This is a genomic window from Brevibacterium ammoniilyticum, from assembly GCF_038429965.1.
Classification (GTDB): Bacteria; Actinomycetota; Actinomycetes; order Actinomycetales; family Brevibacteriaceae; genus Brevibacterium; species Brevibacterium ammoniilyticum.
The window spans coordinates 1-57671 of record NZ_BAABNP010000013.1; the positions used below are offsets into that span (position 1 = coordinate 1).

The 57671-nt window shown below is 67.8% G+C and carries 51 protein-coding genes, 1 tRNA gene and 1 pseudogene (1 of these 53 running past the window's edge); 35 read left to right on the top strand and 18 right to left on the bottom strand.

Translation table 11 applies throughout. The features are described from left to right. A partial coding sequence (locus tag AAHA49_RS14190) for a hypothetical protein (RefSeq protein WP_342038745.1) occupies positions 1-354 on the top strand: 354 nt, incomplete at its 5' end. A 145-nt stretch (positions 355-499) separates the two neighbouring features. Here AAHA49_RS14190 and AAHA49_RS14195 read toward each other — a convergent pair. Further along, positions 500-575, bottom strand: a tRNA-Lys gene (locus AAHA49_RS14195). Between the two features lie 214 nt (positions 576-789). Beyond that, positions 790-1728, bottom strand: a complete 939-nt coding sequence (locus tag AAHA49_RS14200) for a hypothetical protein (protein WP_342038746.1) — start codon at positions 1726-1728, stop codon at positions 790-792. Positions 1729-2035: 307 nt separating this feature from the next. Here AAHA49_RS14200 and AAHA49_RS14205 point away from each other — a divergent pair, with 307 nt between their 5' ends. From AAHA49_RS14205 to AAHA49_RS14250, 10 genes are all read left to right on the top strand, one after another. After that, positions 2036-3088: a DctP family TRAP transporter solute-binding subunit gene (locus AAHA49_RS14205; protein ID WP_009380400.1), complete on the top strand. Its 1053-nt coding sequence runs from the start codon at positions 2036-2038 to the stop codon at positions 3086-3088. Next, complete coding sequence (locus tag AAHA49_RS14210) at positions 3085-3717, top strand: TRAP transporter small permease (protein WP_009380401.1); 633 nt, start codon at positions 3085-3087, stop codon at positions 3715-3717. The genes AAHA49_RS14205 and AAHA49_RS14210 overlap by 4 nt, the downstream gene beginning before the upstream one ends. 1 nt (position 3718) lies before the next feature. Continuing rightward, positions 3719-5002 (top strand): TRAP transporter large permease, encoded by a 1284-nt coding sequence (locus AAHA49_RS14215; protein WP_342038747.1) that lies wholly within the window; start codon positions 3719-3721, stop codon positions 5000-5002. A gap of 85 nt (positions 5003-5087) precedes the next feature. Beyond that, positions 5088-6452, top strand: a complete 1365-nt coding sequence (locus tag AAHA49_RS14220) for an enolase C-terminal domain-like protein (protein WP_131247924.1) — start codon at positions 5088-5090, stop codon at positions 6450-6452. Next, complete coding sequence (locus tag AAHA49_RS14225) at positions 6449-7609, top strand: fumarylacetoacetate hydrolase family protein (RefSeq protein WP_009380407.1); 1161 nt, start codon at positions 6449-6451, stop codon at positions 7607-7609. Before AAHA49_RS14220 ends, AAHA49_RS14225 begins: the two co-directional genes overlap by 4 nt. A gap of 13 nt (positions 7610-7622) precedes the next feature. Then, entirely contained in the window at positions 7623-8762 is a 1140-nt protein-coding gene (locus tag AAHA49_RS14230; protein WP_009380410.1) for a GntR family transcriptional regulator, read from the top strand. Next, the gene (locus AAHA49_RS14235) at positions 8759-9784 is read left to right on the top strand and encodes an Ldh family oxidoreductase (protein ID WP_009380412.1); all 1026 of its coding nucleotides are present in this window, start codon (positions 8759-8761) and stop codon (positions 9782-9784) included. Before AAHA49_RS14230 ends, AAHA49_RS14235 begins: the two co-directional genes overlap by 4 nt. A 101-nt stretch (positions 9785-9885) precedes the next feature. Continuing rightward, positions 9886-10473, top strand: a complete 588-nt coding sequence (locus tag AAHA49_RS14240; RefSeq protein WP_040342348.1) for a hypothetical protein — start codon at positions 9886-9888, stop codon at positions 10471-10473. Positions 10474-10903: 430 nt separating this feature from the next. Beyond that, entirely contained in the window at positions 10904-11524 is a 621-nt protein-coding gene (locus AAHA49_RS14245; protein ID WP_009380415.1) for a DUF47 family protein, read from the top strand. 3 nt (positions 11525-11527) lie between these two features. After that, positions 11528-12541 carry an inorganic phosphate transporter gene (locus AAHA49_RS14250; protein ID WP_009380418.1) on the top strand — a complete coding sequence of 338 codons (1014 nt, stop codon included), beginning with the start codon at positions 11528-11530 and terminating at the stop codon, positions 12539-12541. Positions 12542-12785: 244 nt separating this feature from the next. On the opposite strand, the gene AAHA49_RS14255 is transcribed toward AAHA49_RS14250, so the two are convergent. The 12 genes from AAHA49_RS14255 to AAHA49_RS14315 form a co-directional block, all read right to left on the bottom strand. Beyond that, on the bottom strand, positions 12786-13244 hold the full coding sequence (locus AAHA49_RS14255; RefSeq protein ID WP_342038748.1) for a DUF4383 domain-containing protein: 459 nt from the start codon (positions 13242-13244) through the stop codon (positions 12786-12788). A 386-nt stretch (positions 13245-13630) separates the two neighbouring features. Continuing rightward, positions 13631-14410 carry a phosphate ABC transporter ATP-binding protein PstB gene (gene pstB / locus AAHA49_RS14260; RefSeq protein ID WP_009380421.1) on the bottom strand — a complete coding sequence of 260 codons (780 nt, stop codon included), beginning with the start codon at positions 14408-14410 and terminating at the stop codon, positions 13631-13633. Between the two features lie 81 nt (positions 14411-14491). Continuing rightward, positions 14492-15631 carry a phosphate ABC transporter permease PstA gene (gene pstA, locus AAHA49_RS14265; RefSeq protein WP_040342349.1) on the bottom strand — a complete coding sequence of 380 codons (1140 nt, stop codon included), beginning with the start codon at positions 15629-15631 and terminating at the stop codon, positions 14492-14494. 2 nt (positions 15632-15633) lie between these two features. Further along, a complete protein-coding gene (pstC, locus tag AAHA49_RS14270; protein WP_051995621.1) occupies positions 15634-16542 on the bottom strand; it encodes a phosphate ABC transporter permease subunit PstC in 909 nt (302 codons plus the stop codon). Between the two features lie 209 nt (positions 16543-16751). Further along, entirely contained in the window at positions 16752-17852 is a 1101-nt protein-coding gene (pstS, locus tag AAHA49_RS14275) for a phosphate ABC transporter substrate-binding protein PstS (RefSeq protein WP_040342373.1), read from the bottom strand. 527 nt (positions 17853-18379) lie between these two features. Beyond that, positions 18380-18601 (bottom strand): hypothetical protein, encoded by a 222-nt coding sequence (locus AAHA49_RS14280; RefSeq protein ID WP_025403776.1) that lies wholly within the window; start codon positions 18599-18601, stop codon positions 18380-18382. Then, positions 18598-18906, bottom strand: coding sequence for an ArsR/SmtB family transcription factor (locus AAHA49_RS14285; protein WP_025403777.1), 309 nt, complete (start codon positions 18904-18906; stop codon positions 18598-18600). Before AAHA49_RS14285 ends, AAHA49_RS14280 begins: the two co-directional genes overlap by 4 nt. 346 nt (positions 18907-19252) lie before the next feature. Continuing rightward, positions 19253-20140, bottom strand: a complete 888-nt coding sequence (locus tag AAHA49_RS14295; protein ID WP_342038749.1) for an IS5 family transposase — start codon at positions 20138-20140, stop codon at positions 19253-19255. Between the two features lie 46 nt (positions 20141-20186). After that, positions 20187-21161, bottom strand: coding sequence for an NUDIX hydrolase (locus tag AAHA49_RS14300; RefSeq protein WP_342038750.1), 975 nt, complete (start codon positions 21159-21161; stop codon positions 20187-20189). Beyond that, complete coding sequence (locus tag AAHA49_RS14305) at positions 21158-23302, bottom strand: RNA degradosome polyphosphate kinase (RefSeq protein ID WP_342038751.1); 2145 nt, start codon at positions 23300-23302, stop codon at positions 21158-21160. Before AAHA49_RS14305 ends, AAHA49_RS14300 begins: the two co-directional genes overlap by 4 nt. Before the next feature lie 3 nt (positions 23303-23305). Continuing rightward, positions 23306-24292, bottom strand: coding sequence for a mycothiol synthase (mshD, locus tag AAHA49_RS14310; protein WP_342038752.1), 987 nt, complete (start codon positions 24290-24292; stop codon positions 23306-23308). Continuing rightward, a complete protein-coding gene (locus AAHA49_RS14315) occupies positions 24289-25182 on the bottom strand; it encodes a winged helix-turn-helix domain-containing protein (protein WP_342038753.1) in 894 nt (297 codons plus the stop codon). The genes mshD and AAHA49_RS14315 overlap by 4 nt, the downstream gene beginning before the upstream one ends. A gap of 123 nt (positions 25183-25305) precedes the next feature. Between AAHA49_RS14315 and AAHA49_RS14320 the strand changes: the two genes are divergently transcribed. The 4 genes from AAHA49_RS14320 to gabT all read left to right on the top strand — a co-directional run bounded on the left by AAHA49_RS14320 (position 25306) and on the right by gabT (position 29871). Continuing rightward, complete coding sequence (locus AAHA49_RS14320; protein WP_100227527.1) at positions 25306-26109, top strand: ammonia permease; 804 nt, start codon at positions 25306-25308, stop codon at positions 26107-26109. A gap of 333 nt (positions 26110-26442) precedes the next feature. Continuing rightward, on the top strand, positions 26443-27042 hold the full coding sequence (locus AAHA49_RS14325; protein ID WP_009380443.1) for a nitrobindin family protein: 600 nt from the start codon (positions 26443-26445) through the stop codon (positions 27040-27042). A 1-nt stretch (position 27043) separates the two neighbouring features. Further along, positions 27044-28276, top strand: coding sequence for a CAF17-like 4Fe-4S cluster assembly/insertion protein YgfZ (gene ygfZ, locus AAHA49_RS14330; RefSeq protein ID WP_342038754.1), 1233 nt, complete (start codon positions 27044-27046; stop codon positions 28274-28276). A gap of 230 nt (positions 28277-28506) precedes the next feature. After that, a complete protein-coding gene (gene gabT, locus AAHA49_RS14335; RefSeq protein WP_342038755.1) occupies positions 28507-29871 on the top strand; it encodes a 4-aminobutyrate--2-oxoglutarate transaminase in 1365 nt (454 codons plus the stop codon). 120 nt (positions 29872-29991) lie between these two features. Here the strand turns inward: gabT and AAHA49_RS14340 are convergent, their stop codons facing one another. After that, on the bottom strand, positions 29992-30246 hold the full coding sequence (locus tag AAHA49_RS14340) for a hypothetical protein (RefSeq protein WP_342038756.1): 255 nt from the start codon (positions 30244-30246) through the stop codon (positions 29992-29994). Positions 30247-30516: 270 nt separating this feature from the next. Between AAHA49_RS14340 and AAHA49_RS14345 the strand changes: the two genes are divergently transcribed. From AAHA49_RS14345 to AAHA49_RS14425, 17 genes and pseudogenes are all read left to right on the top strand, one after another. Further along, positions 30517-31950, top strand: a complete 1434-nt coding sequence (locus tag AAHA49_RS14345; RefSeq protein WP_342038757.1) for a sensor histidine kinase — start codon at positions 30517-30519, stop codon at positions 31948-31950. Next, on the top strand, positions 31947-32621 hold the full coding sequence (locus AAHA49_RS14350; RefSeq protein ID WP_342038758.1) for a response regulator: 675 nt from the start codon (positions 31947-31949) through the stop codon (positions 32619-32621). Before AAHA49_RS14345 ends, AAHA49_RS14350 begins: the two co-directional genes overlap by 4 nt. A gap of 196 nt (positions 32622-32817) precedes the next feature. Then, a complete protein-coding gene (locus AAHA49_RS14355; RefSeq protein WP_342038759.1) occupies positions 32818-33162 on the top strand; it encodes a hypothetical protein in 345 nt (114 codons plus the stop codon). An 8-nt stretch (positions 33163-33170) separates the two neighbouring features. Beyond that, on the top strand, positions 33171-34808 hold the full coding sequence (locus tag AAHA49_RS14360; RefSeq protein WP_342038760.1) for a PucR family transcriptional regulator: 1638 nt from the start codon (positions 33171-33173) through the stop codon (positions 34806-34808). Continuing rightward, positions 34805-35188: a hypothetical protein gene (locus AAHA49_RS14365; protein WP_342038761.1), complete on the top strand. Its 384-nt coding sequence runs from the start codon at positions 34805-34807 to the stop codon at positions 35186-35188. The genes AAHA49_RS14360 and AAHA49_RS14365 overlap by 4 nt, the downstream gene beginning before the upstream one ends. Positions 35189-35293: 105 nt before the next feature. After that, entirely contained in the window at positions 35294-36904 is a 1611-nt protein-coding gene (locus tag AAHA49_RS14370) for a type III PLP-dependent enzyme domain-containing protein (protein ID WP_342038762.1), read from the top strand. A 61-nt stretch (positions 36905-36965) separates the two neighbouring features. Then, complete coding sequence (locus tag AAHA49_RS14375) at positions 36966-38807, top strand: ABC transporter substrate-binding protein (RefSeq protein ID WP_342038763.1); 1842 nt, start codon at positions 36966-36968, stop codon at positions 38805-38807. A 184-nt stretch (positions 38808-38991) separates the two neighbouring features. Next, positions 38992-40134 (top strand): ABC transporter permease, encoded by a 1143-nt coding sequence (locus AAHA49_RS14380; protein WP_259801487.1) that lies wholly within the window; start codon positions 38992-38994, stop codon positions 40132-40134. Beyond that, positions 40134-41096: an ABC transporter permease gene (locus AAHA49_RS14385; protein ID WP_342038764.1), complete on the top strand. Its 963-nt coding sequence runs from the start codon at positions 40134-40136 to the stop codon at positions 41094-41096. Before AAHA49_RS14380 ends, AAHA49_RS14385 begins: the two co-directional genes overlap by 1 nt. After that, positions 41093-42856: an ATP-binding cassette domain-containing protein gene (locus tag AAHA49_RS14390; RefSeq protein WP_342038765.1), complete on the top strand. Its 1764-nt coding sequence runs from the start codon at positions 41093-41095 to the stop codon at positions 42854-42856. Before AAHA49_RS14385 ends, AAHA49_RS14390 begins: the two co-directional genes overlap by 4 nt. Further along, entirely contained in the window at positions 42853-43923 is a 1071-nt protein-coding gene (locus tag AAHA49_RS14395) for a S66 peptidase family protein (RefSeq protein WP_342038766.1), read from the top strand. The genes AAHA49_RS14390 and AAHA49_RS14395 overlap by 4 nt, the downstream gene beginning before the upstream one ends. Before the next feature lie 19 nt (positions 43924-43942). After that, positions 43943-44899, top strand: a complete 957-nt coding sequence (locus AAHA49_RS14400) for a serine hydrolase (RefSeq protein ID WP_342038767.1) — start codon at positions 43943-43945, stop codon at positions 44897-44899. A gap of 181 nt (positions 44900-45080) precedes the next feature. After that, a complete protein-coding gene (locus AAHA49_RS14405) occupies positions 45081-46232 on the top strand; it encodes a DUF819 family protein (protein ID WP_342038768.1) in 1152 nt (383 codons plus the stop codon). An 84-nt stretch (positions 46233-46316) separates the two neighbouring features. Then, complete coding sequence (locus tag AAHA49_RS14410) at positions 46317-47384, top strand: dipeptidase (protein WP_342038769.1); 1068 nt, start codon at positions 46317-46319, stop codon at positions 47382-47384. Beyond that, positions 47381-48103, top strand: coding sequence for a type 1 glutamine amidotransferase (locus AAHA49_RS14415; RefSeq protein WP_342038770.1), 723 nt, complete (start codon positions 47381-47383; stop codon positions 48101-48103). Before AAHA49_RS14410 ends, AAHA49_RS14415 begins: the two co-directional genes overlap by 4 nt. A gap of 30 nt (positions 48104-48133) precedes the next feature. Beyond that, positions 48134-49563 (top strand): annotated as a pseudogene (locus AAHA49_RS14420) (APC family permease). A 163-nt stretch (positions 49564-49726) separates the two neighbouring features. Next, complete coding sequence (locus AAHA49_RS14425; RefSeq protein WP_259801324.1) at positions 49727-50122, top strand: universal stress protein; 396 nt, start codon at positions 49727-49729, stop codon at positions 50120-50122. Between the two features lie 130 nt (positions 50123-50252). Here AAHA49_RS14425 and AAHA49_RS14430 read toward each other — a convergent pair whose 3' ends face one another. Then, the gene (locus AAHA49_RS14430; RefSeq protein ID WP_259801322.1) at positions 50253-51473 is read right to left on the bottom strand and encodes an NAD(P)/FAD-dependent oxidoreductase; all 1221 of its coding nucleotides are present in this window, start codon (positions 51471-51473) and stop codon (positions 50253-50255) included. 760 nt (positions 51474-52233) lie between these two features. Further along, complete coding sequence (locus tag AAHA49_RS14435) at positions 52234-52713, bottom strand: hypothetical protein (protein ID WP_342038771.1); 480 nt, start codon at positions 52711-52713, stop codon at positions 52234-52236. Between the two features lie 348 nt (positions 52714-53061). Here AAHA49_RS14435 and AAHA49_RS14440 point away from each other — a divergent pair, with 348 nt between their 5' ends. The 3 genes from AAHA49_RS14440 (at position 53062) to AAHA49_RS14450 (ending at position 57476) form a co-directional block, all read left to right on the top strand. After that, complete coding sequence (locus tag AAHA49_RS14440) at positions 53062-54819, top strand: HNH endonuclease signature motif containing protein (RefSeq protein ID WP_259801319.1); 1758 nt, start codon at positions 53062-53064, stop codon at positions 54817-54819. Positions 54820-54999: 180 nt separating this feature from the next. Beyond that, positions 55000-56073, top strand: coding sequence for an LLM class flavin-dependent oxidoreductase (locus AAHA49_RS14445; RefSeq protein WP_342038772.1), 1074 nt, complete (start codon positions 55000-55002; stop codon positions 56071-56073). 293 nt (positions 56074-56366) lie between these two features. After that, a complete protein-coding gene (locus AAHA49_RS14450) occupies positions 56367-57476 on the top strand; it encodes a C40 family peptidase (protein ID WP_259801316.1) in 1110 nt (369 codons plus the stop codon). A gap of 149 nt (positions 57477-57625) precedes the next feature. Here AAHA49_RS14450 and pepN read toward each other — a convergent pair whose 3' ends face one another. Further along, positions 57626-57671, bottom strand: the 3' end of a protein-coding gene (gene pepN / locus AAHA49_RS14455) for an aminopeptidase N (RefSeq protein WP_259801314.1). 2744 nt of this gene lie beyond the right edge of the window; 46 of the gene's 2790 nt are visible here — the last part of the coding sequence; the start codon falls outside the window, past its right edge; the stop codon is at positions 57626-57628.

Sequence of the window (57671 nt, forward strand, 5' to 3'; positions counted from 1 at the left end):
GCAACCTCACGCATTACATCGCGAGGTGTCTGCTCGAGTCCGGTGGCTTCAGACCGGTTCTACACTCTCAATTACGATGAGCCAGGAATCCGCTTCGCGAGGAACCGGGTTCACCACCAGTGGGCCGACGCTCTCCAGCTCAACACAGGCGGGTTTCAGTTCCCAATTGTGTTCCCCATGGTGACCCATGAGTGGTCTTGGGTGTCTGCCGATGTGATCCCACTCAGTAAGAAAGATGACCAGAATCGGGGCATTGACGAGTACCGATCGGAATTGCAGGGGCGGCTCGCCCGACGCTCTCTTGCAGTGCTCGAGCAGGTCTATCGGAAGATGGCTTCGGAGTACCTGAAGTAGAGCGACAATCCAGCCTTGGGGCGACCACGCCTCTTCGGTGAATGCAAGCAGGCCTGTGTGACATTCCAGTAAGTCTCCACAGCGAACGCAGTCTATGAACGAGAGCGCCCCACCAGAGTTTTTCCTGGTGAGGCGCTTATTCCTATGGTGGGCCCCGTGGGGATCGAACCCACGACCCGCGGATTAAAAGTCCGCTGCTCTACCAACTGAGCTAGAGGCCCGGTCCCAACAGATCGGCATGGGCGTGCGCCCGGAAGCTGCTGTTGGAGACTCCCCAATACTAGGGCCAGACCAGGCGTTCGCTCAAACCCGAAAGGGTGCCCCTCGCAGTCCGAGAGGGTGCCCCACGCAGTTCGCGGGACACCCTCTCGATCCGGCAACGGCGTCAGCGGCGACCGCGGTCACCACCGCGCACTCACCGCCGCCTGCGAAACCTCAGCGACCGATCTCCTTCGACGGCTTCGTCGAATCCGAGACCGACGAGTCCGAATCGTACTTCGTCGCATCGTGCTCGACGCCCTCGTCGACGACCTCGCCGTCGACGGAGTCCTTGTCCTTCTTCCGCGCCAGCGCGGCAACGTGCTGCAGTGTTCCCAGCAGCTTGTTGTCGCTCTTCGGTGCCACATACTGCGGGTCGGTCTCGAGCGGGAAGACCGTCGGCGCTGCACCGAACGCGGTCTTAGACTCGTTGGCGACCTTGCGCGACATCTGCGCATTGACGACACCGCCGATGACCGCGCCGATGCCGAACGGCAGCAGACGACCGAACAGCGATCCGCCGGCCTTCGCAGCGAACTTCCGGATGAACGTCTTCCGCAGCTTCCGCAGCAGCAGGTCGACGACCGGCGCCGGCAGCTGCTTCGTCAGGGTCGCACCCCAATCGCCGAGGAGCGCCTCCGGCCCCACGGACTTCTTCCCGAACCGCTGGACGAGGTTCTTCCCGTCCTGTCCGAGCATGAGCCCGAGCACCAGCGCATTCGCCCGCGCCGGATCGTTGACCGGCAGACCGTGGATCTCCGAGATCGCCTGCGCGAACAGCGCCGTGAGCTCGAGGAACCCGGCCGTCTCAGCCGTCGCCACACCGAGCGCAGCCATCGTCCCGATGCCGGGCACCGCAGCCGTCGCACCCACAGCGGCACCACCGGTCGTCGCAAGTGCTAGATAGCGCTTGCGGATGATCGCGACGAGCTCCTCAGGGGTGGCATCCGGATTCCGCCTGCGCAGCGAACGCACATAGGCCAGCACGACGGGCCGCTGCACCGACAGCAGCTTGGACAGCGCCGACTGCGCACGCGGGTTCAAGGACCCATCGTCGTTGATCGCAAGCTTCGTCGCCTTGCCGAGACCCTTCTGCACCATTGTCTGCTTCGCCACGGGAGCTCCTCCTCGTTCACTGTCTTCACGGGCCGATTCTTCAGCCCGGATCCGAGATCATTTTAGTAGGGCACGCTGTGATTTTCGTACAAGCAGCCGAGCATTTGCTGACCGAACATCGAGACCGGGTCGAGGCCAGAGCGGGATCAGGTCTGGTCTCGCCCGCACCCCGAGGGTTGTGTCCGTTACATCTAAACTATATGATTCTGGCAAAAGCTATACATTCCGGCTCCTGGGTGTCCCGCCCATCAGCTTGTCACAACGTCGTGACGCCCCACACCGCGGTGGGGCGGTCTGAGGGGAATCCATGAAGAAGCGTCTGACCGCCATGATCGGAGCCGGCCTGTCCGCGCTCACGCTCACCGGCTGTGCGATGTTCCAACCCGTCGACGTCGACCGCGCCGCCACCGAGGCGGTCGACCCCAACGCCATCACTCTGCGCTTCGGCAACGTCTACGAAGCCAGCCACCCCGTGAACTCGTGCGGCCTCGAACCGATGAAGGAAGAGCTCGCAGCCAAGGGCTTCAACGTCCTCATCTACCCCGCCGCGCAGATCGGCAGCGAAGCCGAGATGGTCGAACAGGTCGCCACCGGTGCCCTCGACTTCGTCAACAGCGGCCCCTCCTTCCTCGGCGCCTGGTATCCCGAAGCCGCCGTCCTCGACGGCGCCTACCTCGCCGCCGATGCCGCCGAACTCCAAGCCGCGACGACCGGTGACATCATGACCGGGGTCTTCGACCGCATGGCCGCCGAGACCGACCTCCGCGTCGTCAGCAACTTCTACTACGGTGCCCGCCAGGTCACCGCCAACAAACCCGTGCGCACCCCCGCCGACCTCAACGGACTGAAGATCCGCACACCCGACGCACCCCTCTACCTCACGACGCTCGACATCATGGGCGCCACCGCCACCCCGATGGCCCTGAGCGAGGTCTACCTCGGCCTCCAGCAGAACACGATCGACGCCCAGGAGAACCCGATCCCGACGATCGCCTCGGCGAAGTTCTACGAGGTCCAGGACTACATCAGCATCACCGAGCACATCGTCCAGGGCGTCTACCTCGTCGGCAATCAGCGCCTGCTCGACAGCATGGACCCTGCCAAGCGCGACATCCTCACCCAGGCCATCGACGACGCCCGCGTCCGCGTCGAGGAGTGCACCGTCAAACAGGAGAAGGAGATCCTCGCCGACTGGAAGAAGACCGGCGAGATCACCGTCGTCGACGACGTCGACATCGACGCCTTCCGCGACCTCGTCGCGAAGGAACTGCCCAACCGGGTGACCTGGGGTGACACCTACCTCGCCGTGAAGAAATCCCTCGAAGACGCCCGCGCCGAGGCGGGGGAGGAGAACCGATGAACCCCACCGACCCAGCCCCCGCCGACCCGAACCGCTCGAACCCCGACCCCACCTCCGTCGCCAGCATCGCCGACGCCGAGGCGACCCTGGCCTTCGAGCAGGACTCGTTCGAGAGGCGCAGCACCCTCTACCGCTGGGCGATCGGCCTCGAACGCACGATCGGCATCCTGCTCATGGTCGGCGTCTTCGTCCTCGTCCTCCTCCAGGTCGTCACCCGCTACGTCTTCGACTCGCCCCTGTCGTGGACCGAGGAGGTCGCCCGCCTCACCCTCGTGTGGCTGACCTTCATCGCCGCGGCCTTCGTCAGCTCCCGCCGCTCGCACATCACCGTCGACCTCATCGCCACCGTCGTCCCGCCCCGGGTGGGCCGGGTGATCGGGACCTTCGCCCGCCTCGTCGTCCTCGCCGTCTCCGCGTTCATGGCCGTCGCCGGGATCATGATGGTCGACATCGTGGCAGCGATCGCGATGCCCGCCTCCGGGCTGCCCACCGCCCTGCTCTACCTCGCAGCGACCGTCGGCTTCATCCTCATCTTCATCCACACGATCATCGAGATGATCATGATCGCGAGATACCCCGAGGAGAACCCCGACACCGTCGACACCGCAGCCCAGCTGGAAGGACTGTGACATGACCCTCCTCCTCATGCTCCTAGCGCTCCTCATCCTCCTGGCCCTGCGCGTGCCCGTCGGCATCGCCCTCCTCGTGCCCTCGATCATCTACATCGCCTTCGATCCCTCATCGAGCCCGGCGCTCGCCGTCCAGCAGGCCACCTCCGGGGTCTTCGACTTCGCGATCCTCGCGGTGCCGATGTTCATCCTGCTCGGCAACCTCGCCAACATCTCCGGTGCCACCGACCGCCTCTACGACGCCGCGGTCGCCGCCATCGGCCACGTGCGCGGATCGCTCGGCTACGTCAACATCCTCACGAGCTTCGGCTTCTCCTGGGTCTCGGGTGCGGCGATCTCCGATGCCGCGGCCATGGGACGCATCCAGGTGCCCGCGATGATCCGCCGCGGCTACCCCGTCGGCTTCTCCCTCGGCGTCACCGGTGCCTCCTCGCTCATCGCCCCGATGATGCCGCCGTCGATCCCGGCGATCATCTACGCCGTGACCGCAGGCGTGTCCGTCGGCGCCCTCTTCGTCGCCGGCATCGTCCCCGCCGTCCTCCTCGTCGTCACGCTCAGCGTCATGTGCTGGTTCCTCACCCGGAAACGCGAGGACCTGCGCCTGCCCAAGGCCGGCCTCGGCGAACGCGTCCGGTCGGGGCTTCGCGCTCTGCCCCCGGTCGGCGCCGCCGTCGTCATCCTCGGCGGCATCCTCTCCGGAGTCTTCACCCCCACCGAGGCGAGTGCCGTGGGTGTGGCCTACATCGGCATCCTCGCGATCGTCTACGGCAACTTCACGTGGCCGAAGGTCCGGCACGCCCTCGTCACCGCGGTCGAGACGACCGGCGGCGTCCTCATCATCGTCGCCGGCGCCGCCCTCTTCGGCTGGGTCCTCGCCCGTGAGCAGGCACCGCAGCTCGCCGCCGATGTGCTCCTGTCCATCACCGACCGCCCCATCGTCTTCCTCATCCTCGTCAACGTCCTCCTCCTCATCATCGGCTGCGTCCTCGAACCCACCTCGGCGATCCTCATCCTCGTCCCCGTCCTCCTCCCCGTCGCCGAGGTGTTCGGACTCAGCCCCGTCCACTTCGGCATCATGATCATCTTCAACCTCCTCATCGGCCTGCTCACCCCACCCGTGGGCCTCGTCCTCTTCGTCCTCTCCTCGGTGACGAAGTACCCGGTGACGACGGTGATCAAGGGCACCCTGCCGTTCTTCGTCCCGATGCTCGCCACCCTCGTCCTCATCTCCGTCGTCCCGTTCCTCAGCCTGTGGCTGCCCTCGCTCCTGGGCTACCCCGTGTGAGGGTTCCCCTGAGCGATGCCCAACCCGTGGCCGTCCGACTCTTCGACCCGTCCGTCTCCCCGCCGCACAGAAAGACCGCGATCCCGTGCCTCTCATCACCGACATCAGCGCCACCGACGTCCGATTCCCCACCTCGCTCGAGCTCGACGGCTCCGATGCCGTCAATGTCGACCCCGACTACTCGGCCGCCTACGTCACCATCCGTGCCGGTGAGGGCGATGCCGCCGAGGTGGGTCATGGGCTCGTGTTCACCGCCGGACGCGGCAACGAACTCATCGTCGCCGCGGTCGAGTCGTACGCGGCCCTGCTCATCGGCCGCGAACTCGACGATCTCCTCTCCGACCTCGGAGCCGCCTCGGCGCTGCTCGTCCACGATTCGCAGCTGCGCTGGCTCGGACCCGAGAAGGGGGTGACGCAGATGGCCGCGGGCGCCCTCGTCAGTGCCCTGTGGGACATGGCGGCCCGGCGTGCGGGCAAACCGCTGTGGAGATACCTCGCCGAACTGCCCGCCGAGGACCTCGTCGCCGCGATCGACTTCACCCACATCCGCAACGCCCTGACCGAAGAGGAGGCGCTTGAGATCCTCCGCGCGGGAGAAGCGGGTCTCGCCGAGCGCATCGCCGCCCTCGAGGCCACCGGCTTCCCCGCGTACACGACCTCGCCCGGCTGGCTCGGCTACGACGACGAGAAGCTCGTGCGGCTGGCGAAGGAGGCCGTCGCCGAGGGGTTCACGCAGATCAAGCTCAAGGTCGGCGGCAGCCTCGAGGACGATCGGCGCAGGCTTGCGCTCGCCCGCGAGGCCGTGGGCCCCGATGTCCGCATCGCCATCGACGCGAACCAGAAGTGGGAGACCGGCGAGGCGATCGACTGGGTCAACGCGCTCGCCGAATTCGACCCCTACTGGATCGAGGAGCCCACGAGCACCGACGAGATCCTCGGGCATGCGGAGATCCGCCGCGGCGTCGCCCCCGTCAAGGTCGCCACCGGTGAGGCCGTGCACAACCGGATCATGTTCAAACAGCTCCTCCAAGCCGAGGCGATCGACATCCTCCAGCTCGACTCGACCCGCGTCGCCGGCGTCAACGAGAACCTCGCGATCCTCCTGCTTGCGAGGAAGTTCGGCATCCCCGTGTGCCCGCACGCCGGGGGAGTCGGACTGTGCGAACTCGTCCAGCACTACTCGTTCTTCGACTTCGCCCGCCTCTCCGGCACCGAGGACGGCCGCGTCATCGAGTTCGTCGACCACCTCCACGAGCACTTCGTCGCTCCGGTCTCCGTCGTCGACGGCCGCTACCAGGCACCGACCGCACCGGGCACGAGCGCGGAGATGGTCGCGGAATCCGTTGCCGAATGGACGTACCCGACCGGCCCCGGCTGGGTCCGCACCGGCGACCGGGCCGCCGTCGGCTCCTCCACCGTTGATTCGGCTGACAAGGACGGACACGCATGAGCATTCGCGACCTCCTCCCCGCCGAGGCGACCGGAACCTTCCTCGGCCGCCTCCGCGTCCCCGGACGCCGGGCTCCTGTTCCCGTCCTCGTCACCGGGAACGCCGTCCACGACGTCTCCGACATCGACCCCACGGTCTCAGGGATCCTCGAAACCCCGGACCTGCCTCGGCGCCTGGACGAGGTGAGGACCCGGCCTGCGGACTGGGCGGTCGACGATGTCTCCACCCCCGCCGCGGCGGCGCCTGGATCTGCGGACGCACCCGTCCTCCTCGCCCCGATCGACCTCCAGGTCATCAAGGCGTGCGGAGTGACCTTCGCCGGTTCGATGGTCGAACGCCTCATCGAGGAGCGCTGCGACGGCGACCCGGCCAGAGCGCAGTCCGTTCGTGCGGAACTCGCCGAGGCGGTCACCGCCGACCTCACCGCGATCGTGCCCGGATCCGCCGAGGCGGCTCGCCTCAAAGAGGCCCTCATCGCCAAGGGGTGGTGGTCGCAGTACCTCGAAGTCGGCATCGGGCCCGACCCCGAGGTCTTCACGAAAGGCCCAGTCCTCTCGGCCGTGGGATCCGGGGACGCCGTCGGCATTCCCGCGTTCTCGCAGTGGAGCAATCCCGAACCCGAACTCGTCCTCGTCGTCGACTCCACGGGGACGATCCACGGGGTGACGATGGGCAACGACGTCAATCTCCGCGACATCGAGGGACGCAGCGCGCTGCTGCTCGGCATGGCGAAGGACAACAACCGGTCGACGGCGATCGGGCCGCTCATCAGGCTCTTCGACGAGACATTCGGGCTCGAGGACGCGAGGAGCCTCGAGCTCAGACTCACCGTCACCGGTGACGACGGCTGCAAGCTCACCGGCGTCAACTCGGTCGGATCGCTCAGCCGAGGCTTCGAGGACCTCGTCTCCGCGGCCCACGGTCGCCACCATCAGTACCCGGACGGCTTCGTCCTCTTCACCGGCACCCTCTTCGCCCCGACCGAGGACCGGGATGCGGCCGGACTCGGATTCACCCACCACCTCGGCGATGTCGTGATGATCGCCAACGACCATCTGGGAGCACTGAGGAACACGGTGGGCCGAAGTGAGGACCTGCCGGCCTGGGACTACGGAATCCGTACCCTCTTCGCCGATATCGGAGCAGGACAGCGGTAGTCTCGTGGGCACAGTGGAGACCATCGAGGGCGGCCTGGCGCGAGCCGTCGCGAAACGCGCGAAGGGAGACGGAATGCCGAGCGAGACCGACCCGACCGTCTACGCGAGGATCAAAGCGATGATCCTCGACGGCACGGTGCCGCCGGGGGAGCGGATCACCATCGACCGGATGGCCCGTGAGCTCGGGGTGTCGCAGACACCGGTGCGGGAGGCGATGCAGCGGCTCGAGGGGGACAAACTCGTGCGCACCCGGCAGCCGCGCGGATACGCGACGACCCCGCTGCTGACGAAGCGCGATCTCGAGATGATGATCGAGGTCAGGCTCCTGCTCGAACCGTGGGCAGCACGCATGGCCGCCGTCGATCGGGCATCGAATCCCGGCCGGGCGCTGCTGGCCGAGATCGACGCATTCTCGGGGCGACCCGGTGGCGGCGGCGCAGATGCGGCGGGGACTGCAGAGACTGCGGGGACTGCGGGGGCTGCGGGGGCTGCTGGGACTGCTGGGACTGCGGGGTACCGTGCGGAACAGGCTGGGTCGTCCGACTGGAAGCACGAGCTCTTCCAACACGACACCCGCTTCCATCTGCTCATCCTCGAGGCGACCGGCAACAGCTTCCTCATCGACGCGTACCGGCAGATGCACCCGCACCTCCATCTCTTCCGCCTCTACCCGGGCGACCCCCACGGCACCGACACCTCCCACGAGCACGCCGAGATCGCTGCGGCGATCGCCGCGTGCGATCCCGATGCCGCCGAGGCGGCGATGCGCGAACACATCCTCCGCGCACTCAGCCGGTTCTCCGCGAGCACGAGCGACGGTGTCGGCAGCGGTGCCGCGGGTGAGGGGAGCAACGGCGCGGGAGGAGGCAAGGGGGCTTCGGCCGGCGACGCTGACGGCTCGTCGGAGGTGAGGCGCGACCTTGCCGACACGTATGCGTCGGTTCTCGGCAGCATGCCCGGGATCCCCGACGCCGGGAGCATAACGCTCGCGTCCGAGGGCAGGAACGGGCACGCCGAGGATGTCGTTCAGGGTGGTGCAGATGGGCAAGGCAGCGCGGCTGCGCGGGATGCCGAAGGCGTTCGGGGTGGTGCAGGCGCCGAGGACGGCAGGGGCACGACTGAGACGACCGACACGCGGGAGCAGGCAGGATGAGCGAGTTCTCCGTCGACTCCCTCCGTGAGTTCGCCCTCGCCGCCCTCGCCGCGAGCGGAGTGCCTGAGGACGATGCCGCTCTCACGGCCTACTCGCTCGTCCAAGCCGACCAGCGCGGCATCGCCTCCCACGGTCTCCTCCGTCTGCCGCTCTATGTCCGCGCCCTCGAAACCGGTGGCATCGCCTCGGTGCCGGAGATCGCCCTGGTCCGTGACGGCGGGGCCACGGCGGTGCTCGACGGCGGCAGCGGCCTCGGGCAGGTCGTCATGCAGGTCGCCGTCGACTGGGCGCTCGAGCGAACCCGAGAACACGGGGTGAGCGCGATCGCGGTGGAGAACTCGAGCCACTACGGCGCCGGAGCGTTCTGGACCGACCAGCTCGCCGCCGCCGGACTCTTCGCGTTCCTCACCTCGACGACCGGACCCACCGTCGCCGTCCACGGCGGCAGTGAGAAGGTCATCGGCACCAACCCGCTGACCCTGACCGCGCCGAGCACCGAGGGCACGCCTCTCACGGTCGACATGGCCACCTCGGCGGGGGCATTCGGCAAGGTCATCGCCGCCCGCAACGCGGGTCGTCCGATCCCGGCAGGGTGGGCCGTCGACCGCGAGGGACGCGAGACGACCGACGCCGAGGCGGCCGCGGCGGGCTCTCTGCTCGCGTTCGGCGGCCATAAGGGCTCGGGGCTCGCGGTGCTCCTCGAAGCGTTCGCCGGGGGCCTCACCTCGGCGACCTTTGCCCACGAGACGCAGGACATCTGGGATAACCCGGCCTCGGAGATGAACAACGGGCACATGCTCATCGCGATCGACTCCGCAGCGTTCAACGGCCGCAGCGCCGCCGAGGCGAAGGTGAGCGCGCTCGGCGGCGCGATCCGAGGCTCCGGTGAGAACGTGCGACTGCCGGGAGAGATCGAGCATGAGACGGAAGCCGGCAACGCCGTGACGCTCGACCTCGACGACTCCACCGCCGAGGCGCTGCTCGCGCTCGCCGCACGCCTCGACCTCGAGCCGCCTCGGTGAGGGTTCATGCGGTGAGGGCGGACGCGGCGAGTGCGGACGCGGCGACGGCGGATGCGTGTGCCCTACCGGTGTCCAGGCTCGGGGACTAGACTGCACGCACGATGAATGAGCGCCCGTTCCACCGCCCTGTGCCCCTCGCCGACCTCGACGCCGTGAGCGACCCGAGCGACCCTGTCACGCGTTCGGAGACCTCGCACGCGACGGCGGCGCTCCTCCTCGGCGACTGCCGTGGCAACCGCGACGAGGCCGCGACCAGGCGCTTCGTCGAACTCGCCGATGAGATCGGCCTCGAGGTCATCGCCGAGATGTGGTCGGCCGCTCCCGCGGTCTCAGCCCCCGGCGCACTCTGGCGTCTCTACGCGCTGCGCGAGTGGATCGTCACCGCCCCGCGTGAGGTCTCCGACCTCTTCGACCTCGGCCTGCGCCGGACCACCGACGGCATCGGGCTCGAGGAGATCCTCGCCGGCGTCGAGATCCCTGCCGGACCCGACGAGGTGGCCCGCGCGATCGACGAGATCCTCGTCGGCGCCTTCCGCGGAGACGTCGTCATCGCCCTCCTGCGCGCTGCCGCGTTCGTCGGCATCTGCGCGGCAGGAGCCGATGACCCGGAGACCCGCACGCGGCTGCGCCAGCTCTCGAAGGACCTCGGCGACGCGGCGATGTCCCGCCGCCACGGCGGGCTCGACTGACTCGACGGATACCGAACCGACCGCACTGACCGTTCCCCACCTCGGCGAGGGCATCGTCCGCGTCCAACCTCAGCGACGGACCTGACCGACGCGAAGGCAAGCTGCCGCATTGACCGGCCCCCACCTCGGCGAGGGCATCGCCCCTGGCAGGGACTCTTGCCCGGGCACGAGACCATACGTCGCGGACTGTGAGATTTTTCAAGCTTTCCCAGGTCGGCGCGGGGTGGACGCACGGGGAGGAAGCGGTATCGTGGAAGACGGCCCTCGTGGCCACCGGACGTTGGATCGCTGAAGCCCCGGGCTCCAACCTCAGCCGCTTCGAGCGGCCTATCGCCGAGAGGCGCTCTCGGTTCAGCGTCCGGTTCTCAACGTCGACAGAGAAATATCGGCACGCGTCCGGCGGTGTCCGGGTCCCGGCAGGAGGATACGCATGCGGCTCCGACGTGTACCGCAGGACACTGTCTTCTACGAGCGGATGGCCGATCTCGTCGGTCAGATGCGCCAATGCAACCTCGTCCTCGCCGAACTCTCCGGCGTCGATGTCGGCCAGCGCCGTGAAGTCGCCGACAAACTGCGCGAGATCGGCGACCGGGCCGATGAGGACATGGGCGCGGTCCTGCGGGCGCTGCGGGAGAACTACATCACCCCCTTCGACCGCTACGACCTCTACCTCCTCTGCCATCACATGCGCGAGATCTGCCACCGACTCCACGGCGTCGGCTACGTGCTCGCCTCGGAGGCCTTCGACACTCTGCCCTCGGGCGTCCTCGAGACCCTCGCGGTCCTGTCGAACCAGACCGACCACACCTCGCGGATGGTGACGAAGCTGCCGGGCAAGGTCGACCAGTGGGACTTCGTCGACTCGATCAACCGACTCACCCACCAGGTGGAGACCCTGCAGTGGCGGATGTCCGACGCCGTGCCCAATGCGAAGCGGGGGCTGACCTACATGGCGGCGGTCTCGCAGCTCGGGCAGGCCTTCGTCCGCGCCGCCCGCGGCTTCACCGAGCTCGGCAAGGCCGTGGCCTCGATCGCGATCAAGGAGTCATGATCCGTGGAGCTGCTCATGGCCGGAGTCATCGTGGCTGCGGTGATCTTCGCCGGGTCCAACGGCTTCCATGATGCGGCTCTGACGATCGGCAACGCGGTGGTCGGCCGCGCACTCAGCCCCAAGTGGGCGCTCGGGCTCGCCGTCGTCTTCAACTTCATCGGCGCGCTGCTCGGCGAAGGCATCGCCATCGTCGTCGCCAACCAGATCATCCGGTTCTCCGGGATGTCGACGGACATCATCCTCACCTGCATCCTCATCGCCTTCGTCTCGGCGACGATCTGGAGCCTGTTCACCTATTTCCTCGCCCTGCCGGTGTCCTCGACGCACTGTCTCATCGGAGGTCTGCTCGGGGCGGGGCTGATCCTCGGCTTCACCTTCGACAGCCTCGAGTTCTTCGACTCCGTGATCCTGCCTCTGCTCATCTCACCGGTGCTCGGCTTCTTCCTCGCGTGGGGGCTGACACTGCTGCTGTCGAAGATCTTCGCCTCGACCCCGTCGAAGCCGCTCTTCCGCGGTGCCCGGATGGTCGACTCGGTGCTCACCGCTTCGCTCTCCCTCGTCCACGGAATCCAGGACGCACAGAAGACCGCGGCCCTCGTGATGGTCGCGATCCTCGCCGTCGACACCATGCCCCACAGCGAGCTCGCCGTCGTCGAGATCTCCTGGCCCGTGCGCATCACCATCGCGCTGGCCCTTGCGCTCGGCACGGGGCTGAGCGGCTGGCGGGTCGTGCGCACGCTCTCGGTGCGGATGGCCAGACTCGACCCGGTGAAGTCGGCGGCGGCCGATGCGACCGCCTCGGTGCTCATGTACGCCGCGGCACTGATCATGCGCGTGCCCGTGTCGCTGACCTTCGTGCTGGGCTCGGCGATCCTCGGCACCCAGTACGCCGGGCGGCAGGGGCACCCGCGGGCACGCTACTTCATCCCGATGTTCGCCGGCTGGCTGCTGACGATCCCGGCGGCAGCGCTGCTCGCCGTGACGATCGGCGTCATAGTCATCGCCGCTGGACGGTGAGCGCGGGGCAGTGGGCGCCTGCGGCGCGTAGCCAGGCGCGCGTTGACTCGCTGCTCACGCCCGCCTCAATCCACCGAGACCGCCACTTAGCGCCGAGACGGCCTCTTAGAGGCTGCGGTCTCGACGCTAAGTGGCGGTCTCGATGAGGTGATGACCCCTGGGCAGGCGCCCGCCGAGGTGGAACCCGGCGTTCTAGGGGGAACCGGGAGCCGCCTCGGCGGGATTGGGGATGCCGGGGAAGGGGTCAGTCGGCCTTGGCCCTGCGGCCGAGGAGCACTCCGGTGCCGATCATGGCGATGGACAGGGCGAAGTGCAGCCAATTGTCGGCGGAGTTGAGCGGGACGAAGTTGCCCATCGAGTCCATCGGAACGATGAGGCCGTAGATCCACAGCACTGCGTAGACGATGCCGCCGACGACGAGGTAGCCCTTCGCGAGGCCGCGCGATCGGAGCGCGGCGAGGCCGACGACGCCGAAGAGCAGGTGGACGATGTTGTGGAGCACCGAGACCTGGAAGATGCCGAGGAGAGCGGCTTCCGAATGGTGCCCGGCGAACATGAGGGTGTCGGTGTTCTGTGTGATGCCGGGGACGAATCCGAGGATCCCGACGAGCAGGAACACCGCACCGAAGATGGCTGCGACGATCTGCACGGCGCTGCGTGTCGAGTGAGCGGCGGCAGAGGCCGAGGCGTGCGACGTGGTCATGACGATCCCTTTCGGCTTCGACGCTGAAACTTCTGATGTCGTGTGTTCGGAGCCGACCGTCGTGCGGATGGGATGGACATCTGATGAAGTGACCGCGGCTGGGCCGGGTGGGGTCCGGCGGCGGTGGGCCGAGCAGGGCCAAGTGCAGGACCCCCAAGGCCCTGGTTGCCGCACTCAGGGTCCGCCATAGGCACCTGAGGCCTGACTACCGGCTGGTAGGTGGAGGATCCGCCTCGATCTGGCGGCGGATATCGCGACGGATCCTCCACACAAGCGGGATGGGCGCACCCAGCGGACGCGAAACGCCGGACCGGGCACGAAGCCCGGTCCGGCGCTCTGCTTGCTCAGGCGAGGACGGAAGGTCCCTCACCCCAAGCGGCGTTCGATCACCCGAAGCGGCCGGAGATGTAGTTCTCGGTCTCTTCCTTGTCCGGGTTGGAGAAGATCGTCGAGGTGTCGTTGAACTCGATGAGCTTGCCGGGCTTGCCGGTGCCGGCGATGTTGAAGAACGCGGTCTTGTCGGACACGCGCGCGGCCTGCTGCATGTTGTGGGTGACGATGACGACTGTGTACTTGTCCTTGAGGTCGTTGATGAGGTCCTCGATCGCGAGCGTCGAGATCGGGTCGAGCGCCGAGCACGGCTCGTCCATGAGGAGCACCTCGGGCTCGACGGCGATAGCGCGGGCGATGCACAGACGCTGCTGCTGTCCGCCCGACAGTCCCGAACCGGGCAGGTTGAGACGGTCCTTGACCTCGTTCCACAGGTTCGCGCCCTTGAGCGCGCGCTCGGTGAGGTCGTCGGCCTCGGACTTCGACAGGCGCCTGTTGTTGAGGCGCACACCGGCGAGCACGTTCTCCTTGATGCTCATCGTCGGGAACGGGTTGGCGCGCTGGAAGACCATGCCCACCTCGCGGCGGACGTTGACCGGGTCGACGCCGGCGCCGTAGATGTTGTTGCCGTCCATGAGGACCTCGCCGCGCACGCTCGCGCCCGGGATGACCTCGTGCATGCGGTTGAGGGTGCGCAGCACCGTCGACTTGCCGCAGCCGGAGGGGCCGATGAACGCGGTCACCGACCGCGGCTTGATGTGCATGGAGACATCGTCGACGGCCTGGAAGTCGCCGTAGTAGATGTCGAGGTCTTTGATGTCGATCTGCTTTGACATGGTGTGTCCTTGTCTTGTCGAGGCGTCAGAGGTGCGGAAGCGTGGAGGAGGAGGGGATCCCCGCCGAGGCGGTCGCCCGGGTCATCGTCCGGCCTTCGGTGCGAGCACCTTAGCGATGACGCGGGCGAGCAGGTTGAGCAGCATGACGAGGAGGACGAGCACGAGGGCCGCAGCCCACGCACGCTCGGAGCTCGCCAGGGCCGCCTCGCCGGGGGAGACCGGCCGCAGCTGCGAATCGTAGATGTAGGTCGGCAGCGTCGACATCCAGCCGGAGAACAGGTTCCAGTTGAGCGACTTCGCGAAGCCCGCGGTGACCATGATCGGGGCGGTCTCGCCGATGACACGGGCGATCGCGATCGTCACACCCGAGAGGATGCCGGAGATCGAGGTGGGCAGGACGATCTTGACGATCGTCTTCCACTTCGGCACACCGAGCGCGTACGAGGCCTCGCGCAGGTCCATCGGGACCAGGCGGAGGATCTCCTCCGTGTTGCGCACGACGATCGGGATCATGAGCACCGACAGGGCCACCGAGGCGGTGAAGCCCGTCTTCGCCGCCCCCGCGGCATCCGGCATGACGATGCCGAGGATCGTGGAGAAGAGCGCGAAGGCGAAGAGACCCGCGACGATCGAGGGGATGCCCGTCATGACGTCGACGAGGAACGTGATCGCCCGACCGAGCTTGTTCTTGCCCGCGTACTCGACGAGGTAGATCGCGGTGAGCACGCCGATCGGGATCGAGATGACGCAGGCGGCGAGCGTGATGAGCACGGTGCCGACGATCGCGTGGTAGAAACCGCCGGCCAGGGAGGCCTCACCGGCGACGTACTGCTGGTCGAGCACACCCTTCATGCCGAGCATCGTGCGGGTGAGCAGATCGATGTTGATCGCCGACCCGCCCTTCGACACGGTCAGCCACAGCAGGGAGATCAGCGGCACACAGGCGAGGACGAAGGTCGAGGTGACGATCGTCGTGGCGACCCGGTCGACGGCCTTGCGCCGGCCCTCGTAGGCGCCGGAGATGACGAGCACCGCGACGAGGTTGATGAGGCCGGCGAGGATCGCGGCGATCGCGACGGAGAACCCGCCGGTGGCCGCGAATGTGATGCCGACGGCGATGAGGATCGAGGCGACGGCGATGATCCACGGGGTGGCCTTGGGCAGCTGCTTCGAGGTCAGCGCGCGGGTCTTGGTCGTCGAATTGTCTGAAGTGGTCAACATCATCAACTGCCCTTCACGGATGTCTTGGCAACAATTGCGCGCGCCGCCATGTTCACCAGCAGGGTGATGACGAAGAGGACGAGGCCGATCGAGATGAGCTCGGAGAGCCTCAGTCCTGCGGCCTCTGGGAAGTTCTGCGCGATCTCAGAGGCGATGGTCTGGTTGCCGCTGACGATGAGCGAGGCGGTGAGCAGACCCGGGGAGAGGATCATGGCCACGGCCATCGTCTCACCGAGTGCGCGGCCGAGGCCGAGCATGGTCGCCGAGGCGATGCCGGACTTGCCGAACGGGAGCACGGCCATGCGGATCATCTCCCAGCGGGTCGCGCCGAGCGCGAGCGCGGCCTCCTCCTGCAGGCGCGGGGTCTGCAGGAAGATCTCGCGGGTGAGCGAGGTGATGATCGGCAGGATCATGATCGAGAGGACGAGCGAGGCGGTGAGCAGCGTGCGACCGGTGTTCGAGACGCTGCCGTCGGCGTCGGGGGCGAAGAGGGGGATCCACCCGAACCACTGGGCCAGCCATGCGTAGAAGCCGGTGAGGTTGCCGGCCAGCGTGAGACCCCAGAGACCGTAGACGACGGACGGGATCGCGGCGAGGAGGTCGATGACGTAGCCGAGCGCGGGGGCGAGCTTCCGCGGCGCCATGTGCGTGGTGAACAGTGCGATGCCCAGCGCGAAGGGCGTGGCGACGACGAGCGCGATCGCCGAGGACACGAGCGTGCCGATGACGAGCGGCCAGACGTAGGCGAAGAAACCGTTGCCGCCGGTGATCGAGCTCGGATCGGAGATCTGGGCCTCGATGGTTTCGCTCGACTGGGCGAGGAGGAAGAGGGCGACGCCGGCCAGCGTGAGCAGGATCAGGATGCCCGCGAGCAGAGTCGCGGTGGAGAAGATCCGGTCTCCGGGCCGCACAACGGCCTTCGCCGTCGGGCTCGGACGGTCCTCAGCGCGCGGCTGAGGCGTGCCGGCGGGGCCGGTCTCAGTGGTTTGTGTGCTGGTCGGCACAGCTGCTCCTCAGGTGACGAGTGTGGATCAGAGGGCGATCCTGGGCACCGAAGAGCGGCGTAGCGCGAGCTACGCCGCTCTTCGACTGTACGGAGTTCCAGGTCAAAGCGTCAGTTTCAGCCTGAGACCTTGATGGAGTCGAGGACGGTGTTGATCTGCGAGCGCAGGTCGTTCGACAGCGGGGCGGAACCGGCCGATTCGGCAGCCGAGGCCTGTCCCTCTTCCGACACGACGTACTTCTCCCAGGCCTTGACCATGTCGACGGTGTTCTGGTCGGCGTACGACGAGCACACGATGTGGTACGAGACGAGGACGATCGGGTAGGCACCGGACTCGGTGGTGTCGCGGGCGAGGTCGAAGGCGAGGTCGCCTTCGCCGCGGCCTTCGACCTTCTTCGAGGCGTCGAGGACCTTGGTCGCAGCCTCGGGGGAGAGCTCGACGAACTCGTTGCCGACCTTGACCTTGGCGGACTTGAGCGAACCGACGGCCGAGGCGTCGGCGTAGCCGATCGCACCGTTGGTGTCGGTCACGGTCTGGACGACGCCGTCGGTGCCCTGCGCGGCCTCGCCGCCGTAGCTCTTCGGGAAGTTGCCGTCCGGCTCCTGGTCCCAGACCTTGTCGGCGGTGGCCTTGAGGTACTCGGTGAAGTTCTCCGTCGTGCCCGAGTCGTCGGCGCGGTGGACGGCGGTGATCTTGAGATCGGGAAGCGTGGCGTCGGGGTTGTCGGCCTTGATCGCCGCATCGTTCCAGTTCGTGATCTCGCCCTTGAAGATCTTCGCGATCGTGTCGGGGGAGAGGTTGAGCGAGTCGACGCCCTCGACGTTGAACGCCACGGCGATCGGGGAGATGTAGACCGGGAACTCGAAGGCTCCGTCGGGTCCGCAGACCTCCTTGGCCTTCTCTGCCTCGGTGTCGTCGAGGTGGGCGTCCGAACCGGCGAACTGTGCGTTGCCGGCGAGGAACTGCTCGCGTCCGGCACCCGATCCGTCAGGCGAGTAGTTGACGGTCACGCCGGAGTTCGCCGAGGTGAAGTCCGCGGTCCATGCATCCATGGCGGCCTTCTGCGAGGAGGCGCCGATGCCGGTGATGGTGCCCTGGAGGTTGCTTTCGCCGCCGCTGGCGGACTCTCCCGTGGCGGAGGTTCCACCGCAGGCCGACAGGGTGAGCGCGCCGACTGCGAGGAATGCGACGGTGGGGGCAAGATGCTTCAGCTTCACGAAGATGCCTTTCTGGATTGAGCACACGTTTTCGAGCGATCTCGATCGTTCGCCTTCAACGCTAAAGAGGGTGTGTAAAGGCTGGGGATTTGCTCAGTGAACGGAAGGTGAATGGACGCTGAAGGATTGGGGGAGTCCTGAGTGCTCGATCACAGGGAACGGTCGAATCGTGAAACACTCGACGCGATCAGGCGTGCGCCCTCGCGTGAGGTGTGCTCCCGCCGAAGCGGAAACGCTGCCCCCGCCCTCGCGGCCTCCGTGCCCGGATTCCCTCGCCGAGGCGGTCGCCCCTAGGGCGTGTCTCTTAAGGTCGTGGAGGTTGGAGGTCTGACGGTGGGTGGGCTTGGATGCCTCGAGCCCGGGGCACTCGACGCGCCAAAGTCCGCGGCCGCCGGCCTGGATCGCTCACAGGTCACCGGAGCGGACGAGTGCGTAGGGCTGGGAGCGGCCAATGGACATGATGGTCTGCACGCCCTCCAGCGTCATGAAGAGGGGCGTGGCGGTCACCGGCTCTCTGGAGGGCCTGATTACTCGGGGACCTCGCTGAGTTGGGCCTCAATCCGATCCAACCGCTCGGTGATGTTGCGTAGGTGCTCCACGATGAGTTGGTTCGAACCATCGATCGCCGTCGCCGTTTCGCGTCGTGCGCTGGTGACGGTGCGTACCACCCAGACGGTAAGAACAACGAAGATCGCGAGTGGTAGTGCGGCGGCGAGGATGATAACAAATACGGTAGCGGTAAGTGTCATGAAGATTCCCTTTCCTGTTCTTGATTAATCAGGTGCACAATGTGGTCTGGAGTTATTTCAAGCCGAAACGGAGCGACCCAGTAGTGCTTCCTCACTCGGCTCTCTCCGAGCTGTTCCAGGCCACTCTCGATGAGTCGAGCAGCTTCCAAGCGGTTGAGGTGCTGGTAGAGCAGTGGCCGAGACATCCCGAGTCGGCGGGCCAGCTCACTGACATGGGTCGACTCCGTCTCTAGAGAGGCGATAATTCGCAACCGAGGCTCACTTCCGAGAGCACTGAGCATCTGAGCAAGCCGTGCTGCGTCCATCACCCCTCCGGATCGTAATCGAACGATGTCAGGTGTAAGTATATGCTTACAGTCAGCGGTGCGCAAGTTCTGCCGGGTCTGGCGGAGACGCTGGCTGCTCACCCGGGGTGGCCGGTCGGACTGCGGGCCGGCCTGCACCGCCGGCGAGTACGGGAGGGGTCGACCTCATGGGGTCGCCTCCTCCTTGCGCGCGACGAGCTGCGCAGTCTCCTCGCCGCAGCGCTGGATGGACGCCTCGAGCTCGGGGTGCTCGGCGCGCAACTGCCCACGGCCGCCGACTTGGATCGAGCGCAGCTCCCCGGAACGGACGAGTGCGTAGGTCTGGGAGCGATATCCCGAAACCTCGTCAAACGAGGTGGTTGAGCCATTGGATGATCGCGCGGAGGACGGCTCCGGCTCGGTAGGTCAGGCCGAGTTTGTCGTAGCGGGTGGCCAGGCCGCGCCATTGCTTCACGTCGCTGTAGCCGCGCTCGATGACGTTGCGGCCGCGGTAGGCCTCCATGTCGAGACCCACGGGGCGTCCGCCGCGTGAACCGCGGTTGCGACGGTGTTGCTGCTGGTCGCTGGGTTCGGGGATCACGGCCTTGATCCCGCGACGGCGCAGAGTCTGGCGGGTGGCGCGGGAGGAGTAGGCCTTGTCGCCGCGCAACATGTCCGGTCTGGTGCGCGGTCTACCTGGTCCCTTGTGGGCGACGGAGAGGGCGTCGAGCAGTGGGGCGAGCATCGGTGAGTCCCCTCCCTGACCGGGTCCGCAGAGGATTACCAGCGGTAGGCCGTGTCCATCGACGAGCTGATGAATCTTCGTCGAGAGCCCGCCGCGGGAACGGCCCAGCGCGTGATCAGCTGGCTCGACGCGGAGATTCTTGTGATTCCACTGCGCCCCTGTGGTGCGCTCGAGGGTGGTGCCGTGCTGGTGAGCGCGGCAGATCGTGGAGTCGACCGCGACCGACCAGTCCAGGTCACCGTCCGCGTCGGCACGGACCAGGAGCGCGTCGAGGACCTGGTCCCAGGTGCCATCAACTGCCCAGGCGCGGTGGCGCTTCCAGACTGTCTGCCAGGGCCCGAAGTCGGCGGGGAGATCGCGCCAGGCGATCCCGCACCGGTAGCGGTAGATGATCCCCTCGACCACCTGTCGATGATCCCGTCTCGGCCTCCCTGACCAGGGGCGCTGAGCGGGGAGCAAGGGCTGGATCGTCTCCCATTGGGTATCGGACAACACGCTTCGCCGGCTCATTGACCTACCGTCACCCCCGCGTCCTCACGAACTTAGGAGACACGCCCTAGGCGTCGATCGGTCGGAACCGCTCGATCTCGACGATGCGCGCGACCGTGCCCGGTCGGACGTAGGCGACGAGGATCTCCCCGGGTTTGAGGTAGGGGTCCTCGGTCGGCAGGACCTGCGCGACCCGCTTGGGGGCATGCTCGGCGAAGACCCGCAGGATCGTCGGCAGGACCGGTCGATGCGTGCAGAACGCGGTCGGCTTGCCCTTCTCGAGCAACTTCTCGATGTAGCGCGCGGTCTTGTCCGGGTTCGCCGCGGTGGCCTTCTCGCTCAGCGTCGAGACCTTCTTGATCGACTTGCCCGTGGCCGCGGAGTACGGCGCGAGCGTGGCGACACACCGCTTCCACGGACTCGAGACGAGCTTCCTGACCTCCCACGCGGCGAGCAGTCCGGTCAGGGCCATCGCCTGCCGGGTGCCGAGCGCGAGCAGAGGCCGGACATGCTCGGTCTCGTACCATTTCGCACGCGGGAACGCCTTGCCGTGGCGGACGAGGATGAGCGGCCACGCGCGCAGCGCATCCGTCTCATCGAACTTCTCGAGCGCGTCGAGCTGCTCCCGGTCGGCGTAGGCGGTGAGCTTCGTGCGCGCCTCGGCGATGGGCAGCCACATCGCCTCATCGACCTCACGCGGATTGTGCGGAGCGAACGTCGCCTCGCCCTTGACCTCGGCGGACCAGTAGAAGACCTTCTTGAGGTTCTTGCCCCCGACCATGTACTCCGCGGTGGGCAGGGGCACGCCGAGGCGGACGTCGAAGCCCGTCTCCTCCCTGACCTCCCGGATCGCCGCCTCCGGCAGCGTCTCCCCGGGTTCGACCTTGCCCTTGGGCCACGACCAGTCGTTGTAGCGCGGGCGGTGGATGAGGGCGACTTCGATGCCCTCGGCGCCGTTGCGCCAGCACACGGCGCCGGCGGCGAGGATGTCGGCGGTGACCCGCGAGGACGCCTGCGCGGATGCGACCGTCGAGGGACTCACGCGTCCTCCCCGATCTGCCGTCGCTTCCGATGCCTGCGGATGAGCTCGGACTGGTAGTCGGTGAGCTCCTCCCCGTCGGGTCCGTGCGTCATCCGCGTCCACGTCCCGTCCCCGGAGAGTTCGAACGCCGAGGTGGTCGGGGCGAAGGCGAGATCGAAGAGTTCGATGATCTCCGCCCGATGGTTCGCGGCGACGAGTTCGACGAGCGTCTCCACCCGCCGGTCGAGGTTGCGGTGCATCATGTCCGCCGAGCCGATGTAGACGATCGGGTCGCCGTCGTTGCCGAAGACGAAGGCCCGGGAGTGCTCGAGGAACCGGCCGAGCACGGAGCGGACGGTGATGTTCTCGCTCAGCCCGGGGATGCCCGGACGCAGGGCGCAGATGCCGCGGACGAAGACCTCGACCTTCACCCCGGCCCGGGAGGCGCGGTAGAGGGCGTCGATGATGCCCTCGTCGACGATCGAGTTGACCTTGATCCGCACGCAGCCCTCACCGCCCGCCTCGGCGATCGCGATCTCCGCGTCGATGAGTTCGATGAGCCCTGCCCGCACCCGGGTGGGGGCGACCAGGAGGCGGGAGTACTCGGCGCGCGGGGCGTAGCCGGAGAGCTGGTTGAACAGCTTCGTCAGGTCGTCGGCGACGGCCTTGTCCTTCGTCAGCAGGCCGAAGTCCTCGTAGAGGCGCGCGGTCTTCGGGTGGTAGTTGCCGGTGCCGACATGGCAGTAGCGGGCGAGCCCCTCGGCCTCCTGCCGGACGACGAGGGAGAGCTTCGCATGGGTCTTGAGCCCGACGATGCCGTAGACGACGTGGACGCCGGCGCGTTCGAGCTTGCGGGCCCACGTGATGTTGGCCTCCTCGTCGAAGCGGGCCTTGATCTCGACGACCGCGAGGACCTGGATGCCCGACTGCGCGGCGTCGACGAGGGCGTCGATGATCGGGGAGTCGCCGGAGGTGCGGTAGAGCGTCTGCTTGATCGCGAGCACGTTCTTGTCCGCCGCGGCCTGCTCGAGGAAGGCCTGGACGCTCGTGGAGAACGAATCGTAGGGGTGGTGGAGGAGGATGTCGCGGCTCGAGACCGCGGCGAACACGTCGACCTGGTCGCTCGACTCCCTAAGCGAGAGGTCCTTGTTCATCTGCGGGACCATCTTCGGGAAGTGGAGGTCGTCGCGGGGGACGTCGGCGATGTCGGACATGCCGGAGAGGTCGAGCGGGGTCGGCAGCTGATAGATCTCGGATTCGTCGATGCCGAGTTCGTCCTTGAGCATCTCCCGGACCCGGGGGTGGATGTCCTCGGTGATCTCGACGCGCACGGCCGGGCCGAAGCGCCGCCGCAGCAGCTCCTTCTCCAGAGCCTTGAGGAGGTTCTCCGCGTCGTCCTCCTCGACCTCGAGGTCCTCGTTGCGGGTGACCCGGAACGTCGAGTGGTGGATGATCTCCATGCCGTCGAAGAGGGCGTCGAGGTGGGCGGCGATGATGTCCTCGAGAGCGACGAACCGGGCGGGGACGTCGCGTCCGGCGGGCCGGTCGGTCGCCTCGGCGACATTGAAGAACCGGGGCAGGCGCGGGGGCACCTTGACCCGGGCGAAGAGCTCCTTGCCGGAGTCGGGGTAGCGCAGGAGGACGCCGAGGTTGAGGGAGAGCCCGGAGATGTAGGGGAACGGGTGGGCCGGGTCGACGGCGAGCGGGGTGAGGACGGGGAAGACGTGGCCGGCGAAGAACTCGTCGACGCGGGCCCGTTCGGTGTCGGTGAGCTCGTCCCTCGAGACCTTCGAGATCGACTCGGCGTCGAGCTGGGGTCCGATGACGTTCTTGAGCAGCTCCGCGTGCCGGGTCATGAGCTCATGCGCCCGGATGCTGATCGCGTGCATGACCTGCAGCGGCATCCGTCCGGTCACCGTGGGCACGGCGAGGCCCGTGTTGATGCGGCGTTTGAGGCCGGCGACGCGGACCATGAAGAACTCGTCGAGGTTGGAGGCGAAGATCGAGAGGAAGCGCACTCGCTCGAGCAACGGCACCTCCGGGTCGGAGGCGAGGTCAAGGACGCGTTCGTTGAAGGCGAGCCAGCTGAGTTCGCGGTCGAGGAATCGGTCGGCGGGATCGGGCAGGTCGAGCTCGCGCCCGGCTGCGATGACGTCGTACATCGATTACTCCTGAGTGCTCTGAGTCGAGGAAGCCGGCGCATAGGAGACATGCGCGACCGCGACGTGGAACCCCAGTCGCTCGTACAAGCCTAGCGCCGGTGCATTGTCGGATTCGACGTAGAGTTCGATCGCCTGCGCCCCGGCCGCGACCATCCGCCGCATCCCCTCGAGTGTGAGCGCCCGGCCCACCCCCTTCGCATGGATCGCGGGGTCGACTCCGACGACATAGACCTCGCCGAGGCGGCCGTCGGGTCCGTCGGTGAGCTTCGTCTCGTGGAAGCCGATGATCTCGCCGTCGCGGACGGCGAGGATGACCGAATCGGGGTCGAAGTCCGCGGCGCCGACGATGGCCGCGATGTCATCAAGCGTCTGCGCACCCTGTTCCGGGTGCCAGTCGAAGGCCGCGTTGTTCACCCGCAGCCAGCCGGCCTCGTCGCCGGGGGCGAACGAGCGCAGCCTCACGCCGTCGGGGACGCTGACCTCGGGGAGGTCAGAGAGTGCGAGGCCGTCGTCGGTGCGCATCTGGAAGAGCACACGGTCGCGGCTGAGCTCATGCTTGTCCGCGAGATGCCGGGCAACGGGGGAGTCGCCGTGGGCCCAGCACCATGCCTCGGGCTGTTCGGCGAGGATCGTGCTCAGCAGCGTCTCGCCGAGGCCGTGGCCGCGGTGGTCGGGGGCGATGAGGAATTCGGCGGCGTGGCGCTCACCCTGGAGTGCCCGGATCCCGAAGCCGATGAGCTCGGTGGTTGGTGGGCTGTCGGCGGGCGTCGTGCCGTCGGCAGGATTCTGGCCGCCGGCGTAGACGCGCCACACGCTCGAGGCCGTCTGGGCGTCGTGGCTGCGATCCTCACCGCGGGCGATGGCGAGGAGCCCGCCGGAGATCTCCGGCGCCCCGTCGGACTCGGCCACGCGCTCGAGGAAGTGAAGCTCCGCCTCGGTGACGGTGTCGATCGGGGTGCCCGTGACGGCACCGGATGCGGCGATTCTCATGCGCTCATCTCCTCATCGGCGGGGTGGCTGGTCGCGGCAGCGGCAGGAGTCCTGCCGGAGCCGGGGTCGCGTGGCTCGGTGGGGTCGACGGACCCTGTGGTGTCGCCGGGGTCGCCCTCCTCGTCGTCGTCACCGGCTCCGGCGTCGGGGCTGAACCGGTAGCCGACGTTGCGGACGGTGTGGATCGCGTTCTCGAGGTCCTTGCCGAGCTTCGCCCGCAGCCGCCTGACGTGGACGTCGACGGTGCGGGTGCCGCCGTAGTAGTCGTCGCCCCATACGCCCAGGAGGATCTCATCGCGGGTGAAGACCCGCTCGGGATGCATCGCGAAGAACTTCAGCAGTGAGAACTCGCGGTAGGTGAGGTCGAGCGACCGGCCCCCGAGATCGGCGGTGAATGACGTCTCGTCGATGCGCAGGGCACCGGTGACGACGACCATCGGCTCGCCGTTCTCGTTCCACCCGCCCACCGGTCCCGCACTGCCGGCCCCGGCACGCTCGCCGAGGCGGGTCGGTCCCTGACCGGCGGCGGGAGTGCCTGCAGAGCGGAAGCGGTCACGGGCGAGGCGCAGCCGGGCCTCCACCTCGGCGGGGCCGGCCGTGGTGAGGATGATGTCGGTGACGTCCCACTTCGCCGAGGCGGTCGCCAGGCCGCCCTCGGTGAGGACGACGACGATGGGCAGGCTGAGGCCGGCGGAGTCGAGGACGGCGCCGATCCGCGGGGCCAGGGAGAGGTCGAGGCAGGCGTCGACGACGGCGACGTCGGCGGTGGCCGTGGAGCCGGGGACCTCCTCAGCGCTGATGCGTTCGACCTGGTGGCCGAGGTATTCCAGGGCCTGCGGGGCGAGCGGGGCGGAGAGCGCGGGGGCGGGGCAGACGTGCAGGATCCTCATGCTCTGCGTGCCCCCTCATCGACGTGTGTGCGGCCTGAGCCAAAGTATATCGAGGCCGCGGGACGGACTCGGGCGGCGTTTCACGAATCGTCGCCGGTGGGGGCGATAGGGCACGATAGATGAGTGATCAGATGGATTCGAGTAGCAGTCGCGCTTGCCCTCGCCGTCGCCCTGAGCGGGTCGGTGTACTGGGGCTACACGCTCTTCGTGATCGCGACCGGACTCATCGTCCTGGGCGTCTCCTACGGCTGGCCGCGCCTCACCGACTCCCCGCAGCCGCGGGCGACCTCGATCATGCTCGCGCTCTTCGGCCTCGCGGGACTCTTCGCCGCATGGCAGGACGACACCGCACCCTACCTCGACTGGCTTCCGGTCCTCGCGGGCCTCGGGCTGCTGTGGACCTTCGTGCAGAACCTCACCCGCGGCATGGGCGCTTCGGATGCGGTCGCCAACGTCTCCGCGCAGGTCGCCGGCGTCGTCATCGTGCTCTCCGCGAGCACCTGGGTCGCGGCGGCCACCGTGCCCGGGGACAAGGAGGCGATCGTCGTCGGCCTCGTCGCGATCATCGCCGCGCAGTGCATGACGGCGCTGCCGTGGCCGGCGATCTACACGTCCCCGCTCGCGGTCGCGATGTCGACGGCGGTCGCGGGCATCATGTCCGTGATCATCCTCGACAGCAGCTTCACGTGGCCGATCGCACTCATCCTCGGCGCGGTCATGGGTCTGCTCGTCGCCGGGGTCGACCGGATGCTCGGACTCATCGCCTACGCCCAGTACCAGGCGGCGAACCTCGAGCTGTCGCAGAACATCGAACTCAAGCGCAACGTCGAGAAGGCCCGCAGCTTCGCGGTCCAGCTCGCCCTCGGCGCGGCCCCCATCGCCCTGGGCGGCGTCGTCGTCTACGCCCTCGAGCGCATCGCCCTCTGAGCCGCCGCCCGTTCTCAGCAACCCTCCGGGCGCTCGGCAACCGTCTGGGCAAACCACTCGTCTCTCAGCCACCTCCCGGGCGCTCGGCAACCTGGCGCACGGTTGCCCAGCGCCCGGAAGGTTGCCGGCAAGCACGCCCTTCGCCGCAGGGTTGCCCGGCTCCCGGACGGTTGTCGCACGTCAGGGCTCGGACTGTAGACTGAGCGGCATGGAAGAAAACCTCGTTCTGCTCGAAATCGTCTTCTCCGGTCTCGTCGGCATCGCCGCGCTCGGCGCAGCAGGTGTCGCCTACAAGGTCGTCAAGTCCCTCATCGTGGTCAATCGCTGATACCCATGATCGAGATCGACGCCTCAGTCAACCCGGAACTCGTTCCCCTCTCGTGGCTCATCGGCTCATGGGAAGGCGTCGGCGTCGTCGGATACGCCGACACCCCTGAGAAGCAGTTCGGCCAGCGCATCGAATTCGTCGCGCACCCGGGCACCCCGTACCTCCAGTACAACGCGCACGCGTGGCTGCTCACCGAGGACGGCGAACTCGACTCGACCCTGACCCTGGAGACCGGGATCTGGCAGCTCGTGCGTCCGCGCGACGCCGGGGACGTCGGACCCGGGATGCTCGTGCCCACCGAGGAGCCGAGCTTCACCTCGGCGGCGGCGGTCGAGACCCTGCGGACGAACGACGACGCCTTCGAGATCGAAGCCGAGATCGTCCACCCCCACGGTGTCATGGAGCTCTACGCCGGCTACGTCAAGGGCCCGCGCATCGACCTGAGCACCGACGTCGTGGCCAGGACGAAGACCGCGAAGGAGTACACGGCCTCGACCCGCATGTACGGTCTCGTCGGCGGCGAGCTGATGTGGGCGTGGGACATGGCCGCCCTCGGCCATGAACTCGCCACCCACTCCTCGGCGAGGCTGAAGAAGCTCAGCTGAGATGACCGGGACACCGGACCCCGACACCCGCCCCGACGCGGACCCGACCGACACCCTTGCGGGCGCAGGTGACACCACCCCCGCCGAGGCGACCCCGCCTCCGCGACCGTCCTCCCTGTCGCGCGGGCTGAGTTCGTCCGCGGTCCTCGGCACCGGGGATCTCGCACAGACGCCGATGCACTACGGGGAGCCGCTGCGCGAACAGCGGGCGCTCGCCGAACGCGGCGCGATCGTCGACCTCCCGCACCTGCGCGTCCTCCGCCTCACCGGAGCCGACCGGCTCACCTGGCTCAACTCGATCACGACGCAGAAGCTCGACACCCTGGCCCCCGGGGTCTCCACCGAGACCCTCGTCCTCGACCCCAACGGCCGCATCGAAGGCTGGCTGCGGCTGATCGACGACGGTGAGGCGCTGTGGGCGCTGAGCGACCTGCGCACCGATGACACCCTCGACTTCCTCCGCCGCATGGTCTTCATGATGCGCGTGGAGATCGAGGACCTCAGCGACGACTTCCAGGCCATCGGCGCCGTGCGCGCCCTCCCCGAATCCCTGCCGGTCACCCGGGTCTGGGCCGATCCGTGGCCGCACATCGGCACGGGCTCGGCCTCGTACGCGCAGGTCGACCTCGGCGAGCACGTCGCCGGCACCGACCATCCCGGCCTCGAGACACCGTTCGTCATCGGCATCGTCGCCCGGGCCGATCTCGCCGGCACCTCGGCGAGCGAATACCGCCTGGCCGGGTTCGACGCGTGGGAGGCCCTGCGGGTCGCCGCCTGGCGGCCGGGCCGCAACGAGATCGATCACAAGTCCCTCGTCGGCGAACTCGACCTGCTCCGCACCTCCGTCCACCTCGCGAAGGGCTGCTACCGCGGTCAGGAGGCCGTCGCCCGGGTGCACAACCTCGGCCAGCCGCCCCGGCGCCTCGTCTTCGTCCACCTCGACGGGTCCGGGCACATCCACCCCGACCCCGGCGCCGAGGTGCTCGCCGCCGTCCGCGGCACGCAGCGTCCCGTGGGCGAACTGACCTCGGTCGCCCAGCACTACGAGCTCGGGCCCATCGGGCTCGCGGTCGTCAAGCGCACCGTCGCCGCCGACGCTCCGCTCAGCGTCGACCTCGGCGAGGGCGGGATCGTCACCGGCGCCCAGGAGATCATCGTCGCCCCCGAACGCGGACACGACCGGACCCTGCCCGGCCGCAACCGCGACGTCGACATGCGGAATCAGCACCGCTGAGAACCTCCCACCCGGCCCCGCGCCGAGGCGGGGGTGCCCCGGTGACGGTCGGTCGCCTCGGCGAGGGGATCGTCCGTGATGAGAGCCCCTGCCGTGACCCCGGAACGACCCCGGCGGTGACGCGGAGATGACGACGGATTCCGCACCTTTCGGCAGGCCTGAATACGGGTTCTGCCCACCAGACGGACTCGGTATGACAAGAACCGTCGTCACACTCTATTGTTCCCGTTATGACAGCTTTGGAGATTGGCGGCGAAGCGCTGCCGCAGGAACGCAAGATCGTCACCGAGATCCCGGGACCGAAGTCCCGTGAGATCGAGGCCAGGCGGTCGAGCGCCGTCGCGACCGGTGTCGGCTCGAGCCTGCCGGCCTACGTCGTGGCCGCCGGAGGAGGAATCCTCAAGGACGTCGATGGCAACCAGCTCATCGACCTGGGCTCGGGCATCGCCGTGACCACCGCGGGCAACTCGAACCCCCGCGTCGTCAAGGCCGCGACCGAGCAGCTCGAGGCCTTCACGCACACGTGCTTCATGGTCAACCCGTACGAGAGCTACGTCGAGGTCGCCGAGGCGCTCAACCGGCTCACCCCCGGTGACCACGAGAAGCGGACCGTGCTGCTCAACTCGGGCGCCGAGGCGGTCGAGAACGCCGTGAAGATCGCCCGTGCCCACACCGGCCGGGACGCCGTCGTCGTCTTCGACCACGCGTACCACGGTCGCACGAACCTGACGATGGCGATGACTGCGAAGGCCCACCCGTACAAGGCCGGCTTCGGTCCCTTCGCCGGCGAGGTCTACCGCGCCCCCATGTCCTACCCGTTCCGCGACAACGACGCGGCCGGCACGAAGGTCAGCGGTGAAGAGGCGGCCAAGCGCGTCATCACGATGATCGAGAAGCAGATCGGCGCCGAGCACGTCGCCGCGATCGTCATCGAACCCATCCAGGGTGAGGGCGGCTTCATCGTTCCCGCCGAGGGCTTCCTGCCGACTCTCGTCGAGTTCGCTGGTGAGAACGGCATCGTCTTCGTCGCCGACGAGGTCCAGGCCGGCTTCGCCCGCACGGGCAAGATGTTCGCCTCCGAATGGGAGGACATCGTCCCCGACCTCATCACCACCGCGAAGGGCATTGCCGGCGGTCTGCCTCTCTCGGCCGTGACCGGTCGCGCGGAGATCATGGACTCGGTCGGCCCGGGTCGCCTCGGCGGCACCTACGGCGGCAACCCCACCGCGTGTGCGGCCGCCCTCGGTGCGATCGAGGCGTATGAGAACGACGGTCTGCTCGAACGCGCGACCGAGATCGGCGAACTCATCACCGATCGTCTCGTCAAGCTCCAGGCGAAGTACCCGGAGATCGGCGACATCCGCGGCCGCGGCGCCATGATCGCCGCTGAGTTCGTGGGTCGCGACTCGATCGACCCGAACCCCGAACTCGTCAAGGAGCTCGCGGCCTACGCGGCGAAGAACGGCGTCCTCGTCCTCACGACGGGCACCTTCGGCAACGTGCTGCGCTTCCTTCCGCCGCTGACGATCTCCGACGAACTGCTGAACGACGGCTTCGACGTCATCGAGGCAGGTCTCGCCGAGATCCTCGGCTGAACAGCGGTCGACGGCCGAGCCCGGTCGTCGGCGCTGCGCTGAACGACTGCGACCCTGCTCGCCCCCGGTGCCGGATTCCTTCCGGTCGGGGTGCGGGCAGGGTCGTTCGTATTGGGGGAGTCAGCGGCTCCTGCCGCGACGCCGCTCGGCGATCTTCTCTCTGACGGTGTCGATCGCGAGCTCACCGACGAGCATCGCCACCCCGAGGCCGAGGACGATGACGAACGAGAGGAGCCCCTCTTCGGGGGAGTCGAAGAGGAAGGACAGAGCGCCGTTGAGGATCGCCGCGGGAACCGCGATGAGGACGAGGCAGAGGATGACGACGACGGTTCCCACGGTCCTCTTCGAGGTGTTCCGCAGCCAGCTTCTGATCATGATGGGGTCCTTGAGCTGACGGTGATGAGAGTGAGCGGCCCATTCCGTGTCGATTCGGCGACGGACGGCCGAGGTCATCGTAGTCAACGTGCGGGCCAGTTCGCCTCACACGAAAGTATGAGATCGGGTCGGCGATCTGCGATCCTTGACGCCGGTGAATGTCGCACGCACGACCTCGGGTGGGCTCACAGCACCGATCGCTGCTTACCCGACTCACGCGGCCGTGGGACGAACGAGGCGAAAACGGCGAGATGTAGGACAATAGTAGTCATGCGTGCGTTGACAGAGGACGGATCCGGGGCTCGAGGAAGCACCTCGGTGTGGCGATTCCTGCGCGGACCGCGCTTCGTCGATCTGCCCATCCGGGCCTTCGCTCTTGTCATGGGACTGACCGCCCTCGTCCCGGGAGCCTTCGAACTCGACGAGCCGCTCTACGTCGTCCTCACCGCACTCGCCTACGTGCTCATCGTCGTCGCACCGTTCCTGCCGTTCACCGTCGTCATCTCCTCGGCGGTCCTCAGCGGCGTGTTCCTCTGGCAGTACCCCGACTTCGAGAACATGTTCACGGAGTCGCTCATCCTCGCCACCGCCGTCCTGTTCAGCTATATGCGCTGGTGGGCGGCCGGCCTCGGCACGCTGTGCCTGCTCGCCTATCAGCTGACCGCGACCGCGCAGGGCGGACTCGACGGCGGTCCCGAAGGCCTCATCGACCTCGGCTACGGCTGGCTGACGACGTGCCTCGTCGGTGCGGCCGCCGGTTTCGTCGAACTGCGGATCCGACGCGAGATCACCCGCCGTGAGCAGGCCGCCGCGGAGAACGCGAGAGCGCTCGAGACGATGCGGACGCGCTTCACGAGCGACACCCACGACACGATCTCGCACTCCCTGTCGACCGAGGCGGCGATCATCAAGACGCTCGGCCGGAACCCGCACGCGCTCGGTTCGGATCGGATGATCGCCGAACTCGCGATGGTCAACGCCGAGGCTGCGAAGCGACTGCGCCAGCTCGTCGGCCGCCTCCGCGAGGATGCCCCGACCAGCCCCCACATCGAGCTCCAGGCCGAAGCCCACCTGCTCACCTCGGCGATCGAGGACGGCAGTGCGGCCGGGGGAGTGCGCGTCTCGACGACCGTGGGCACCCTGCCCGAATTCGCCTCGCCGGCCGTGGGCGAGCACTTCACCGCGTTCATCCTCGAACTCGCGACGAACGTCATCCGCTATTCGACCCCCGGCACCGCGTCGACCCTCGAGATCGTCGCCCGCCGGACCGTTCCGCGGTCGGTCGAACTCAGCTACACGAGCATCAACGTCGCCGACGCACCCCTGGCCCAGGTGCCGAGGTCCCTGAACACCCGCGCCGAGGCGGTCGGCGGGCGGGTTCTCGTCAGCGCGGATCCGCAGGGTCGGGTCGTCGTCACCGTCACCCATCCGCTCGAACTCGTCGACTCCGAGGTGGGTGTCGAAGCCGTGCCCGTCAAGGACGACTTCCGCGATCAGAACGCGAGATCGGCTGCGCTCGGCGGTGGTACGGACAGTGCGGGCATCGGTCATTCGGGCGCGGTCGGCGCGACTTCCGGTCATGACCGCTCTCTGAGCATCGCCACGCGCGGCGGGACAGGTCGGTCCGTCGGTTCCCCCGAGGATGAGGAGCTGACCCTCCACCGCGGACACTCCCATCGCCGCCTCGAGGACCGTCGGGCGTGAGCGAACCGACGGCTGTGGTGCGACCCGCCTCGGTGCTCATCGTCGACGACGACCGGTGGACGACGCGGGCCGTCGCTGCGGCGCTGCGGGAGTCAGGGTCCTTCGACGTCCTCGACCCCCAGCATTCCGGTGAGGACGGTGTCGAGGCCTTCGCCCGCCTGCGACCGAGCCTCGTGCTCATGGACGTCAATATGCCGCCGGGGATGAGCGGGGTCGACGCGACGAAGGAGATCATCGCGCTCGAGCCGAAGGCCACGATCGTCCTGCTCACCACGGTCTCGCCCGGTCCCGGGCTCGCCCGCGCGCTCGAGGCCGGAGCGATGGCGGCCGTCAACAAGTCCGCCTCCGATGCCGAACTCGTCCGCGTCGCCGAGGCGGCCCTCGACGGGGACTCTCCCGTGCTCTTGCGCTCCCTGGCCGAGGACATCCTCATCAGTGGGGACACCGTTCCCGACGTGCCCTCCCAGGCACCGGCGCTGACCGAGATGGAGCACACCGTGCTCATCGAGGTCTGCGAGGGCCGCGACTATTCGGAGATCGCCGAGAGGCACTTCATCACGATGCACACGGTGAAGAGCCACGCCCGGAATCTGCGGATCAAACTCGGTGCGAAGAACCTCGCGCAGGTCGTCGTCCGTGCGATCCAGTACAAGTTCTACTCGCCCGAATAGGCTTCTACTCGCCCGAATAGGCGGTGCGGGACGGTCGGGTCCTGAGAAAGTCGCGCAATCTCATCCTTTCGTGCGATGACACATGGCTGCGCGCCCGTCAGAGTGGATGGCTGGGGCGTCGACGATGTGCGGCGGCCTGAGCGCGGGATCATGCCTGTGCTCGGCGGAACGGAGCGACGGGGAAGAGGCGATTCGAATGGACATGGACATGTCGATGGGGGCCGTGGGGTTCCTGATCACACTCGTGTACGTCGCGGTGACGGTGCTCGTCCTCGCGATCCTCATCGTCGGCTTGGCCGTGCTCATCAAGGTCAATCGGCTGCTCGGTGATCGGCTCAAGGCGCAGAAGGCAGCCGACCGCACCCGATCCTTCGCGCACCTCGTCCCCACCGATTCGGCGCATGCAGGCGCGTCCGCGCACCAGCCCGCGACGCCGGCTGCATCACAGGCGACGGCGCACATTCCGCCCGCGCCGACGACGCCTCCTGCGCATCAGTCCGCACCACAGGCCCCGGATGCCGCGGAAGAGATCCGTGATTGAGTGGGCCTATGAGTGAACCGACGACTCTCACCCTCGCACGTCTCATCCGCGAGTCGGCCGACATCCTGCTGCCGCTCAATCGCACCGACGGTGAGACCGCGGTCCGACGCATCGACTTCGACCTCGATGTCGACCGCAACGACCCTCGTGGACTGAACGGGACGGTCGTTCTCATCACCGAAGCAGCAGCGCAACTCGATCGCCTCCTCGAGAGCTATCGCGGGGCGGCGGCTCTCGTCGTCGCGCCCGGGGCTCACGCTCACCTCGGCGATGAGGCGATCAACCCGAGCACCGCCGCCCTCCCCCTCGTCCTCGAACGCACCGCTGGCGTCACCTGGGCGGAGACGCTCCTCCACCTGCGGCAGCTCGCCGAGGGTGCCTCCACGGCTCTCACCTGGCCGGATGTCGACGATCTCAGCTCGCTCGCCGCGGTCATCGCGGATTCGACTCGGGCATCGATCACGATCGAGGACCCGGCGTCGCGCGTGCTCGCCCACGCCAACCTCGGCGACGATCTTGACGATATCCGCAAGCAGACGATCCTCACCGGGGCGATCCCGGACTGGCGGATCGCCCAGCTCGAGGAGTCAGGGTTCCTCCCGGCCGTCCGCGCGTCGACCGATGTCGTCGAGCGCCCGGCCACCGCGGACGATCCCGCGCGGTCGGTCATCGCCCTGCGCAGCGACGGGGAGATGCTCGGCACGATCTGGGCCGCCTACCCCGCCGAGGTGGACCCCGGAACCGTCCGCGACATCCTCCGGGAGGCCGCCCGGGCCGCGGTGCCCGTCATGCTGCGGACCTTGCGGCGCTCGCCGTTCGACGCACGCATCCGGGCCGAGGCGCTCGGGTCGATCCTCGCCGGCACCCACGATCTCGCCCCGGCCGCGACCCTGCTCTCCCTGCCGTTCGCCGGCCACTACACGGCGCTGGCGCTGAATCCGCTGCCCGCCGATGCCGAGGCGCTTCTCCGCTTCCATCTGCGTGCCGCGTTCGCCGACGTCGTCCTCGCCCGCATCGCCGACCGGGTCGCCATCCTCCTCCAATCAGCGGAGGCGACCGACGAAGAGGACGTGCGCGAACGCATCGTCGACACCCTCGAGAGGACCATGCCCACCGGCGCGAGGCTCACCATCGGAGTGGGGGCGAGTGTGCACCGCCTCGATGGCGTCCACGAGTCGTGGACGGACGCCGTCTACGTGTTCGACGCCCTCGAGGCGCTCGCCGACCCCGACTCCGCCTCCTTTGAGGAAGGCAGCCCCGAGGACCTGCCCAGGTGGTCGTCGACCTCGGTTCACGCCGCGATCGCGGCGGACCTCCCGGCCGAACTCGTCGGCCTCGAGATCGCCGATGCCCTCACCGAGGCGGATCCGCGGATCGCCGCGCCCGCGAAGATCCTCGCCGTCCACGATGCCGCCCACCAGGGTCAGCTCGTGCGCACCGTCGAGGTGTACTTCGAGACGGTGGGCAACTCCGCCGAGGCGTCCCGGCGCCTCCACGTCCACGCGAACTCCCTGCGCCACCGCCTCTTCCGCATCGAGGAGCTCACCGGACTCTCACCGATGCGCCGAGCGGACCGGTTGTGGCTCGAGTGCTCTCTGCTCGTCCTCGACCGGCAGCGTCGACGTCCGACAGGATCCGAGTCGTGAGGCGCCGTCGTGCCCTCATGTGGACGGGAGGAATCCTCGGCACCCTCGTCGTCGCGTTCCTCGCCGGCTGCTTCGCGTACCGCACCGTGATGTCGTCGGTCATCGTCCAGAGCGCCCTCTATGACAGCGTGCCCTCGTTCGTCGACTGTTCGCGGGTCCCCGACAGCGGCATCGTCGAATCCGCCGTGATCGACTTCCCGACCTTCGACGACTCCGAGGCGATCGCCGTGCCCCGGTGCCAGGGCGCGATCATCGAAGTCCAGTACGGTTCCCACACGACCCGCGAGAAGATCGAATCCTTCCTGCGGACCAACGGCACTTGGGATCGGTCGGCCGGCTGGTGGTGGAAGTCGATCCCCGTCCAGCTGCGCAACGTGTGACGACGACGGGTGAGGCTCCCATTGTGAGAATCCCACAATCGGCTGGCGTCGACGTTGGAGGATCGTCGCCGCATCGGCCCAGGTGAGGCCGTCTACAGTGGCGGTATGCCGTCTCGCACAGTCAGTGGACAGTCCTCCGTCGCCGAGGTGCCCGCCGCCGTCAGCGCATCCGACCGCCGAGCGCTCGCGATCGCACGGATCGCCCGCGCCACTGCTTCAGACGCCGGTATCGAGAGCATCGGCAGCGAGGATGCCTCTGCTTCGGATGCCGGTCTCGATCTCGCATCCACTGATCGTTCCGTCCCGACGCCCGGAGGCGTTCCGACGCCCGGAGGCGTCCCGGCGCTCAGCGATGCCTCGCCCGTCATCGGGCTCCTCGACCTCGACGAGGTGGACGCGGCGTTCACGGCACTGACCACGGCCTTCGCCGCCGACACCGCAGTCCTCCACGCCGTCGCATGCAAAGCGGTGCCGCTGCTGCCCGTGCTGCGTCTCCTCGCCGAGGCGGGAGCCGGGTGTGAGGTCGCGAGCCCGGGGGAGCTCGAACTCGCCCTCGCCGCGGGGTTCGGTCCGGAGAGGATCGTCTTCGACTCTCCCGCGAAGACCATGAGCGAGCTGCGTCGCGCCCTCGACCTCGGCGCCGCGATCAACGTCGACAACTGGGAGGAGCTCGACCGCCTCGACGGACTGCTCGGCGAGCACCCGGGCACCGCCTCGGCGATCGGGGTGCGCATCAACCCGCAGACCGGGGTCGGGGAGATCGGAGCGCTGAGCACGGCGACGGCGACCTCGAAGTTCGGCATCGGCCTCGCCGACCCCGGTGCGCGTGAGGCGCTCGTCGAGGCGTTCCTCGCCCGGCCGTGGCTGAGCTGGATCCACGTCCATTCGGGTTCGCAGGGGATGACCCTCGACCAGATCGCCGAAGGAGTCGCCGTCGCCGTCGACCTCGCCCGCGAGATCAATCTTCGCGCCGAGGGTCGGCAGGTCACCGGCATCGACATCGGCGGGGGACTGCCGGTGAACTTCTTCGGCGACGAGGTGACGCCGACCTTCGCCGACTACCGCGCCGTCCTCGACGCCCGGGTGCCGGGGCTCGTCGACTTCGACATCGTCACCGAATTCGGGCGGTCCCTGCTCGCGAAGGCCGGGACGATCCTCACCCGCGTCGAGTACGCGAAGACCACCGGCGGACGCCGCATCGCGATGACCCATGCCGGAGTCCAGGTCGCCACCCGCACCGCGTACGCCCCTGCCGACTGGCCCCTGCGCATCCTCCCGTTCACCGCCGACGGCAGGCCCAAGGTCGCTGACGCCTCCGCCGAGGTGATCGCCACCGATGTCGCGGGACCTGCCTGCTTCGCCGGTGACCTCCTCGCCGAGGACCGTCTCCTTCCCCGGCTCGACGCCGGCGACCTCGTCGCCGTCCCCGACACGGGCGCGTACTACTTCTCGAACCCGTTCTCCTACAACCTCCTGCCCCGTGTCCCCGTCTACGGCTACCGGACGACGGGCGCGCCAGCGGACGGGATCACGGATCCGGGGGACCGCCTCGGCGAGGGAAGCCTGGACTTCGCCCTCATCCGCCGCGGGCAGACGATCGCGGAACTCCTCGCCGAGGCAGGGGAGGAGGCGAGCTCTCCGGCACTGCGATCGCGCCGGGACACAGCCGGGCAGAGGTCCCCGAAAAACGACGGCGAAGAATCTACTATGAGGTAATAGCAGGGTCTCACCTGGACTTATGGTCCACGAGGTCCCGACAACGAGCGGAAGGACAATGATGTTCACCCATAAGCAGCTGCGCAGACCCCTTGCCGGAATCGCCGCGATCGCCCTGACCCTGGGACTGTCCACGGCACCGGTCAGGGCGGAGTCGACGAGCCCCGAATCGCCGAGCGCCGAGTCATCCGGTGCCGCCGACGCCTCGACGCTGAGGATCGCCACCGACGGATTCATCGACTCCTTCAACCCGTTCACGTCCTTCTACCTCCTGCCGACGAACACGTTCCGGTACATGTACGAGAACCTCGTCGCCAACGACGCGAAAGACGGGTCGATCACGGAGGGGCTCGCAACAGAATGGACAACCGACGACTCCGGCACTGTCTGGACGTACACGATCCGACCGAACATGAAATGGTCCGACGGTCAGCCGCTGACCGCGAACGATGTCGTGTGGACGTACACACAGATGATGGAGAACGAGGACATGGCCGTGGCCAACGGCAGCCTCGTGGAGAACTTCGCCAAGGTCGAAGCCCCCGATGACGGCACCGTCGTCATCACGCTGAAGAAGGCGCAGGCGAACAATCCCGGCCAGGAGATCCCCGTCGTCCCCGAACACGTGTGGTCGAAGATAGACAAGCCCGGAGAATTCAAGAACGACAAGAACACCGTCGGATCGGGACCGTTCCAGCTGGTCAGCTACGAGGCGAACAAATCGGTCACGCTCAAGGCCAACCCGAACTTCTGGCGCGGCAAGCCCAAGCTCGACGGAATCCAGTACCGCTACTACACCAACTCCGACGCGCAGGTCCAGGCGATCCGCTCGGGCGAGGTCGACATGATCACGGGGCTGAGCCCCGAACAGTTCACGGCGATCAAAGGCGCCGAGGGCGTCGAACTCAACGACGGCAACGGACGCCGCTTCAACAGCATCTCGATCAACTCCGGACTCGCCGATGCCAAGGGCAAGGCGTTCGGCACCGGCAACGAGGCGCTCAAGGATAAGAGGGTCCGACAGGCCATCCGCGCCGGCATCGACCTCGAGACCCTGCGCAAGCAGGTCATGCAGGACTACGCACAGCCGGCGACGAGCTTCATCCCCGCGATCTACTCGACCTGGGCGCTGCCGGCCGACAGCCCGGTGATCAGCGGCTACGACGTCGAGAAGGCGAAGTCGCTGCTCGACGAGGCCGGTTGGAAGCCGGGCTCCGACGGTATCCGCGAGAAGGACGGGAAGAAGCTCGAACTCCGATTCCTCACCGACGCCTCGGCGCCGATCGAGCAGAACACGGCGAAGTTCCTGCAGCCGTGGATGAAGGAGATCGGCATCCAGCTCAAGAACGAGTCGAGCGACGCCGACACCGTCTCCGAACGCTCGACCAAGGGCGACTACGACATGTACTTCTCCGGTTGGTCGATCAACCCGGACCCCGACTACCAGCTGAGCATCAACACCTGCGGCAACCGTCCCGATGCCGAAGGCAACGGCGGCACCACCCAGGACGGCTACTGCAACCCCGAGTTCGACAAGCTCTACCAGGCGCAGCACGTCGAACTCGACCAGGGCAAGCGAGCCGAGCTCGTCAAGCAGGAGCTCGCGATGAACTACGAGGACACCCCCTCGATCGTGCTCTGGTACCCCAACCAGCTCGAGGCCTACCGTTCGGACAGGTTCACCGGCTTCACGAAGCAGCCCTCCGACGGCGGCGCGATCGCCAACCAGGTCGGCTACTGGGGCTACACCTCGGTCGAACCGGTGAGCGAATCCACCGGCTCCGAGGACGGCGGCGGGCTGAGCGCCGGCGCCTGGATCGGCATCGCGGTCGCCGTCATCGTCGGCGGTGGCGGAGTCCTCTGGTTCGCGACGCGGAAGCGGAACGCCGACGACCGCGAATAGTCCCGATGTCCCGGGCGGCGCTGCCGCGGTGGGCGAACCGCGCGGTGCGCGAGGAGTGGTGCGCTTCAGCGCCCGCACCGCACGCCACGGCCGCGCAACCCGCACCGCCGTGGCACACCGCACATCGCGGCTGCGCCGCACACCGCGGTCGCGCCGCCCGGGCCACCCGTTGAGGAGCTGAGCAGTGACTTCACCCACCGACAACCCGCTTGACCGAGGCGACACCACAGGTAACCGCGCCGACCCCGGCAACGACACCGCCACGTCGACAACCACCCCCGCCGAGGCCTCCGACGACCTCACCGCCGCGTCCGCGCTCGAGGTCCGGTCCGACGTCGACGAGCCGCCGAAGGGCGCCTCCTTCGCCCGGTACTTCCTGCGCAAACTCGGCGGCGCGGCGATCTCGATGGTCCTCGTCGTCGTCCTCGGCTTCTTCGCCTTCCGCATGCTGCCCGGCGACCCCGTGCTCAAGATCGCGAAGGAACGGCCGATGAGCCCGGCCCAGATCGCCGAGCTGCGCAGCCAGTACGGCCTCGACAAACCGCTCATCGTCCAGTTCTGGGACTACCTCGTCGGCATCGTCACGGGCAACCTCGGCGAATCCTATGTCTACCGCAAACCCGTCGCCGCCCTCATCGGCGAGTACCTCGGCCCCACCCTGCTGCTCACCGGCACCGCCGCGGTCATCGCGATCGCGCTCGGGCTGTGGCTCGGCCAGGTCTCGGCATGGCGGCGCAATTCGCTCTTCGACCGCCTCGCCTCGTCGACGGCGCTCGTCCTCTGGTCGGTGCCGACGTTCTGGCTCGGCCTCATCCTTCTCATGGTCTTCGGCGGCACCCTGCAATGGCTGCCGACCGGCGGCATGATCACCCCCGGCCTCGACCCGTGGTCACCGGCGGGGATCCTCGACGTGGCGGAGCACCTCATCCTGCCCGTCGTCACCCTCGTCGCCGTCGTCTACGCGCAGTTCCTCATGGTCATGCGCGCCTCCCTCATCGAGGAGATGACCGAGGACTACCTCACGACCGCCCGTGCGAAGGGCCTGACCGAGGACGAGGTGCGCCGCCGGCACGCCGTCCCCAACGCCCTCCTGCCCACGGTCACGGTCGTCTTCCTCCACCTCGGCGGACTCATCGCCGGCGCCGTCACCGTCGAAGCGGTGTTCTCGTGGCCGGGGCTGGGCAAACTGACGTTCGACGCGATCAGCGGCCCCGACCTGCCGCTGCTCCAGGGCACGTTCGTCGTGTTCTCCGCGCTCATCATCGTCATGAACCTCGCCGCCGACCTCGTCTACCGTTTCCTCGATCCGAGAGTGAGGAGGGCATGATGAGCAAGGACACTCCCGCCGAGGCGGCCCCCGGCTCCCCGTCGTCCCCGCAGCCCCGTACGCCGGCCGTCGACGGCAGCAGGCTCGTGCGCGAACGCCGGCTGGCGAACCTCCGCCGCAACTGGCACGCCTTCCGCACGGATACCCCGGCGATGATCGGCGCGATCGTGCTGCTGATCTTCGTCCTCATGGCGATCTTCGCGCCGGTCATCGCCCCGGCCTCGATGCTCGACGTGACGAAGCAGCTCGATGTGCCGAAGTACGCCCCTCCCAGCCTCGCCCACCCCTTGGGCACCGACGACTTCGGGCGGGAGATCTGGGCGCGCATCGTCTGGGGTTCCCGCGTGTCCCTCCTCGTCGGGGTCGCAGCCACCCTGATGTCGATGGTCATCGGTACGATCATGGGTCTGGCCGCAGGGCACTTCACCGGCATCGTCGGGGCGATCGTCATGCGCCTCATCGACTTCTTCCTCGTCCTGCCCTCGCTGCTGCTGGCGATCGTCCTCTCCACCGTCCTCGACCGGGGAGTCTTCACGATCGTCATCGCCATCGGCATCACCTCGTGGGCGTCGACGGCTCGGATCGTGCGGGCCCAGACGCTCAGCGTCGAGTCCCGGCTCTACATCGAACGGGCCCGCATCCTCGGCGCCGGACATAAACACATCCTCTTCAAGCACCTCCTGCCCTCGGTGATGCCGCTCGTGCTCGCGAACACGACCCTGACCGTCGGCAGCGCGATCATCGCCGAATCGACGCTCGCGTTCCTCGGCCTCGGGGACACGAGCAAGGAGTCCTGGGGCACGATCCTGAAGAACTCGATGGACGCCTCGGCGGCGACCTCGGGCTACTGGTGGTACGTGCTTCTCCCGGGCATCGCGATCCTCCTCGTCGTCCTCGCGTTCACGATGGTCGGCCGTGCGCTCGAAGCCATCATCAACCCGACCCTGAGGAGCCGCCGATGACCGATCTCCGCTTCGAGGACGTCTCGATCACCTACCGCTCCTCGTCATCCCGCGGCGACGTGCCCGCGGTCATCGACGTCAGCCTCGACCTGCCCTCGGGCTCCACGCTGGGGATCGCCGGCGAATCCGGGTCGGGGAAGTCGACGCTGGTCATGTCGGCCCTGCGGCTGCTGCCGAAGTCGGCCAGGCTGGAAGGCCACGTCCGCCTCGGCGGGAAGGACATCGCGGACCTCAGCTTCGGCGAGATCCGCGCCGTCCGGTGGGCGCAGGCCTCGATCGTCTTCCAGGGTGCGCTCCATTCGCTCAACCCCGTCCGGAAGGTGGGGCGGCAGATCGTCGAGGCGCTGAGTCATCATGCGAAGGGAACGTGGACGACCCCGGAGCTGCGGCAGGCCCGGATGCTCGAACTCCTCGCCGAAGTCGACCTCGATCCGGGCAAGGCCGAGGCCTACCCGCACGAGCTCTCCGGCGGGCAGAAGCAGCGGATCATGATCGCGATGGCGCTCGCGTGCGAACCCGCCATCATCATCGCCGACGAACCGACGACCGCCCTCGACGTCATCGTCCAGAAGCAGATCCTCACCGGGCTGGCGTCCCTCGTCGCCGAGCGCGGCATCTCGCTGCTCATGATCAGCCACGACCTCGCCGTGCTCTCCGCCGTGTGCGAGTACCTCGCGATCATGCGCCACGGTCGGCTCGTCGAATACGGGCCGAGCGACGAGGTGTGCCTGAATCCGCAGGCGGAGTACACGAAGCAGCTCGCCGGGGCGTTCCCGCAGATCGGGGACCCCGAATCGCGGCTGCATCCGCGAACGGCCAAACCCGCCGAGGTGCGCGTGGCCGAACCGATGACGATGACCGACGAGGTGGTCCTCGAGGCGAAGGACCTGTCCGTGACCTTCCAGACCAGGCAGGGTCCCGAGCGCGCGGTCCACGGGGTCGACCTCGCCCTGCGACGGGCCGAGATCCTCGCCGTCGTCGGACAGTCGGGGTCGGGGAAGACGACGCTCGCCCGGTCGCTGCTCGGCCTCCAGGAGACCGATCCGGGTTCGCAGATACTCTTCTCAGGCAGGCCCCTGCCGAAGAGGGCGAAGGAGCTGCGGGCGTTCCGGCGGCAGGTGCAGATGGTCCTCCAGGACCCGTCGGGCTCGCTCAACCCGAAGCGCAGCGTCTATGAGGCCGTCGCCGAGGGCCTGCAGGTGCAGAACATCCGAGACGACGAACATGCCCGGGTCATCGCCGCCCTCGAAGCCGCCGAGCTCACTCCGGCCGCCGACTTCATCGAGTCGATTCCGCAGGAGCTCTCCGGCGGGCAGCGCCAGCGCGTCGTCATCGCCGGTGCGCTCGCCCTCGACCCGCAGGTGCTCATCGCCGACGAGCCTGTCGCCTCCCTCGACGCCTCGGTGCGCGGGGAGATCCTCTCCCTGCTCCTGGCACTGCGGAAGAACCTCGGGATGAGCGCACTCATCATCACCCACGACCTCGGTCTGGCATGGAACATCGCTGATACCGTGGCGGTGATGAAGCACGGAGAGATCGTCGAGTACGGACCCGTCGACGAGGTCCTCGCCGATCCCCAGCACGCCTACACGCGCGAACTGCTCGCGGCTGTGCCGCAGCTCGGCAGCCAGAGTCTCGTGGGCAGCCGGGGTCTGGTCGGTGGCCGGAATCTGGTCGGCACCGGAGGTCCGAGTGAGGGGCCTGGTGCTCACGGGGCCGAGGTGTCGGACGGTCGAGCGCGCGGGACCGGACGCGGATGAGCAGTCCGTACCTCGAGTCTCCACCGCTGGTCCCCGGCGACGTCGTCCGCCTCATCGCTCCGTCGGGGCCCACCGACGAGGATTCCCTGCAGCGGGCTGTCTCCGTCCTCGAAGGATGGGGGCTGAACGTCATCCTCGGCGAGCACATCCGGGCCCGTCACCCGCACGTGAGCTACCTGGCCGGCACCGACGAGCAGCGGCGTGCCGACCTCGTCGAGGCGTGGTGCGACCCGACCGCCGCGGCGGTCATCGCCCTGCGCGGCGGCTACGGGGCGATGCGGCTCATCGACGGCCTCGACTTCGCGCAGCTGCGCCGTCACGGCCTGCGACCCGACGGGCGGCCGAAGCTGCTCACCGGCTCCTCCGACATCACGGCTCTCCACCAGGCGTGGGACCACCACCTCGGGGTGGCGACGCTGTTCTGCCCGATGCCCGGCAATGCGCCGTTCAAGGACTCCGCCGTCGTCCCCGCCGAGGTGGCTTCGTGGCTCTTCGCCCCCTGGGCCGGCCGCGAACTCGGCTTCCCGGCGGCAGAAGACGACGCAGCGCGGAGATCCCGGACGCTGAGTGTCGATTCTGCGCACGAAAATCGACACTCAGCGTCCGGGGAATCGCAGCGGGAGGCCGCGCCGCACACTCTTGTGCCCGGAACGGCGACGGGACGGCTGACCGGCGGCAACCTCAGCCTCATCGCCGCCGGCATGGGCAGTCCTGAACTCGCAGGCGTCCGTGAGGCGCGGGAGCTGCGCGGGCCGACGATCGCCCTGCTCGAGGACGTCGACGAGGAGCTCTACCGGCTCGACAACCTCCTCCTGCAGCTCGATCGGGGCGGGTGGTTCGCTTCGGCGGATGCCGTCGTCCTCGGATCGTGGGTCGACTGCGCCCCGATCACCGAGGTCGAAGCGCTCGTCCTCGACTTCCTCGGCGACAGGGGGATGCCGATCGTCTCCGAGATGGGATTCGGACACCACCCCGATGCGCCGAGCGCACCGCTCGGGGTCGAGGTGACGCTCGACGCGCAGGTCGGTGAGCGGCCACGACTGCGGGTGCGGGGCCGTGATGAGTGAACGAGAAGGAGATGTGACGATGGCGGAGAAGGCGACTGCGGGCACCGAGGACCGGAGCACTGAAGACCAAAGCGCGGAGCACCGGGTCACTGAGGGCCAGAACACTAAGGACCTGAGCGCTGAGGACCAGAGCGCTGAGAGCCAGGGCGCTGATCGCCAGAGCACTGAGACAACTGCCGGGGAGGTCGACTTCGGTCGGCTGCCGGGGGTGCGCTTCAGTGCGCTCGCCTTCGACGTCGACACCGGTGAGCGGGTGTTCGCCCACCACGCGGACGACGAGCTCGACACCGCGAGCATGGGCAAGGTCTTCCTCCTCCATACGACCCTGCAGATGATGGTCGAGGGGAGGCTCGACCTCGGCGAGCAGCTGCAGCGTCGGCCCTCGGAACGCGTCGATGAATCGGGCATCTGGTACCTCATGGAACAGGAGAGCCTGAGCATCTACGACGTCGCCGTGCTCATCGGAGCCTTCAGCGACAATTTCGCGACGAACGTCCTCATCCGAAGGGTCGGGCTCGAGACCGTCGCGGCGCAGGTCGCCGAGCTCGGCTATCGGAACTCCGGACTCCACGACTTCCTCCGCTGGCCGCGCCCGGCGAAGGCGCCGCGGACCCTGTCGACGGGCACCGCCGCAGAACTCAGCGACTTCATGGCCCGGCATGCGAAGGACGAGTTCTGGGACGAGTCGACGAACGAGATCTTCCGCCGCTGGCTGGGTGCCGGCGCGGACACCTCGATGGTCGCCTCGGCGTTCGACCTCGACCCGCTCGCCCACTACAACTATCAGCGGGACGTGTGGGTGTGGAACAAGACCGGGACGGACAGCTCGATCCGCGCGGACGCCGGGATCGTCATGACACCTCGGCGCCGGGTCGCCTATGCGGTGTTCGCGAACTGGGAGAAGGCAACGGACCACGTCGTCGAGGTCATGCCGATCATGCGCGAGGCAGGCGAGGCGATCCACCGATTCCTGTGATGCCCCGCTCCACCGCACGCCGGTCGGCGTCTGCGCAGTGCCGATCCACGCGGGGCCGGATTTCCGCGTCGCCCGCGACGCGGAAATCCGGCGCTGCGTGGAACGAGCATCAGACCACCCTCCGACACTGCCGGACCACCCGCGCACGCCCGCAACCCATCCCCGACACCGAAAGCAGCACATGATCTCCGACGGCTTCCTCTACATCAGCGTCCTCATCGCGATCTCCGCCGGCCTCGTCATCGCCGGCCGCAGCGGCAGGTTCCGGATCTTCGCCTACGTTCCCGGCTTCGTCTTCCTCTACATCATCGCCGCCCTGCTCAACACGATCGGCGTCTTCGACCATTCGGAGTCGGTCACCGCGGTCGGCGACGGCCTGCGCACCGCCCTGCTGCCGGCGATGATCCTGCTCCTGCTCTTCAAGTGCGACCTGCGGCAGATCATCCGGCTCGGACCCAAGCTCCTGCTCACCTTCGCCGTGACGGCGGCGAGCATCGTCGTGGGATTCCTCGTCGCCTACCTCATCCTCCGATCGGTCCTCGACCCGGAGGCATGGAAGGCGCTCGGCGCCCTCAACGCCTCCTGGACGGGTGGGTCGGCGAACATGGTCGCCGTGCAGGAGATCCTCAAAGCCTCCGAGGACGTCTTCGGCTACGTGCTCATCGTCGACACCGTCATCTACTCGTTCTGGCTGCTCCTCATCTTCTCCTCCGTCACCGTCTCCGACCGCTTCGACCGGTGGACGAAGGCGGACACCTCGAAGCTCTCCGTCGCCGAGGCGGACGACGAGGACGAAGCACCCCTGACCCTGCCCGCCCTGTTCGGTCTCCTCGGCTTCGCGCTCCTCGTCTCAGCGCTCGCGATCCAGGCCGGTGAACTCCTGCCCGAGGTGGGCACCGTCATCAATGCCTCGACGTGGACGATCCTCATCGTCAGCGTCCTCGGCCTCGCCATTGGCTCGACGAGGTTGGGCCGGATCCGAGGGTCCTCGGAGCTGGCGACGATGATGCTCTACATCATCATCGGCATCATCGCCTCGGGATCGGACTTCACCTCGCTCACCCAGGCGCCGCTCTACCTCGTCGCGGGGCTCATCGTCATCGTCGTCCACGCGGCGATCATGCTCGTCTACGCGAAGCTGACGAAGACCGAGCTGTTCAGCATCGCCGTGGCGAGCACGGCGAACATCGGCGGCATCGCCTCGGCGCCCGTGGTGGCGGGGGCGTTCAACCGACAGCTCGTGCCTGTCGGAGTGCTCTTCGCGCTCATGGGCACGTTCCTCGGCACGTTCCTCGGCCTCGCCTCGGCGCAGATCATGTCGGCGCTCGGATGAGGCGGGTAAGGCGCCGGCTCGAACGAGCAACCGCCGCGTACCCTGAGCACAACGACCCCTCGACCCTGACCGGAAGGACCCTCCATGACTGACACGACCGACACCACCCCAACACCCGCCCCCACGGGCATCGACGTCTTCGACGGGCACAACGACCTTGCGTGGTGGCTGCGGGAGGAGCGCGACTACAGCGTCGAGGGGCTGAACGACCCGCAGGTCTCGCCGTTCACGACGATGGACCAGCTGCGCGACGGCCGCGTAGCGGCACAGTTCTGGTCGGTGTACGTCCATTCCTCGACCACGGGCGCCGATGCCGTCGTCGCGACGTGGGAGCAGATCGACGCGGTCCGCCGCTTCGTCGCCGCCTACCCCGAACGCCTGCGCTTCACCCGCACCGCCGCCGAGGTGGCCGCCGCCCGAGACTCCGGCCGTGTCGCCTCGCTCATGGGCGTCGAAGGCGGACAGCAGATCGACGACTCCCTGGCCATGCTGCGCAGCTACGGGCGTGCCGGGGCGCGGTACATGACGCTGACCTGGTCGACGACGCATTCGTGGGCGGACTCGGCGACCGATGAGCCCCGACACGGCGGGCTGAGCGCCTTCGGCCGCGAGGTCGTGGCGGAGATGAACCGGACCGGCATGATCGTCGACCTCTCCCACGTCGCGCCCACCGTCATGCACCAGGCCCTCGACCTCTCCAGCCTCCCGGTGATCTTCAGCCACTCGTGCGCCGGCGCCCTCAACCCGCATCCGCGCAACATCCCCGACGACGTCCTCGACCGGCTGCCCGGCAACGGCGGTGTGGCGATGATGACGTTCGTGCCCTCGTTCGTCTCCCGCGAACGCTGGGACTGGGCGGAGGCCGGGGAGAACGGCCCCGCCCCCGAGGTGACCGTGGCCGATGTCGCCGACCACTGCGACTACGTGCGCGAACGCATCGGCATCGACCACGTCGGCCTCGGCGGGGACATCTGCGGCGTCGACGAACTGCCCATCGGCCTCGAGAACGCCGGCGCGTACCCGAACCTCTTCGCAGAGCTCTCCCGCCGAGGTTGGTCCCCAGCCGACCTGCGCAAGCTCGGCTTCGACAACGCCTTCCGCGTGCTTGACGCGCACGAGGACGCGTACGTGGGCTTCCTGGGGGAGTCATGACCCGCATCCTCGTCATCGTCAACGACGTCGACTCCCACCTCGGGAACTTCGCGAACTGGATGATCCGGGTGGGCGTCGAGTTCGATGTGCGCATCGGCCCGGTCTCGGGTGCGCCCGGGGCCGGCGAGCTGAGAGCGTACGACGGGCTCATCCTCCTCGGCGGGGGCTACATGCCCGACGAGACCGACCGCGCACCCTGGCTCGCGGGCGAAGCCGATCTCGTCCGCCGCGGATTGGACACGGACCTGCCGATGTTGGGCGTCTGCCTCGGCGGGCAGCTCATCGCCCAGGTCATCGGCGGTGAGGTGCGGGCGCGGACGGGGACCCCGGAGAAAGGGTACACGTGGATCGACCTCACCGAGGCGGCCGCCGAGGACCCCGTGTTCGCCGGGGTTACGCCGCGGTCGGCGTTCCTCGAGAGCCACGTCGATCGGATCGTCGATCTGCCCGCCGAGGCGGTCCTGCTCGCCACCAGCCCCGCATGCCGGTTCCAGGCGTTCCGGGTCGGACGGGCGTGGGGGACGCAGTTCCATCCGGAGGCGAGTTCGGACAACATTTCCCGTTGGGATCCCGAGAACCTCGCTGAGCTGGGGTTTAATAAGGAGGTACTCCTGAGAGAGGCGAGCGAGCGGGAGGCGGACAGCCTCGGCGAGGCTCAGACGCTCTTCAGCGCATTCCTCGCGGTCGTCCGTGAGGGGCAGCGCCCGGAGCGGTCGTGACAACGTTGTCGAAATGAGTTCGGAGGAATCGTGAGTCACAGCGAGAGAACCACAGCCGAGGGCGCTGCGGAGTCGGAGCAGCCGGAGACCCTCAAGCGGGTGATGGGCCCGAAGCTGCTGCTGCTCTTCATCGTCGGCGACATCCTCGGCACGGGCGTCTACGCGCTCACCGGCAAGGTCGCCGGACAGGTCGGCGGTGCGGGCTGGCTGCCGGTCATCCTCGCGTTCGCGGTCGCGATGATCACGGCGTGTTCGTACATGGAGCTCGTGACGAAGTATCCGCGCGCCGCGGGTGCCGCGCTGTACACGCACAAGGCGTTCGGAATCCACTTCATCACGTTCCTCGTCGCCTTCGCCGTGCTCAGCTCGGGCATCACCTCGGCGTCGACGGCGTCGAACGTGTTCGCGGCGAACATGGTCGCAGGCTTCGGCTGGGACCTGCCGGACAGCGGCACCATGTGGATCGCGTTGGGATTCCTCGCGATCGTCGCGCCATCAACCTGCGCGGGGTCTCGGAGAGCGTGTGGTTCAATGTCGTGCTCACGCTCGTCGAGCTCACTGGTCTGCTGCTGGTCATCCTCGTCGGGTTCTTCGCCCTCGGGTCGGGCAACGCGGACTTCTCACGTGTGATCATCTTCGAGACGGCCGATGACAAGAGCGTGTTCCTGGCGATCACGGGTGCGACCGCGCTCGCGTTCTTCTCGATGGTCGGGTTCGAGGACTCGGTGAACATGGTCGAGGAGACGAAGGATCCGCAGATCTTCCCGAAGATCATGCTCACGGGCCTCTCGATCACCGGCGTCATCTACGTGCTCGTCTCGATCGTCGCGGTGGCCGCGGTGCCGATCGGCGAGCTGGCCGCGAGCGAGACGCCGCTGCTCGACGTCGTCCGGGCCGGCGCCCCGGGGGTGCCGATCGATGCGATCTTCCCGTTCATGACGATGTTCGCCGTCGCGAACTCGGCGCTGATCAACATGCTCATGGCCAGTCGTCTGCTCTACGGCATGGCGAAGCAGAACGTGCTGCCGCCGGTGTTCGCCCGTGTGCTGAAGAACCGGCGCTCGCCGTGGGTCTCGATCGTCTTCACGACGCTCATCGCGTTCGCGCTCATCATCGCGGTGACGACGATCCTGCCCGAATCCGTCACGGCCTCCCTGGGCGGGACGACCTCGCTGCTGCTGCTCGCGGTCTTCGCCGTCGTCAACGTCGCCGTGCTCATCCTGCGTCGGCAGTCGGTCGATCACAAGCACTTCCGGACGCCGACAGCGCTGCCGTGGGTCGGTGTGTTCACGTGTGCGTTCCTCGTCGGCCCGTGGGCCCGCCTCGACGATCTCATCCAATATCAGATCGCGATCGCGCTCATCGGCATCGGCGTGGCGCTGTGGGCCGTGACCTGGCTGTGGAACCGGTCAGTGCGCGGCTCGAGCACCCGCTTCCGCCACCCCGAGGACCTCACGTGAGCGGCGGCCGTCAGGCCGCCCGCGATCGCGGGTCGGCCGTCGCGCGCGGCCGTCGTCAGGCCGTGGTGAGCGGCAGCGGTCCTGCCGTGGTGAGAGGCCTCCACTTGCTCCCTACCCATCCGCCCGAGCGAGGCGGAACCGACACGAATGCGAAGGTGAACCGATGACCATCATCGTGGGCTACGTCAACACTCCGGCGGGTCATGCGGCCCTCGACACGGCGATCGCGGAGGCGAAGAAGAACGACACCGACCTCCTCGTCATCAACTCCTCCCACCCGTCGGTGCGGAAGGATTCCCACCGCCTCGGCGAGGCTGAGGTTCGGTCCGTGCGTGACCAGCTCGCCCGCGCCGGGGTGAAGGGGGAGGTGCGCACGCCCGGCAGTGAGCTCGACCCGGCGGAGCAGATCGTCGACACCGCCGCCGAGGTGGGTGCCGAGCTCATCGTGCTCGGCACCCGGAAGCGGACCCCGGTGGGCAAGTTCCTCCTCGGATCGACGATCCAGAAGGTCATCCTCGACGCCGAGTGCCCCGTGCTCTGCGTCAAGCCCGGCCGCTGAGGTTCGGTTGGTCCGTCCTGGCGCTGGCTGATCCGACGAGGCAGGGTTGCCCGGTCCGGAGCAGTTCGGGCCGGATCCGCGAGGCAGGGCGCTCGGCTGACAGAGCCAGGCCGAGTGGCACTGCGAACAGTCACTCTTCGCCGGCGAGCCGGCTCTGGATGAGTTCGTAGTTGACCATCGCACCGGTCTTCACTCCGCTGGCCGCGCTCGCGCCGAGCATCGCCGACATGTCCGCGCTGTTGCCGACCGCCCACACGCCTGGGATGTCCGTGCGTCCGGTGGGGTCGGTCGGGATCGTCGACCCCATGCCGCTGGGATCCTCGACGACCGTGCCGCCCAGCTGTTCGAACAGCTCGCTGTTCGCGCGGAAGAACGGGCCGACCGCGATTGCGTCGACCGTGAGTTCTCTCGCCGAGGTGGTCGCCTCCTCAGCCAGCTCCGCCCTCGAGGCGGACGAACCGTCGGTGCTGTCGGTCGCTGAAACGGCCTGATTGACGGTGGTGTCGGTCGCCGAGGCAGCCGCTTCCACGGTGATCTCGGTTGCTGTGCCATTGCGGCTGATGCCGTCGACGTGGGCGTCGACGAACTCGATGCCGAGGGTCCGCAGCATCGCAGCCTGCTCCTCCGAGGGCGCTGGCGCCTCGTGCCTGAGGAACATGATGTGGTCGCTGAGCTGGGAGAACATCATCGCCTGATGATAAGAGAGCGCGGTCGTGCCGATCACGGCGATCCGCTGCCCTCGCACCTCGTAACCGTGGCAGTAGGGGCAGTGGAGGATGGTGTCGCCCCAGCCTTCGGCGAGTCCGGGGATGTCGGGCAGTTCGTCGGTGAGGCCGGTGGCGATGATGAGGTGCTGCGCCACGACTCGCGTCCCGCGCGCCGTGTCGAGAGCGAACGCGGGACGGATGGTCGAACGGCCGGCGGCGGTCGCCTCGGCGGGGGAGGAACCCCCATCGAGCGCGACGGCAGTGATCACCGTGTCGTCGACGAAGGTGACGCCGTAGCTCTCCGCCTCGGCACGACCCTTGTCGACGAGGTCGAGCGGATCGATGCCCTCGTTGCCGAGGAGGTTGTGCGCATGAGCACTCGTGCGATTCCGCGGTTGACCGGCATCGATGACGACGACTCGGCGCAGCGAACGAGCCAGCGCGATCGCGGCGGCCAGCCCGGCGGCTCCACCGCCGACAACGGCCACCTCAGCGGTGATCGGGGTTGATGTATTGATCTCAGTGGTTGCGCTGGTCTCGGTGGATGCACCGGACTCAGTGGGTGCGCTGGCCTCGGTGGACGCGCTGGCCTCGGAGAGTGGAGTCGTCGTCGGCTCTGGCGGTGTCTGATGTGTGGGGGTCATGATCGTCTCCTCGATGTGTGGGCGGGGAACTCTGCCGGGTGGTCGCGATGGGCTCGGCCGGGCGGCAGTCGATATGCGCGGGACCGATCGGGCCGGCTGGGATGGTGTAGTCGGCTGGCTGGTGCGGGGTTGCCGTCGTGCGGTGGCACAACTACGGACGGTGCTGGTCCCACCGGTTCGGGATGGGACGGCTGGTCCGAGACGGTTAGGTCGGTAGGACCGGCCGGAGTGGTTCGACTGGTTGTGATGTTTCGACTGTCTGGAGTGCTGCGGCCGGCTGGGCGGTTCGACCGGCTCGGGTAGTACGGCGGTTGGCCAGCCGGCCGGTGAGGACGAACTGCGGATCGCGGGTGTCGGGTCGGCTGGCGGCGGACTGTCAGCCCATCGGGAGGCCACCCGGAGGCGAGAACCTGATGAGCCGACATCGGCCAGTGTGGTCCAGCGGCGGAATGGAGCGCAAACGTGTTTGCAGTATTCGCAAAGCACCCGCTCTCGCACCCTGATCAGACGAGTCGACGGTGCCTTCGGTCCGGATCGGAAGGGTTCTCGAGTGCGATCATCTAATGAATTCAAACGAGAAAAAGATATCGAAAAAAGTAGAACAAACATCTATACAAACTGAGTTCATGAGCGTAGCATAGGTCACACAAGGACGTACTCGGGAACGGATTCGGAGGTCATGACTCTCACCCCAGATCGCAGGCGCGATAAGCGCGGAGGTCGCCGCTGGCGTGGCACTCCGGGCTCCTGGTCGCCTGGCTCATGTGGAGAGAGCGCGGTTCCGTTCAGCAGTGAGACCCCGGGGCGGGGACCGCTGGAGAGCTCCGGGCTTGATCCATCGGAGCTGCCAGGACGCCCATCCGAGCCAGCGCCGACGCGCAGGCTCGATCCGCTTGCGCCGCCGGACGACCTCGAGATGCAGGAAGCTCTGAAGAAGCGCGCAGCTGAGATCGACGCCGAACGGAATGCCTGGATGGCGCAGAAGGATGAGGAACGCGAACGCGCAGACGAAGCCAGAAGGAAGGCGGCGGACGCCGAGGACTGGACCGTCGACGACGCTGTCGACGATGGAGCCGGAGGCGCGTACGCTGATGGGGCCGAAGTCAGTGAAGGAGTCGGTGACGGTGGCGTGTCCGCTGATGGGCGGGCGGCCGGTTCCGACCCCTCCCGGGTGGATCGCGACGACCCCCTCGAATGGCTGGCAGCGGAACACAAGCAGATGAGTGAGTTCGAGGCTCACAGGCAGAACGACCTCATTGAGAGGCAGCGGCGAGAGCTCGGTCGGCTGGGTCCTGGGCCCTCGGATGGAGACGTGGGCAGGGGGTGCACGAGCGACCCGAACGGGTTCGAGCGCCCGCGGCGCGAGCGCAGGTTTTCGGACCGGGAGCCGGTCGATCCTTTCCCGCCGGAAACGGCGGACTCGGTTCAGTGGAGAGATGCCGATCGAGTCCGGCGCGATGGCGGCGGCATCGCTCTCCCGTGTGACTCCGATGCAGTGCCGCGAAAGGAGAAGGCCTCCAACGCCGACGACACCGAGACGGACTTCCAGACGAAGCCGCGGCCCGGAGGCCCTGACCTTGCTGATTGCATGGCACCGACCCAACATCCCCTGCTCAGCGAGGAGGCCTGGACCGATCTCGGGAAGATGGCTCCCGAGATGACAGGAAGCATCGAAAGTCTGCGCACGCTCGTCGACGAGCTCGAGTGCTTCTCGCGCCCCATGGGCCCCGATGAAGCAGTCACCATGCTCGACGGCATTGAGACGCTCAACAGGCTGACCGAGGCGCTCTCCGTCGTCACCCTCTCCGTGTTCGAGCGGGTGGGAACGCCGCGCGACTACGGCGCAAAGTCGACGCGCGACCTCGTGAAGAATCGCCTCGGCGTCAATCATGCAGAAGCGTCACGGCGAGTCGACCTTGCCGAGCAGCTCGGCCGGCGCGTCTCCTTCTCCGGAGAATCGCTCGAACCTGACAACCCGGTCGTCGCCGATGCACTGCGAACCGGGACTCTCTCCTCGGTGCAGGCGCGCACGATCACCCAGTGCCTCGACAAGCTTCCGCGTACGACCACCAGCGAGCAGCGGCTCGAGGCGGAACGGATCCTCGTGGAGAAGGCGCCGCTCGTGCACGTGAGGGACATCCGCGTCCTCTTCGCTGAGATCCTCAAATGGCTCGACCCGGACGGCGAACTTCCCGACGACTCGACCCCGCGCGAGGACTTCTCGGTGAACCTGCGTGCGCGCAAAGACGGCACCTGGGACCTCCGGGGGCGGCTGGATTCCGTGACCGGCGGGATCATGCACGGACTGCTCACCTCGCGCATGCAGACCGACGACGACGTGCCGGCTGATGGAGATGTGAAGTCTGACGCAACGGTGCCGACCGGTGCACCATCGAATGACGATCACCTCGCCGAGGCGGACGCCCCCGGGGCGGCATCCGTGCAGCAGGCGGACGGTACGGTCACCGTCGAGGCATCTCCGAACGGCTCATCCCCGGACGATGACACGTCGCTTTCGGGAGATCCGGCCACCGCACACGGCACCGCGGGAACGACGGATGCCTCTGCCGCAATGAACGATGCGATGAATGAGGCAGTTCGGCTCTTCGAAGACGTCCTCCACGGCGATCGCTACGATGCGATCGATCCCACGCCGAGGCTCGAATCGGAACGCAATGGGCGAGTCGATGCGAACGGCGTTGAGGTCCCCGCGGGATACGGAGTCCACGCGGACGGCACTCCCGTGCCGATGAGCTCTGATCAGCCCAGCGTGCGCAACCGCATCTACGAGCGGTTCTCGACGATCATCGGGCACATCGAGATGAACCGAGTCGGCGCAGGGGCGCCCTTCGCGCTCGTCGTCACCGCTAAGGCCGAGGACATTGCGCGAGGCGCCGGCGAAGCGACGACCGGGGCCGCCGAACCGTTTCCCATCGCGACAGCGTCCCGCGACGGGCTCAACGGGGCCGTCTTCTTCCATCTCATGAGCGAGAAGCGCCGCACCGTCAGTGTGCAGACCGAGAATCGGTACGCCAACCGCAACCAGCTCACCATCCTCGCCGCGCGGGACCAGGGCTGCACCTTCCCTGGATGCGAGACGCCGCCCGGGTGGTGCGACGCGCACCATATCGTGCCGTGGGCCAACGAGGGCAAGACTGAGATCAACAACCTCACCCTGGCCTGCAGCGCCCATCACCACCTCATCGACAAAACGGATTGGCATACGATCATGCTCAAGGACGGCAGACCTGCGTGGGTGCCTCCTGCGACGATCGATCCGGCTCGCGAACCGATCCTCCATTCGAGGTTCATCGCCGGCGAGATCGCCGACACCCTCTTCGATTAGCCGGTTTCACGGCTCTGAGGGGACAGGTGTGTCCGCAGCGGTCCTGTTCGACCGTGACCCGCGCGACCGTGCCTCCCGCGACAGCGACTGTGACAGCGACCGCGACCCGTGCGACGGTGCCGCCGTCGAATGTGACCCAGGTCATGGAATGAACCCGTCAAGGTGCCTGTTGCCTTGAACATGGAGCTTTCAATTCTCGACCTGGTTCCGGTCCGGGTCGGACAGACCACTTCCGATGCCTTCGCCGCCTCGCACGAACTCGTCCGCCGGGCCGATGAGCTCGGCTTCACCCGCTACTGGGTGGCCGAACACCACAACATGCCGTCGATCGCCTCGACCATGCCCGGAGCCGAACTCATGTACCTCGGCCAGGGCACCGAACGCATCCGACTCGGCTCCGGCGGCGTGATGCTGCCCAACCACGCACCCCTGGCCGTCGCCGAACTCTTCGCCCTCCTCTCCGCCGTCTACGGCGACCGCATCGACCTCGGCATCGGACGTGCACCGGGAACCGACCCGGTCACCTCGGCGGCCATGCGGGGCCACCTCGGCGAAGGACGCATGGTCGACCGCAACGGACAGACCATCGACCCCGTCGAACAGTTCCCCCAGCACGTCATCGACACCCTCGCCCTCATGACGCCCGAAGGCGTGCGCATCCCGCTCCAAGGTGGGCGCGAGCACACGCTGCGCGCGACACCGGCACCCGTTCCCGGGGCACAGCCGCTGCCGTGGCTGCTCGGATCGTCCGGATACTCGGCCCGACTGGCAGCCGAACTCGGCATGCCCTACGTCTTCGCAAACCACTTCGCCGCCGGCGCCACCACGGCGATGAAGATCTACCGCGACAACTTCACTCCCGGCGCCTACGGCAATGGGCCGCGCAGCTTCGTCACGGTCAACGCCGTCGTCTCTCCCACCGAGGAGGAGGCACGGCTGCGCTCCGAACCCTTCATGCTGCAGATGGCGCGCCTGCGCACCGGCGGCCAGATGGGGCCGCTGCGCCTCGCCGGGGACGACGTCCGCTCGGTGATGACCGACCAGGAGCGCATGGTCGCCGAGGAACTCTCTAAAGACTGGATCGTCGGCGACCCGCAGACCGCGAAGGCGCAGATCGAGGAGCTCGCCGAGCGGTTCGGGGTCGACGAAGTGATGATCCAACCGGTCGCCGGTGCGATGGAGGGCGAAGACCTTCGACAGGACGTGGCACGCATCCAGACGCTCGACCTCCTCGCAGACGAATTCCTGCGGTAGAGGCGCAGGCGGGGGCAGGAGCAGTGTCGAGGTCGCATGGTCGCCCAGTTCGCGCCGGCCGCGACCCTGCAACCCGCGGCGATTGACTCAGGCCGCGACCCTGCGCCAGCCGGTGATCTGCGTCTGACCCGAGACAATGTCCGGGCCAGACAGTAGGATTGTCGGCGTACATCGTTTCGATGCCCACGAGGTCGATCGTTCTCGGTCGGTCCCGTGGGCGGCGAAACTCATTCGGCGGCTTCCCCCGCGCGGGTGCGACCACAGCGGTTGCCCCGCAGACCGAAAGAGAATCAATGCGTACGAGAATTGCTGTTTCGGCGGCGCTCGGGCTCGGACTGGTGTTCGGCGCCGGAGCTCCCGCCCTGTCGAGCAACCTGTCAGCGCCCGCCACGGCTTCGACCAAAGCCTCCGCCACGGCGTCGACCAACCTGAGCGCCGCGGTCACTCCCGGCCAGGAACTCGAACCCATCACCGACGGAAAGATCAGCAAGGGCGACACCGCCTACGTCGACGTCACCGTCGCCACGCTGTGGAAGGACCCGAAGTCCCCACGCACGGTCGACAAACCCGCCCTGGGCAAACCCGTCGACCTCGACAAGTGGAACAAGGACCTCGCCGGCACCGAGGTGCGACGCGGTCTCACCGGCAAAGCCGACACCCAGGCGACATACGGCTCCCAGGTCACGGTGCTCGAGACCAAGGGCGACTGGACGAAGGTCGCGGTCACCGACCAGTCCACGCCCAAGAACAAGAAGGGCTACCCCGGCTGGCTGCCGACGAAGCAGATCGTCGAGAACGACCGCTTCGGCAAGCTGAAGAAGGACCAGCCGCGCGCGGTCGTCAAGGCGAAGAAGACCGAACTCGAAGGCGTCGAGTTCACCAAGGACACCGGTGCCGACCCGAGCTTCAACGTCGAACTCCCGCTCATCGCCCAGGACGTCGAAGACGTCCGCGTCGCCCTGCCCGGCGGTGGAGCCGCGTGGATCGATGTCAAGGACGTCAACGTGTTCGACATCGGCGAGAAGCCCAAGAAGCCCAGCGGCGACGACCTCGTCAAGACCGCCAAGCAGTTCGACGGCCTCCGCTACCTGTGGGCAGGCGTCTCCGCCTACGGCTTCGACTGCTCGGGCTTCACCTACAGCATCTACCGCGCCCACGGCATCGACATCCCGCGCGACTCCGGCGACCAGGCGAAGGCAGGGAAGAAGGTGTCCTCGAAGAACCTCAAACCCGGCGACCTGCTCTTCTTCTCCACCAGCTCGGGCACCGTCCACCACGTCGGCATGTACATCGGCGGCGGCAAGATGATCCACTCACCCAACGCCTCGAAGACCGTCTACGTCGTCGACTGGAAGAAGTGGGACAAAGGCAACGAGTTCTCCGGAGCCCGCCGCATCCTCTGACGCTTCACGCTCCACGTGAGAAGCCGGCCGCAGTCGACTGCGGCCGGCTTGGTCATGTTGACGAGGAGAAGATGGTGACCGCCGAGGTGGGGGAAAGTGCGATGACCACCCCGGTCAGTGCGGTGGGCAGGTGCGGCACCCCGCCCCGGTCAGTGCCGTGAGGTCTGACGCGCCTTGAGATAGATCGCCCGCGCG

Bases quoted from the DNA above. Each gene is read 5' to 3' on its own strand.
- AAHA49_RS14205 (WP_009380400.1), top strand. From the start codon at position 2,036: ATGAAGAAGCGTCTGACCGCCATGATCGGAGCCGGCCTGTCCGCGCTC.
- AAHA49_RS14210 (WP_009380401.1), top strand. From the start codon at position 3,085: ATGAACCCCACCGACCCAGCCCCCGCCGACCCGAACCGCTCGAACCCC.
- AAHA49_RS14215 (WP_342038747.1), top strand. From the start codon at position 3,719: ATGACCCTCCTCCTCATGCTCCTAGCGCTCCTCATCCTCCTGGCCCTG.
- AAHA49_RS14225 (WP_009380407.1), top strand. From the start codon at position 6,449: ATGAGCATTCGCGACCTCCTCCCCGCCGAGGCGACCGGAACCTTCCTC.
- AAHA49_RS14235 (WP_009380412.1), top strand. From the start codon at position 8,759: ATGAGCGAGTTCTCCGTCGACTCCCTCCGTGAGTTCGCCCTCGCCGCC.
- AAHA49_RS14240 (WP_040342348.1), top strand. From the start codon at position 9,886: ATGAATGAGCGCCCGTTCCACCGCCCTGTGCCCCTCGCCGACCTCGAC.
- AAHA49_RS14245 (WP_009380415.1), top strand. From the start codon at position 10,904: ATGCGGCTCCGACGTGTACCGCAGGACACTGTCTTCTACGAGCGGATG.
- AAHA49_RS14255 (WP_342038748.1), bottom strand. From the start codon at position 13,244: ATGACCACGTCGCACGCCTCGGCCTCTGCCGCCGCTCACTCGACACGC.
- pstB (WP_009380421.1), bottom strand. From the start codon at position 14,410: ATGTCAAAGCAGATCGACATCAAAGACCTCGACATCTACTACGGCGAC.
- pstA (WP_040342349.1), bottom strand. From the start codon at position 15,631: ATGTTGACCACTTCAGACAATTCGACGACCAAGACCCGCGCGCTGACC.
- AAHA49_RS14280 (WP_025403776.1), bottom strand. From the start codon at position 18,601: ATGACACTTACCGCTACCGTATTTGTTATCATCCTCGCCGCCGCACTA.
- AAHA49_RS14285 (WP_025403777.1), bottom strand. From the start codon at position 18,906: ATGGACGCAGCACGGCTTGCTCAGATGCTCAGTGCTCTCGGAAGTGAG.
- AAHA49_RS14295 (WP_342038749.1), bottom strand. From the start codon at position 20,140: ATGAGCCGGCGAAGCGTGTTGTCCGATACCCAATGGGAGACGATCCAG.
- AAHA49_RS14305 (WP_342038751.1), bottom strand. From the start codon at position 23,302: ATGTACGACGTCATCGCAGCCGGGCGCGAGCTCGACCTGCCCGATCCC.
- mshD (WP_342038752.1), bottom strand. From the start codon at position 24,292: ATGAGAATCGCCGCATCCGGTGCCGTCACGGGCACCCCGATCGACACC.
- AAHA49_RS14315 (WP_342038753.1), bottom strand. From the start codon at position 25,182: ATGAGGATCCTGCACGTCTGCCCCGCCCCCGCGCTCTCCGCCCCGCTC.
- AAHA49_RS14325 (WP_009380443.1), top strand. From the start codon at position 26,443: ATGATCGAGATCGACGCCTCAGTCAACCCGGAACTCGTTCCCCTCTCG.
- ygfZ (WP_342038754.1), top strand. From the start codon at position 27,044: ATGACCGGGACACCGGACCCCGACACCCGCCCCGACGCGGACCCGACC.
- gabT (WP_342038755.1), top strand. From the start codon at position 28,507: ATGACAGCTTTGGAGATTGGCGGCGAAGCGCTGCCGCAGGAACGCAAG.
- AAHA49_RS14340 (WP_342038756.1), bottom strand. From the start codon at position 30,246: ATGATCAGAAGCTGGCTGCGGAACACCTCGAAGAGGACCGTGGGAACC.
- AAHA49_RS14345 (WP_342038757.1), top strand. From the start codon at position 30,517: ATGCGTGCGTTGACAGAGGACGGATCCGGGGCTCGAGGAAGCACCTCG.
- AAHA49_RS14355 (WP_342038759.1), top strand. From the start codon at position 32,818: ATGGACATGGACATGTCGATGGGGGCCGTGGGGTTCCTGATCACACTC.
- AAHA49_RS14360 (WP_342038760.1), top strand. From the start codon at position 33,171: ATGAGTGAACCGACGACTCTCACCCTCGCACGTCTCATCCGCGAGTCG.
- AAHA49_RS14370 (WP_342038762.1), top strand. From the start codon at position 35,294: ATGCCGTCTCGCACAGTCAGTGGACAGTCCTCCGTCGCCGAGGTGCCC.
- AAHA49_RS14375 (WP_342038763.1), top strand. From the start codon at position 36,966: ATGTTCACCCATAAGCAGCTGCGCAGACCCCTTGCCGGAATCGCCGCG.
- AAHA49_RS14385 (WP_342038764.1), top strand. From the start codon at position 40,134: ATGAGCAAGGACACTCCCGCCGAGGCGGCCCCCGGCTCCCCGTCGTCC.
- AAHA49_RS14390 (WP_342038765.1), top strand. From the start codon at position 41,093: ATGACCGATCTCCGCTTCGAGGACGTCTCGATCACCTACCGCTCCTCG.
- AAHA49_RS14395 (WP_342038766.1), top strand. From the start codon at position 42,853: ATGAGCAGTCCGTACCTCGAGTCTCCACCGCTGGTCCCCGGCGACGTC.
- AAHA49_RS14400 (WP_342038767.1), top strand. From the start codon at position 43,943: ATGGCGGAGAAGGCGACTGCGGGCACCGAGGACCGGAGCACTGAAGAC.
- AAHA49_RS14405 (WP_342038768.1), top strand. From the start codon at position 45,081: ATGATCTCCGACGGCTTCCTCTACATCAGCGTCCTCATCGCGATCTCC.
- AAHA49_RS14410 (WP_342038769.1), top strand. From the start codon at position 46,317: ATGACTGACACGACCGACACCACCCCAACACCCGCCCCCACGGGCATC.
- AAHA49_RS14415 (WP_342038770.1), top strand. From the start codon at position 47,381: ATGACCCGCATCCTCGTCATCGTCAACGACGTCGACTCCCACCTCGGG.
- AAHA49_RS14425 (WP_259801324.1), top strand. From the start codon at position 49,727: ATGACCATCATCGTGGGCTACGTCAACACTCCGGCGGGTCATGCGGCC.
- AAHA49_RS14430 (WP_259801322.1), bottom strand. From the start codon at position 51,473: ATGACCCCCACACATCAGACACCGCCAGAGCCGACGACGACTCCACTC.
- AAHA49_RS14440 (WP_259801319.1), top strand. From the start codon at position 53,062: ATGGCACCGACCCAACATCCCCTGCTCAGCGAGGAGGCCTGGACCGAT.
- AAHA49_RS14445 (WP_342038772.1), top strand. From the start codon at position 55,000: ATGGAGCTTTCAATTCTCGACCTGGTTCCGGTCCGGGTCGGACAGACC.
- AAHA49_RS14450 (WP_259801316.1), top strand. From the start codon at position 56,367: ATGCGTACGAGAATTGCTGTTTCGGCGGCGCTCGGGCTCGGACTGGTG.